Origin of the sequence: Shewanella sp. BJSY2023SW005 (genome assembly GCF_047314585.1) — a bacterium.
Taxonomy (GTDB): Bacteria; Pseudomonadota; Gammaproteobacteria; order Enterobacterales; family Shewanellaceae; genus Shewanella; species Shewanella algae.
This window is the reverse complement of the sequence record NZ_JBKORJ010000049.1, coordinates 1-56,438: the sequence shown is the minus strand read 5'-3', so window position 1 is coordinate 56,438 and position 56,438 is coordinate 1. Positions and strand designations below refer to the sequence as shown.

The 56,438-nt window shown below is 54.0% G+C and carries 55 protein-coding genes, 1 pseudogene and 1 riboswitch; of the genes and pseudogenes, 16 read left to right on the top strand and 40 right to left on the bottom strand.

The window, feature by feature from the left end:
• Positions 1–40 precede the first annotated feature (40 nt).
• On the bottom strand, positions 41–349 hold the full coding sequence (locus ACMHXI_RS14995) for a ComEA family DNA-binding protein (protein ID WP_045282673.1): 309 nt from the start codon (positions 347–349) through the stop codon (positions 41–43).
• Between the two features lie 376 nt (positions 350–725).
• On the opposite strand from ACMHXI_RS14995, the gene ACMHXI_RS14990 reads away from it, so the two are divergent.
• The gene (locus tag ACMHXI_RS14990; protein ID WP_025887150.1) at positions 726–2,120 is read left to right on the top strand and encodes a DASS family sodium-coupled anion symporter; all 1,395 of its coding nucleotides are present in this window, start codon (positions 726–728) and stop codon (positions 2,118–2,120) included.
• A gap of 48 nt (positions 2,121–2,168) precedes the next feature.
• On the opposite strand, the gene ACMHXI_RS14985 is transcribed toward ACMHXI_RS14990, so the two are convergent.
• The 6 genes from ACMHXI_RS14985 to pspA all read right to left on the bottom strand — a co-directional run bounded on the left by ACMHXI_RS14985 (position 2,169) and on the right by pspA (position 7,438).
• On the bottom strand, positions 2,169–3,362 hold the full coding sequence (locus ACMHXI_RS14985; RefSeq protein ID WP_219012888.1) for a trans-sulfuration enzyme family protein: 1,194 nt from the start codon (positions 3,360–3,362) through the stop codon (positions 2,169–2,171).
• A gap of 128 nt (positions 3,363–3,490) precedes the next feature.
• Positions 3,491–4,624 (bottom strand): TIGR01620 family protein, encoded by a 1,134-nt coding sequence (locus ACMHXI_RS14980; RefSeq protein ID WP_413735351.1) that lies wholly within the window; start codon positions 4,622–4,624, stop codon positions 3,491–3,493.
• Positions 4,625–4,627: 3 nt separating this feature from the next.
• Positions 4,628–6,064 carry a YcjX family protein gene (locus tag ACMHXI_RS14975; RefSeq protein WP_215794794.1) on the bottom strand — a complete coding sequence of 479 codons (1,437 nt, stop codon included), beginning with the start codon at positions 6,062–6,064 and terminating at the stop codon, positions 4,628–4,630.
• A gap of 54 nt (positions 6,065–6,118) precedes the next feature.
• Positions 6,119–6,508, bottom strand: a complete 390-nt coding sequence (gene pspC, locus ACMHXI_RS14970; RefSeq protein ID WP_025887147.1) for an envelope stress response membrane protein PspC — start codon at positions 6,506–6,508, stop codon at positions 6,119–6,121.
• Positions 6,501–6,734 carry an envelope stress response membrane protein PspB gene (gene pspB, locus ACMHXI_RS14965; RefSeq protein ID WP_025011223.1) on the bottom strand — a complete coding sequence of 78 codons (234 nt, stop codon included), beginning with the start codon at positions 6,732–6,734 and terminating at the stop codon, positions 6,501–6,503. The genes pspC and pspB overlap by 8 nt, the downstream gene beginning before the upstream one ends.
• 20 nt (positions 6,735–6,754) lie before the next feature.
• Positions 6,755–7,438: a phage shock protein PspA gene (gene pspA, locus ACMHXI_RS14960; RefSeq protein ID WP_025887146.1), complete on the bottom strand. Its 684-nt coding sequence runs from the start codon at positions 7,436–7,438 to the stop codon at positions 6,755–6,757.
• A 179-nt stretch (positions 7,439–7,617) separates the two neighbouring features.
• Between pspA and pspF the strand changes: the two genes are divergently transcribed.
• The 7 genes from pspF to fabV all read left to right on the top strand — a co-directional run bounded on the left by pspF (position 7,618) and on the right by fabV (position 15,531).
• A complete protein-coding gene (gene pspF / locus ACMHXI_RS14955) occupies positions 7,618–8,697 on the top strand; it encodes a phage shock protein operon transcriptional activator (protein WP_219012890.1) in 1,080 nt (359 codons plus the stop codon).
• Positions 8,698–8,923: 226 nt separating this feature from the next.
• On the top strand, positions 8,924–10,528 hold the full coding sequence (locus tag ACMHXI_RS14950; RefSeq protein ID WP_232786089.1) for an ABC transporter substrate-binding protein: 1,605 nt from the start codon (positions 8,924–8,926) through the stop codon (positions 10,526–10,528).
• Positions 10,528–11,559: an ABC transporter permease gene (locus ACMHXI_RS14945; protein ID WP_025011221.1), complete on the top strand. Its 1,032-nt coding sequence runs from the start codon at positions 10,528–10,530 to the stop codon at positions 11,557–11,559. The genes ACMHXI_RS14950 and ACMHXI_RS14945 overlap by 1 nt, the downstream gene beginning before the upstream one ends.
• Positions 11,546–12,436 carry an ABC transporter permease subunit gene (locus ACMHXI_RS14940; protein WP_028780445.1) on the top strand — a complete coding sequence of 297 codons (891 nt, stop codon included), beginning with the start codon at positions 11,546–11,548 and terminating at the stop codon, positions 12,434–12,436. Before ACMHXI_RS14945 ends, ACMHXI_RS14940 begins: the two co-directional genes overlap by 14 nt.
• A gap of 2 nt (positions 12,437–12,438) precedes the next feature.
• Positions 12,439–13,446: an oligopeptide/dipeptide ABC transporter ATP-binding protein gene (locus ACMHXI_RS14935; RefSeq protein ID WP_129979313.1), complete on the top strand. Its 1,008-nt coding sequence runs from the start codon at positions 12,439–12,441 to the stop codon at positions 13,444–13,446.
• A complete protein-coding gene (locus ACMHXI_RS14930; protein ID WP_025011219.1) occupies positions 13,427–14,212 on the top strand; it encodes an ATP-binding cassette domain-containing protein in 786 nt (261 codons plus the stop codon). Before ACMHXI_RS14935 ends, ACMHXI_RS14930 begins: the two co-directional genes overlap by 20 nt.
• A gap of 116 nt (positions 14,213–14,328) precedes the next feature.
• Positions 14,329–15,531 (top strand): enoyl-ACP reductase FabV, encoded by a 1,203-nt coding sequence (fabV, locus tag ACMHXI_RS14925; RefSeq protein ID WP_025887141.1) that lies wholly within the window; start codon positions 14,329–14,331, stop codon positions 15,529–15,531.
• Positions 15,532–15,648: 117 nt separating this feature from the next.
• On the opposite strand, the gene ACMHXI_RS14920 is transcribed toward fabV, so the two are convergent.
• From ACMHXI_RS14920 to ACMHXI_RS14910, 3 genes are all read right to left on the bottom strand, one after another.
• On the bottom strand, positions 15,649–18,486 hold the full coding sequence (locus ACMHXI_RS14920) for an ExeM/NucH family extracellular endonuclease (RefSeq protein WP_208186559.1): 2,838 nt from the start codon (positions 18,484–18,486) through the stop codon (positions 15,649–15,651).
• A 253-nt stretch (positions 18,487–18,739) separates the two neighbouring features.
• A complete protein-coding gene (locus tag ACMHXI_RS14915; protein ID WP_413735346.1) occupies positions 18,740–19,258 on the bottom strand; it encodes a GDYXXLXY domain-containing protein in 519 nt (172 codons plus the stop codon).
• Positions 19,255–21,471, bottom strand: a complete 2,217-nt coding sequence (locus tag ACMHXI_RS14910; protein ID WP_413735344.1) for a DUF4401 domain-containing protein — start codon at positions 21,469–21,471, stop codon at positions 19,255–19,257. Before ACMHXI_RS14910 ends, ACMHXI_RS14915 begins: the two co-directional genes overlap by 4 nt.
• A 325-nt stretch (positions 21,472–21,796) precedes the next feature.
• On the opposite strand from ACMHXI_RS14910, the gene ACMHXI_RS14905 reads away from it, so the two are divergent.
• On the top strand, positions 21,797–22,468 hold the full coding sequence (locus ACMHXI_RS14905; protein WP_317058585.1) for a transporter substrate-binding domain-containing protein: 672 nt from the start codon (positions 21,797–21,799) through the stop codon (positions 22,466–22,468).
• On the opposite strand, the gene ACMHXI_RS14900 is transcribed toward ACMHXI_RS14905, so the two are convergent.
• The 9 genes from ACMHXI_RS14900 to ACMHXI_RS14860 form a co-directional block, all read right to left on the bottom strand.
• Positions 22,446–23,693, bottom strand: a complete 1,248-nt coding sequence (locus ACMHXI_RS14900) for an ABC transporter permease (RefSeq protein WP_025011214.1) — start codon at positions 23,691–23,693, stop codon at positions 22,446–22,448. The two genes, ACMHXI_RS14905 and ACMHXI_RS14900, sit on opposite strands and share 23 nt — an antisense overlap.
• Positions 23,690–24,910: an efflux RND transporter periplasmic adaptor subunit gene (locus tag ACMHXI_RS14895; protein ID WP_413735342.1), complete on the bottom strand. Its 1,221-nt coding sequence runs from the start codon at positions 24,908–24,910 to the stop codon at positions 23,690–23,692. The genes ACMHXI_RS14900 and ACMHXI_RS14895 overlap by 4 nt, the downstream gene beginning before the upstream one ends.
• Positions 24,907–26,070, bottom strand: a complete 1,164-nt coding sequence (locus tag ACMHXI_RS14890; RefSeq protein ID WP_028780452.1) for an efflux RND transporter periplasmic adaptor subunit — start codon at positions 26,068–26,070, stop codon at positions 24,907–24,909. Before ACMHXI_RS14890 ends, ACMHXI_RS14895 begins: the two co-directional genes overlap by 4 nt.
• Entirely contained in the window at positions 26,057–26,989 is a 933-nt protein-coding gene (locus ACMHXI_RS14885; protein ID WP_240539405.1) for an HlyD family secretion protein, read from the bottom strand. The genes ACMHXI_RS14890 and ACMHXI_RS14885 overlap by 14 nt, the downstream gene beginning before the upstream one ends.
• Positions 26,990–27,119: 130 nt before the next feature.
• Entirely contained in the window at positions 27,120–27,800 is a 681-nt protein-coding gene (locus ACMHXI_RS14880) for an ABC transporter ATP-binding protein (RefSeq protein WP_025011211.1), read from the bottom strand.
• Between the two features lie 271 nt (positions 27,801–28,071).
• Positions 28,072–28,479, bottom strand: a complete 408-nt coding sequence (locus ACMHXI_RS14875; protein WP_413735339.1) for a hypothetical protein — start codon at positions 28,477–28,479, stop codon at positions 28,072–28,074.
• Positions 28,480–28,531: 52 nt separating this feature from the next.
• On the bottom strand, positions 28,532–28,936 hold the full coding sequence (locus ACMHXI_RS14870) for a hypothetical protein (protein ID WP_025011208.1): 405 nt from the start codon (positions 28,934–28,936) through the stop codon (positions 28,532–28,534).
• A gap of 55 nt (positions 28,937–28,991) precedes the next feature.
• Positions 28,992–29,447: a GNAT family N-acetyltransferase gene (locus tag ACMHXI_RS14865; RefSeq protein WP_044734754.1), complete on the bottom strand. Its 456-nt coding sequence runs from the start codon at positions 29,445–29,447 to the stop codon at positions 28,992–28,994.
• Between the two features lie 42 nt (positions 29,448–29,489).
• The gene (locus tag ACMHXI_RS14860) at positions 29,490–30,104 is read right to left on the bottom strand and encodes a GNAT family N-acetyltransferase (RefSeq protein ID WP_025011207.1); all 615 of its coding nucleotides are present in this window, start codon (positions 30,102–30,104) and stop codon (positions 29,490–29,492) included.
• A gap of 478 nt (positions 30,105–30,582) precedes the next feature.
• Here ACMHXI_RS14860 and ACMHXI_RS14855 point away from each other — a divergent pair, with 478 nt between their 5' ends.
• Positions 30,583–31,122 (top strand): hypothetical protein, encoded by a 540-nt coding sequence (locus tag ACMHXI_RS14855; protein ID WP_144133725.1) that lies wholly within the window; start codon positions 30,583–30,585, stop codon positions 31,120–31,122.
• Between the two features lie 55 nt (positions 31,123–31,177).
• Here the strand turns inward: ACMHXI_RS14855 and ACMHXI_RS14850 are convergent, their stop codons facing one another.
• Complete coding sequence (locus ACMHXI_RS14850) at positions 31,178–31,801, bottom strand: 2OG-Fe(II) oxygenase (protein WP_025887131.1); 624 nt, start codon at positions 31,799–31,801, stop codon at positions 31,178–31,180.
• A 339-nt stretch (positions 31,802–32,140) separates the two neighbouring features.
• Here ACMHXI_RS14850 and ACMHXI_RS14845 point away from each other — a divergent pair, with 339 nt between their 5' ends.
• A complete protein-coding gene (locus tag ACMHXI_RS14845) occupies positions 32,141–32,749 on the top strand; it encodes a hypothetical protein (protein ID WP_025011204.1) in 609 nt (202 codons plus the stop codon).
• Positions 32,750–32,761: 12 nt separating this feature from the next.
• The gene (locus tag ACMHXI_RS14840) at positions 32,762–33,499 is read left to right on the top strand and encodes an MBL fold metallo-hydrolase (protein WP_045282669.1); all 738 of its coding nucleotides are present in this window, start codon (positions 32,762–32,764) and stop codon (positions 33,497–33,499) included.
• A 67-nt stretch (positions 33,500–33,566) separates the two neighbouring features.
• On the opposite strand, the gene ACMHXI_RS14835 is transcribed toward ACMHXI_RS14840, so the two are convergent.
• From ACMHXI_RS14835 to hinT, 11 genes are all read right to left on the bottom strand, one after another.
• Complete coding sequence (locus ACMHXI_RS14835; RefSeq protein WP_062793391.1) at positions 33,567–34,115, bottom strand: NAD(P)H nitroreductase; 549 nt, start codon at positions 34,113–34,115, stop codon at positions 33,567–33,569.
• Between the two features lie 100 nt (positions 34,116–34,215).
• Entirely contained in the window at positions 34,216–34,827 is a 612-nt protein-coding gene (locus ACMHXI_RS14830) for a DoxX family protein (protein ID WP_144361925.1), read from the bottom strand.
• Between the two features lie 217 nt (positions 34,828–35,044).
• Positions 35,045–35,884 carry a DUF6279 family lipoprotein gene (locus tag ACMHXI_RS14825; RefSeq protein ID WP_413735334.1) on the bottom strand — a complete coding sequence of 280 codons (840 nt, stop codon included), beginning with the start codon at positions 35,882–35,884 and terminating at the stop codon, positions 35,045–35,047.
• A 52-nt stretch (positions 35,885–35,936) separates the two neighbouring features.
• Positions 35,937–37,043, bottom strand: a complete 1,107-nt coding sequence (locus ACMHXI_RS14820) for a phosphotransferase (protein WP_413735332.1) — start codon at positions 37,041–37,043, stop codon at positions 35,937–35,939.
• Positions 37,040–37,690 carry a nicotinamide riboside transporter PnuC gene (gene pnuC / locus ACMHXI_RS14815; RefSeq protein WP_413735330.1) on the bottom strand — a complete coding sequence of 217 codons (651 nt, stop codon included), beginning with the start codon at positions 37,688–37,690 and terminating at the stop codon, positions 37,040–37,042. The genes ACMHXI_RS14820 and pnuC overlap by 4 nt, the downstream gene beginning before the upstream one ends.
• A 3-nt stretch (positions 37,691–37,693) precedes the next feature.
• On the bottom strand, positions 37,694–37,954 hold the full coding sequence (locus ACMHXI_RS14810; protein ID WP_025011199.1) for a hypothetical protein: 261 nt from the start codon (positions 37,952–37,954) through the stop codon (positions 37,694–37,696).
• Between the two features lie 63 nt (positions 37,955–38,017).
• The gene (locus ACMHXI_RS14805; RefSeq protein WP_413735328.1) at positions 38,018–40,174 is read right to left on the bottom strand and encodes a TonB-dependent receptor; all 2,157 of its coding nucleotides are present in this window, start codon (positions 40,172–40,174) and stop codon (positions 38,018–38,020) included.
• A gap of 55 nt (positions 40,175–40,229) precedes the next feature.
• A riboswitch (TPP riboswitch) is annotated at positions 40,230–40,339 on the bottom strand.
• Positions 40,340–40,486: 147 nt separating this feature from the next.
• The gene (locus ACMHXI_RS14800) at positions 40,487–40,876 is read right to left on the bottom strand and encodes a YcfL family protein (RefSeq protein WP_093983145.1); all 390 of its coding nucleotides are present in this window, start codon (positions 40,874–40,876) and stop codon (positions 40,487–40,489) included.
• 17 nt (positions 40,877–40,893) lie between these two features.
• Entirely contained in the window at positions 40,894–41,346 is a 453-nt protein-coding gene (locus ACMHXI_RS14795; protein WP_039032743.1) for a PaaI family thioesterase, read from the bottom strand.
• A complete protein-coding gene (locus ACMHXI_RS14790) occupies positions 41,343–41,843 on the bottom strand; it encodes a PaaI family thioesterase (protein ID WP_028780462.1) in 501 nt (166 codons plus the stop codon). The genes ACMHXI_RS14795 and ACMHXI_RS14790 overlap by 4 nt, the downstream gene beginning before the upstream one ends.
• Complete coding sequence (gene hinT / locus ACMHXI_RS14785) at positions 41,840–42,196, bottom strand: purine nucleoside phosphoramidase (protein ID WP_101052958.1); 357 nt, start codon at positions 42,194–42,196, stop codon at positions 41,840–41,842. Before hinT ends, ACMHXI_RS14790 begins: the two co-directional genes overlap by 4 nt.
• Before the next feature lie 239 nt (positions 42,197–42,435).
• On the opposite strand from hinT, the gene ACMHXI_RS14780 reads away from it, so the two are divergent.
• Positions 42,436–44,190 carry a M61 family metallopeptidase gene (locus ACMHXI_RS14780; RefSeq protein ID WP_413735326.1) on the top strand — a complete coding sequence of 585 codons (1,755 nt, stop codon included), beginning with the start codon at positions 42,436–42,438 and terminating at the stop codon, positions 44,188–44,190.
• Here ACMHXI_RS14780 and ACMHXI_RS14775 read toward each other — a convergent pair.
• Entirely contained in the window at positions 44,187–44,831 is a 645-nt protein-coding gene (locus ACMHXI_RS14775; protein ID WP_044734762.1) for a helix-turn-helix transcriptional regulator, read from the bottom strand. The genes ACMHXI_RS14780 and ACMHXI_RS14775 overlap by 4 nt on opposite strands.
• Positions 44,832–45,017: 186 nt before the next feature.
• On the opposite strand from ACMHXI_RS14775, the gene ACMHXI_RS14770 reads away from it, so the two are divergent.
• Entirely contained in the window at positions 45,018–45,758 is a 741-nt protein-coding gene (locus ACMHXI_RS14770; protein ID WP_413735324.1) for a cytochrome b/b6 domain-containing protein, read from the top strand.
• A 100-nt stretch (positions 45,759–45,858) separates the two neighbouring features.
• On the opposite strand, the gene cctA is transcribed toward ACMHXI_RS14770, so the two are convergent.
• A complete protein-coding gene (cctA, locus tag ACMHXI_RS14765) occupies positions 45,859–46,206 on the bottom strand; it encodes a tetraheme c-type cytochrome CctA (RefSeq protein ID WP_145840048.1) in 348 nt (115 codons plus the stop codon).
• Between the two features lie 305 nt (positions 46,207–46,511).
• On the bottom strand, positions 46,512–47,378 hold the full coding sequence (gene htpX, locus ACMHXI_RS14760) for a protease HtpX (protein ID WP_025011003.1): 867 nt from the start codon (positions 47,376–47,378) through the stop codon (positions 46,512–46,514).
• 288 nt (positions 47,379–47,666) lie between these two features.
• Here htpX and pepE point away from each other — a divergent pair, with 288 nt between their 5' ends.
• Positions 47,667–48,377 (top strand): dipeptidase PepE, encoded by a 711-nt coding sequence (gene pepE / locus ACMHXI_RS14755; protein WP_215794773.1) that lies wholly within the window; start codon positions 47,667–47,669, stop codon positions 48,375–48,377.
• 45 nt (positions 48,378–48,422) lie between these two features.
• On the opposite strand, the gene bioD is transcribed toward pepE, so the two are convergent.
• Genes bioD through bioB form a run of 4 tightly spaced genes read right to left on the bottom strand, consistent with a single transcriptional unit; the run spans position 48,423 to position 52,149 of the window.
• Positions 48,423–49,112 (bottom strand): dethiobiotin synthase, encoded by a 690-nt coding sequence (bioD, locus tag ACMHXI_RS14750; protein ID WP_025890091.1) that lies wholly within the window; start codon positions 49,110–49,112, stop codon positions 48,423–48,425.
• 37 nt (positions 49,113–49,149) lie between these two features.
• Entirely contained in the window at positions 49,150–49,941 is a 792-nt protein-coding gene (locus tag ACMHXI_RS14745; RefSeq protein WP_115390179.1) for a methyltransferase domain-containing protein, read from the bottom strand.
• The gene (locus ACMHXI_RS14740; RefSeq protein ID WP_413735321.1) at positions 49,938–51,083 is read right to left on the bottom strand and encodes an aminotransferase class I/II-fold pyridoxal phosphate-dependent enzyme; all 1,146 of its coding nucleotides are present in this window, start codon (positions 51,081–51,083) and stop codon (positions 49,938–49,940) included. The genes ACMHXI_RS14745 and ACMHXI_RS14740 overlap by 4 nt, the downstream gene beginning before the upstream one ends.
• A 1-nt stretch (position 51,084) precedes the next feature.
• Complete coding sequence (gene bioB, locus ACMHXI_RS14735; RefSeq protein ID WP_044735865.1) at positions 51,085–52,149, bottom strand: biotin synthase BioB; 1,065 nt, start codon at positions 52,147–52,149, stop codon at positions 51,085–51,087.
• A gap of 174 nt (positions 52,150–52,323) precedes the next feature.
• Here bioB and bioA point away from each other — a divergent pair, with 174 nt between their 5' ends.
• The gene (bioA, locus tag ACMHXI_RS14730; RefSeq protein ID WP_413735318.1) at positions 52,324–53,640 is read left to right on the top strand and encodes an adenosylmethionine--8-amino-7-oxononanoate transaminase; all 1,317 of its coding nucleotides are present in this window, start codon (positions 52,324–52,326) and stop codon (positions 53,638–53,640) included.
• Between the two features lie 111 nt (positions 53,641–53,751).
• On the opposite strand, the pseudogene ACMHXI_RS14725 reads toward bioA, so the two are convergent.
• Positions 53,752–55,260: pseudogene (locus ACMHXI_RS14725) on the bottom strand (multiheme c-type cytochrome); the annotation flags it as partial.
• A 3-nt stretch (positions 55,261–55,263) separates the two neighbouring features.
• The gene (locus tag ACMHXI_RS14720; protein ID WP_109248997.1) at positions 55,264–56,358 is read right to left on the bottom strand and encodes an ISAs1 family transposase; all 1,095 of its coding nucleotides are present in this window, start codon (positions 56,356–56,358) and stop codon (positions 55,264–55,266) included.
• Positions 56,359–56,438 lie beyond the last annotated feature (80 nt).

Here is a 56,438-nt window from a genome sequence, read left to right as displayed (position 1 = left end):
GAACATAAGATAAACAAAAACTTGTGTTTATCTCTGCCCTTCAAAGTACCAACAGATGTTTATTCTGCTCGACCAGTTTGGCGCCGATACCCGTGACTTGGGTCAACTCATCAATGGATTTGAATTTACCTTGGCTGCTGCGATATTCAACAATCGCTTTGGCCTTGGCCTCACCTATCCCTTTCAGTAACTGCAGCTCAGATTCCGAAGCGGTATTAATGTTGATTTTATGAACCTGCGCTTGGCCGGCTTGCGGCGTTTGTGGGGTTTTGTCTTTAGTGGGCTCTCCGGCGTATAGGGGAGAACTCAGGGTGGCTGCAAGTAGCAAAGCATAGAATGGTGTTTTCATATAAGACTCCTGTCATTTGTTAAGGCCGGTATCCCTTTCCTTGGCCTTAAAGAAATGTAGACCAGCGCACGAATATTGCCAAATTATTGCAACTAGACATTAGTACAATAAGTTAATGTGATCAATGTCACCGTTTTAAACTTTCATTCTCTTTCAACAAAATAAAGGCTGTGCTCCTTAGTTAACCGTTTGAAACAACAAAACGCTCAAAGGCGATCAATTTATGGTGATACAACTCTCATATTTACCACTTTCGTGATAGATTCCTCATGCAAATGTAGTGGGCATGGTAGTTAACTTACCCAAGAAAGCCCTTTGCCAAATGTGAGCTATGCCCTAAATTGCTTGCCATAAAAACAAGACGAGGAAGTTGAGAATGTCTTTAGAACAAACGGAAAGCTTACCCCCTTCGCAGACAGAGAAGAGCACCCAACAACGTAACATGTTGATCTTGGCTGCAGATATCCTGCTGCTTTTTCTATTGCACAGCTTTTTACCTTTTGAACCCGGGGTAAATACCGGTCTGTCTATCTTGGTATTTGCCGCTGTGCTCTGGCTTACTGAAGCCATTCATCTGAGTATCACGGCGATACTCATTCCGGTTCTGGCGGTATTTTTCGGTGTGTTTGAAACCAAAGCTGCCATGAGCAACTTTGCCAATCCAATTATCTATTTGTTTTTTGGTGGCTTTGTATTGGCTGCTGCCCTGCACCATCAAAAAATCGATACCCTTATCGCCCAAAAGGTGCTGCTGGCTTCCAAAGGTAAACTCAGCATCGCCTGTATGATGTTGTTTGGGGTAACCGCATTGCTGTCTATGTGGATCAGCAACACGGCCACAGCGGCCATGATGTTGCCTCTGGCACTGGGGATCTTGCAGCAACTGGATAAAGAGAGCCAGCACAACACCTATGTCTTTATGCTGCTGGGTATCGCTTACTCAGCCAACATTGGTGGCATAGGCACTCTGGTAGGTAGTCCGCCAAACGCCATCGCTGCTGCCCAGGCCGGCTTGAGCTTCAGCGACTGGCTGGAGTTTGGCCTCTTGACCGTCGCTTTGATGTTGCCAACCATGCTTATCGCCCTTTATCTGTATTTCAAACCGGATCTGTCGGTGGAATGTAAACTGGATATCGAAGATCAAAAACTGAGTTTCCAGGGAAAACTGACTCTGCTTATTTTCCTGGCCACAGTTTGCTGCTGGATCTTCAGTCAGCCTCTATCGGCCGCCCTTGGCGGTATCAGCCAGTTTGACACCATAGTCGCTCTTTCTGCAGTGGTTTTGCTGGCAGGGCTTGGCTTGGTTGGTTGGAAGAAAATAGAAAAAACCACCGACTGGGGTGTGCTGATACTGTTCGGCGGCGGTCTGACCCTGAGTGCCGTACTGAAAGCCACGGGTACCAGCGTCTTCCTGGCCCACTGGATGACAGACATCTTCGGCAGTACCCATATGTCGCTGTTCGTGTTTGCGGTCATTTTCTTTGTGGTGATGCTGACCGAGTTTGCCAGTAACACCGCCAGTGCCGCCTTGCTGGTACCTGTGTTTGCCGCTATCGCCGAAGCATTGGGGCTATCGCCCGTAATGTTGTCGGTGCTCATAGGTATTTCGGCATCCTGCGCCTTTATGCTGCCGGTGGCCACGCCACCTAACGCCATAGTCTACGGCTCAGGCTACATAAAGCAGTCTGAAATGATGCGTGCCGGTATTATCATCAACTTCATCAGTATGTTGGTGCTCTATATCATAGCCCACACCTTCTGGGGCATTTGATTCTCGCAAGCCCGAAAAACAAGGCGAGCCATGCTCGCCTTGTCTCTTTTAACTGATCACTGTCAGTGCCTGCTCCAGATCGGCTATCAGGTCATCCACATCCTCAAGCCCGGCCGATATTCGCAGCAGGCTGTCGCCTATGCCGGCTTTAAGACGCGCCTCTTGGGTATAGGGTGAATGGGTCATGGACGCCGGGTGCTGAATAAGCGACTCACAATCCCCCAGACTCACGGCAATTTTGAACAATCCCAGTCGATTGACAAAAGCCATGGACTGCTCCAAATCGGCCTTCAGCTCAAACGCCAACACCCCACCGGCCCTGCGCATCTGCGAGCCGATAAACTGATGGCCCGGATGGGAAACCAACCCGGGATAATGTACCTTGGCCACGGCTTTATGGGATTCGAGATACTGCGCCAGGCGCTCGGCGTTATCGCAATGACGTTCGAGTCGTACCGAGAGGGTTTTCAGGCCTCGCAAAATCAACCAGGCATCGAAAGGTGATAGCACGGCGCCAATATCTTTTAGTTGTTGTTGCTTGATGGCCGTTATCGCCGCCTGTGAGCCACAGATGATACCGGCAATAACATCGCCGTGGCCATTGAGATACTTGGTGGCGCTGTGAACCACAAGATCGATTCCCAACTGCAGTGGCTGCTGCAGCAACGGTGTCATAAAGGTGTTGTCCACTATGCTGGTCAGTTGATGGCGCTTGGCGATAGCGGCTATGGCGCGGAGATCATACACGGCCAGATGCGGGTTCACCGGGGTTTCGCAAAAAATCACCCGAGTGTTGGGGCGTATAGCCGCCTCGACGGCCGCGAGATCGGCAAAATCCACCAGAGACACCTCAATACCGAAGCGGGCAAACTGCTCTGTCATTAATGAAAAAGTACAGCCATAGACGGCCGAGGAAGCCAGCAGGTGGTCGCCACAGCTCAAGTATGCCAGCAAGGCCGCCGATACCGCGCCCATGCCGGACGCGGCAGCAGCTGCTGCTTCAGCGCCTTCAAGCAGCGCCAGACGCCGCTCAAGCTCGGCAACCGTCGGGTTACCCAAGCGGGTATAGATATAGCCCTCTTCTTCACCGGCAAAGCGGCGACCACCGCTTTGGGCTGTATCAAAACAGAAGGTGGCACTCTGATATAAAGGCGACACCAATGCCCCGGAAGACTCGCCCGAGTGGCCACCATGAATAGCCAGTGTGGCTGAGTGCAGTGCTTTTGGCTGCTTGTGTTGCATGCTTAACTCCTCATGTCAGTCCGCCCATCCCTTATATTGTTATTCGGCTTCTCGCCCGGGATGATCAGTTGTCCTGGCACCAACATACTGAGTCAGCAAGACTTGCCCAAATCGGCAAGCAAAAATCATTACTCCTTGGTTGTAAAATCTTTGTTACGTTCAGTTTTTCTGGCCAGCACTGAGGCGGAAAAATCCTTCAGTTCCAATAGTAGTTCTTTGTGGATCCGCGACAGTTTGGGCTTGCTGGCACTGGAAAATGCCAGCGGCCGACAAAGCGCCATCGCCTGATAGCCAAGTCTCGCCGTCAACAAACCGCCCCCCAGCCCCTGACCAAGCCGCGCCGAAAGCTTGCCGGACATCTCTACCGACAGCAATTGGGTACCCAAGTCGGTGGCAAGCTCTGTGGTGCCGGCATAGAGAATATTGACCAGGATCCCGCGGATCAGCCGAATACGGCTCCAATAACCCAGCTCTACCCCATAACAGCGAGCGATATCCTGGATCATCTTCTGATTACGCCAGAGGATCAGCGCCATATCCAGGACCGCCAGCGGGCTGGCCGCCAGCAATAGGGCCGATTCGGCCGCATAACGGCGCACCAGCTTCATACCAACCTTGTCGCGCTCGGTCAGCACTACCTGATCAAACAGCTGCAACTGCTCGGCATCATTCTGCTCCGGATTCAGCAGCGTCTGCAGCCTGTCCTGCTCTGGCCCCTTGGGCATCTGCTTGCAAATACCATAGATAAAATCGCGCGCTTCGCCCATCTGCATACTGCCGAGCAGGCGTTGCCCGGTTTGCTGGGTATCTTCCACCTGGCGCAGGCGTTTGAGTTTGCGCCATTCCCCGAAACAAAGCTTGCCTACCCAGGCCAGCACCAAAGCGAGCACCAGGCTGTAAAAACCAAACAGCCAAGGGCTGTCGCGCCAGGCATCGATAAGACCGAGCAGTGTCTGCACTACGACCGCCGCCATCACGCCCAACAGAGCCAAGCGCGCCAACCAGGACCAGCGTTTGGGCTTGAGGGAGATGAGTTGATCCGCCTTGGGCTGTGCACTCAGCACTTGTTCCAGTTCGGCTTCTGTGGGGTATTCAACAAAGTCATCGCCTTGGAAATCCTTGGCCGCGGCCAATTCGGCGGCGGATTCCGGCTGATGACTGAAAATTCTCTGCGGCGCCAACTCTGTGGGTTGCGCTTCATCAGCGTGACTGCCGTTGCCGGCAGCATTATCAACATGCTTTTCTGAACTGTGTTTTGCCACGACTTACCTCAACTTGTCGCCCAAAAGAAACTCCAGCAGATGATCGAGCCGGATATGTTCATAGCCTAGTTCCGGTTGGCTGTCGGGCGGCGCAAACTCACAGAAATGAAATCCCTGCCTTTGCCAAAACGCTTGCTCAGGCAAGGCTCTGGGCACCTCGCCCGGATACAGGGTCACCTTCTGGCCATCGCTCATGCGTCGGCCACAAACCACTTCCACCTCCACGCCATCGGCATCTTTGACCATACCGTGACGGGTCGCTTTGATGGCGCTGATGGCCATGGTTTCCACCCGACTGCCGGCAAATCCGGCCTGTTGCCGACTGGGCGCCAACATGGCACTGAGCAGTGACAACACATTGCCCTGCTGATCCCGGGTCACCTGATCGACTTTACTGGCGGCAAACAGCAGAGTATCTATTCGGGGGGCAAACAAACGTCGCAACAGACTGGACTGGCCATACTGGAAGCTGGCACAAATGGCATTGAGTGCTTCGGCCATATCTTCAAACTGCGCCTTGCCACGATTAAGGGCGCTGAAGCAATCCACCAGAATTAACTGACGGTCGAAACCGGCAAAATACTCCTGATAGAAGGGCTTGACCACTTTGGCCAGATATTGCAGATATCTGTGCCTGAGCACCTGATAATTGCTGCGACGTCCGGCCGATGCCAGTTGCTGCTTATCTTGGAGTTGCTCGGGTAACAGGGGGAAAAAAGCCAAAATTGGCGTACCGGCCAGCTCTCCGGGAAGCAACATTCGCCCCGGCTGGGCTTGATAAAACCCCTGTTGTTGCACCAGATCCAGCAGCAATAACCGATAACTTTCGGCAATGGCGGCCAGCGCCTGATCGTCGGCATCGGCGTACAAATCCAGCGTCGCCAGCGCCGCAGCAAACTTAGGATAGAGAGGCGAGGCTTCCAGGGTTGATTGCCGGGCAAAGCGGGTTTCGGACCAGCGGTTAAAGTCCTGGCTCAACATGGGCAAGTCCAGCAACCACTCCCCGGGATAATCAACTATGTCGAGATGCAGTTTGGCGCTGTCGGCCAATTTTGCCAGCATCCCTTTGGTAGGCACATATTTGAGCGTCAGCCGCAGCTCACTGATACTGCGGGTCGACGCCGGCCAACTGGGCTTGGCTGCGGTCAAGCTGGCAATTGCAGCATCAAAGTCAAAACTGGCTATGGTCAAATCAGGCTGCAGCTCCCGCCTGACCCCGAGTAAACGTCCGTCGCGGCACACCTGAAATAGGGGTAAGCCACTGCCATCAGCCTCGGTGCCGGCGCGCAGCAGTCGATCCACCAGCGCGGTAATGAAGGCCGTCTTGCCGGCGCCGGAAAGGCCGGTAACCGCCAACCTAAGATGCCTGTCTGTGGTGCGCTGTGCCAACTCGCGGGTTTTGTGTTTGAGTTTGCCGAACTTTTGCCTGACGCTTGCCATAATTCTCCTGATACAAACAAACGGGGCGGTAAGCACCGCCCCTTGAACAAGGATTTATAGGTTATTGATCTGTCTTTTCAACTCGAACTGCTCAGAGGTGACATGTTGTTCGAGTGCCCTGAGCCTATGCTCCAGTGATTGAAAGCGATTGCTTACATCTCTGAGCGCCTGTTTGGCGGGCTCCCCGGCTTGCCAGACCTTTTTCTTGACCCCAATGTCCTTATGGGTGTCTTTGGCTGTCCAAGGTTTGACATCCAGTATCATCCACAGCAGCAGATAGATGATAACCACTATGCCTGAGCCACCGAGCAGGAAAATGGAAGCTGCCACCACCCGAACCAACCAAGGTTCCAGATTAAAGTACTCGGCTACCCCGGCACAGACCCCGGCTATCTTCCTTTGCTGGGGAATGCGGTAAAGAGTACGCTTGCCTGATTCAGTCATGACGTTGCCTCCATTCCGGGGACTCGGCATCCAGGATGGCTTCCAGCGTTTCAATCCTTTGGCCCATCTTGTCAGCTGTGTCTATCAAGTCGTTAAGCTGTTTGAACTCTGCCTCGGTAAGCCCCTGGCTCACCTGACGTTTACTGCGGTAATGCAGAATCAACCAGATTGGCGCCACAAAGATCATGAAGATAATCAGGGGTGCCAGCAGTAAGTCCATATCCATAAATCACCTCTGAGTCTGTATTATTTTTTGGTTTTGGCGCTATCGCCTTTCACCTTGGCCTTCAAGGCTTCCAGCTCGGCGCTGACAGAGTCTTCGGCCTTGAGTGCCGCAAATTCCTCTTCCAGACTGGACTTTTTGCCACCCAGATCATAGGACTCAACTTCAGCTTCCAGCCCTTCGATGCGACGCTCATACTGTTCAAACTTGAGCATGGCGTTGTCAATTTTGCTGGAATCCAGCTGCTTTTTCACTTCCAGGCGTGAAGAAGCGGTTTGCTTGCGCATTATGATAGTCTTCTGGCGTGCCTTGGCATCGGCCAGCTTTTCCTGCAGTTGACCCACTTCCTCTTTCAGGCGGGCAATATGCTCTTCAACCACCTCGAGCTCTTGCTCCAGAGTCTGCGCCAGGGTAGCGGCTTTTTGCTTTTCAACCAGCGCGGCCTTGGCCAGGTCTTCCCTGTCTTTGGTCAGTGCCAGTTCGGCCTTTTCCTGCCAATCCTGCACCTGAAGCTGCACTTTGCCAATACGGCGGAGCAACTCTTTCTTCTCTGCCAATACTTTAGCCGAAGTAGAACGCACTTCAACCAGGGTATCTTCCATTTCCTGAATGATCAGGCGCACCATTTTTTCCGGATCTTCCGCCTTGTCCAGCAAGGCACTGATGTTGGCATTAATGATGTCGGCAAAACGTGTGAAAATTCCCATAATCCTGTCCTCTACATTTATTGTGGGTCTCGGTTCTTGTAATACAGATCCCGTGCCAACTTTTAAACGCCATTTAAAATCAATATGTTAATATAAATTTTAACTTTATCTTTATTTATTTAACCTACCCGCATATTATGATTTTCACCAATTATTAGCGTTAAAGACTAACTGTTATCGTGGCCAATCCCTATCAGCAAGACAATCTTATCGGTCAATCCAATGCCCTGTTGGAGGTGTTGGAGCACGTTTCCCAAATCGCACCACTGTCCAAACCTGTGCTTATCATAGGTGAACGGGGGACGGGTAAAGAGCTGATCGCCGAACGTCTGCACTATCTTTCCCAACGCTGGGATCAGAGTTTTATCAAGCTCAATTGTTCCTCTCTGAGTGAAAATCTACTGGAAAGTGAGCTGTTTGGCCATGAGTCCGGCGCATTTACCGGCGCCAAGGGGCGTCATGAAGGCCGCTTCGAGCGCGCCGACGGCGGCACCCTGTTTCTTGATGAGCTGGCCAATACGTCCGGCCTCATTCAGGAGAAGCTGCTGCGGGTCATTGAATATGGTGAATATGAAAGGGTGGGCGGCAGCAAGACCCTCAATGCCGATGTACGCCTAATCTGCGCCGCCAATGAAGACTTACCCAGTCTGGCTGAAGCCGGCGAGTTTCGAGCCGATCTGCTCGACCGTTTGGCGTTCGATGTGATCACCCTGCCGCCGCTGCGCTGCCGCCGGGAAGATATTTTGCCATTGGCCGAGTACTTTGCCGTGGGGATGGCGCGTCAGCTCAAACTGGAGCTGTTTACCGGTTTTGCCACCGAAGCCGTGGCGACCATGATGGATCACAGCTGGCCGGGTAATATTCGGGAACTGAAAAACGCCATAGAGCGCAGCGTCTATCGCCATGGTCATAACCCCGAACCGATTGAGAATATAGTGCTCGACCCTTTTGCCTCGCCCTACCGGCCCACCAAGCGGGTCAAAACTCATAGTCGCCAGCTGGCGACCGCTGAAGTTGGCAATGAAGTCCTTGCCAGCAGTGCCGCCGCACCGACAAACGATAGCCCTGAACCTTCGGCAAACCAGATACAGTTCCCGGTGGACTTCAAACAGTGCTGTGAGGACTTCGAGACCGACCTTATTCAACGTGCGCTCAGCGCCAGCCAGTTCAATCAAAAGAAAACCGCAGAGCTACTGGGGCTTAGCTACCATCAGCTCAGAGGCATACTGAAAAAATACAATTTGCTCGATAAGGCATAAGCCGATTGCCCAGGTAACGGCTGCACTGCTAAAATGTTCGGTCAACATCTGAATAACTAACGATTTTGCAATGAATCTGCTGACGTTACGCCCCGGGCGAGACTCTGATGCAATGGCGCAAGTCTCCAGGAGCAAGCTCTACGGAGATCTTGTGGCAGGGCGTTTATTCCGCTCATGCCGGCGCCTGAAGCTGACCGGGAGCATACTGACCGGCCTGGCTCTGACAATGCTGCTTGGCGGCTGTGGTCAACAGAAAGTGCCCTCCGGTCTGGTTTACTGCTCCGAGGGCAATCCCGAGTCGTTCAACCCGCAGCTGGTGACCTCGGGAACCACAATCGATGCCACCTCGCACCAAATTTATAGCCGCCTGGTGGATTATGATCCCGAGAGCGGTGATATCATTCCGGCACTGGCAACCGAGTGGCAGATAAGCGAAGACGGCCTCAGTTATGAGTTTGAGCTGCGCCAGGGTACCCAGTTTCACGATCTGCCCTACTTTCACCCCAGTCGGCATTTCAATGCAGATGATGTGCTGTTCAGTTTCAATCGCATCATAGACAAGCAGCACCCTTTCCATGAGGTAGCTCAGGGCGGTTACCCCTTCTTCCAAAGCATAGGTTTTGCCGGGCTGATAAAATCCATCAGCAAACAAGGCGAATATCGAGTCAGATTTGAACTCACCCAGCCCGATGCCTCATTCCTTTCCAACCTGGCCACCGACTTTGCGGTGATCCTCTCCAAAGAGTATGCCGATCAGCTTCTTGCCCAAGGCAGCCCGCAGCAGTTGGATAACCAGCCGATAGGAACAGGCCCCTTTATGCTGGTGCAATACGTTAAGAATGAATATATCCGCTACCGGCGCCACCCAGGTTACTGGGGCAATATGCCGCAGTCTGAAATGCTGGTGTTCGATATCACGCCGCGAAGCACTACCCGCCTGGCCAAGCTGATCACCGGTGATTGCAGCGTCTCGGCCTTGCCCAAGGCCGGTGAGTTGCCGGTTATTGAGCAGCACGACAACCTGGTTTTGGAAAGCCGCCCAGGAATGAACGTGGCCTATTGGGCCTTCAATACCCAAAAGCCGCCGTTCAATGATGTCAGGGTCAGACGGGCGCTGGCCTACGCCATCGACAAGCAAAACCTGCTAAGGGCCGTTTATCAGGACACAGCCGTCGAGGCAACCGGTATTCTGCCGCCCTCCTCCTGGGCCTATTCCGATTCGGCCAAGAGTTATGAATATGCCCCTGACAAAGCCAGAGCGCTGTTGGATGAAGCCGGCATAGATAAACTGGAGCTGGATATCTGGGCTATGCCTGTGGCACGAATATACAACCCCAATGCGCTGAAGACCGCCGAGCTGATCCAGGCCGATTTGGCGACCATAGGTGTCAAGGTCAATATCGTCAACTACGATTGGAGTGTGTTCACCCAAAAACTGGCACGCAGTGATTATGACTCGGTACTCATCGGCTGGAACGCCGACAACAGCGATCCGGATAACTTCTTTACCCCCTTACTCAGTTGTGGCTCTATCGCCTCCAACAACAACCGTTCCCGCTGGTGTAACCCCAGGTTTGATGTCCTGCTCAACCAGGCCAGAAGCGTGACCGACAGAGAAAGCCGAAGTTTGCTGTACCACCAGGCCGAGGCGATTCTGGCACAGGATATGCCGTTGGTGAGCCTGGCTCATGCCAAACGTATGGCACTGAAGAATGCCAGCGTGACCGAAACCAGCCTCACGCCTTTTGGCGGCATCGCCTTTGCCAACATAGGCCACGGCAACAAACCGGCTGTTGAGAAAAAAACATCGCCCGCCAAGGAGCAAAACTGATGGCTGCTTATCTGCTGCGCAGGCTTAACCTCTTTGTCGCCACCTCACTCATCCTTATCTGTGTACTCTTCTACGCCACCAGTTTGTTTCCGGTGGACCGCATCTATGCCCTGACCGGGATCCAGGCACCGAGTGATGCCCAAGAGGCACAAATCATCGCCGACTATCATCTCGATGGCGGCTCCTTTTCTCAGTTTATTGGCTACTTGGGGCAGAGACTCAGTGGCGATCTCGGCATTTCTGTGACCTCTCAACGACCGGTGGCAGAAGAGCTGCTGGCGGTATTGCCGGCCTCCTTCGAACTGGCGACTGTATCCGGTTTGTTTGCGATCATCTTCGGGGTGCCGCTGGGGGTGTTGGCCTCGCTGAGTAAACAGAAACTGACCCAAAACGCCATCATGGCGGTGACACTGACAGGTTACTCGATTCCGGTATTCTGGCTCGGGCTGTCCCTGTCGCTCTGGTTCGGGGTCAGACTGGGTTGGCTGCCTATTTCCGGGCAGATAAACCTGCTCTATGAGATCAAGCCTGTGACCGGTTTTATGCTGATAGATACCCTGCTGTCCGACTCGCAATACCGCTTATCCGCCTTTAAGGATGCCGCCTTGCACATTATCCTGCCGGCGCTGACCTTGTCTGTGTTGCCCTTTACCGTGGTGGTTCGTATTACCCGCTCGGCGATGATGAATGTGATGAACCAGACCTATATCCGCGCCGCCGAGGCCAGAGGCCTGCCTACGGGTAAAATCGTATTGCGCCACGCCCTGCCCAATGCCTTGATCCCCCTGCTCAAACACCTGGGACTTATGCTGGGGCCATTTGCCAGCTATGCCATAGTGGTGGAAGTGATCTTCAGTTGGCCCGGGGTCGGCTCCTGGCTGGTATCAGGTATCTACCAACGGGATTACACTGTGATCCAGGGCGGCACACTGGCGGTAGCGCTGCTGATTATCTTTCTGAGTATTCTGATTGAAGTGCTGCACACAGCCACCAATCCGCTCAGCAGGAAGGAACTCTATGCCTCAAATTAAGATTTATCAGGAAGACGATATTCCATCCCCCAGCCTCAAGCTCTGGCGTACCTTTGCCGCCAATCCTTTTGCGCTTGCCGGGCTCTGGGGCGTGCTCTGCCTGCTGATCCTGACAATGTTCGGGCCCATGATTGCCCCCTACCCGGCCGATTTTCAAGATCCCAACGCCCTGTTACTGCCACCATCCTGGGACGATCTCGGCACGGTTGAGCACTTTCTCGGTACAGACGATCTCGGCCGGGATATCTTTTCCCGCTTGCTGCACGGCACCAGTTACACCTTTGGCATGGCGCTGGCGATTGTTGCCACCGCACTCTTGGTCGGATTTATCATAGGTTCATTCTCGGGGATGATGCGCGGCCTCAAGTCCAGTATCCTAGGGCACCTGCTCGATGCCTTGCTGTCGATTCCATCACTCTTGATGGCTATTCTGGTGGTGGCGGTAATGGGCCCCGGGCTGATGAACGTATTCTGGGCCGTGGGTATCGCGCTCACGCCTCAGTTTGTTCGCGCCATACATCAAGCCGTGCATGAAGAGTTGCAAAAAGAATATGTCACCGCCGCCAAGTTGGATGGCGCCAATGGTCTGCAGATATTCTGGTTTGTGATTATGCCCAATGTCTGGGAGACTGTGATTATTCAAACAACGCTGGCAATATCGGCGGCCATTTTGGATATCGCCGCGCTGGGTTTCCTCAATCTCGGTGCCCAGGCGCCCAAATCCGAATGGGGTGCCATGGTATTCCAGGGCCTGGATAACCTGCTGACCGCTCCCTGGACAGTGACCATTCCGGGAGCCGCTATCCTGCTGAGTGTGTTGGCCGTCAACCTGGTCGGCGATGGACTGAGATCGGCGCTTGCGCCCATCAGAAACTGATTATGCCGTTACTCGATATTCGTAATCTCACCATAGAACTGGACACGCCCCATGGGCGGGTCAAGGCGCTGGAAAAAGTCAGCCTGACAGTCAATGCCGGTGAAATCCATGGTCTGGTCGGTGAATCCGGCTCGGGCCGCTCTCTCATGGCGCGGGCCATTCTCGGGATCCCCGGCCCCAACTGGACTGTCACCGCCGATCGCATGATGTGGGATGGCCGCAACCTGATGGAAATGAATCAGGCAGAGCGGCGCAGCCTTATGGGCTCTGATATGTCGATGATATTTCAGGATCCCTCCGGCAGCTTTGACCCGGCGCTTACTGTGGGCAGCCAATTGATTGAAGCCATGCCGCTGAATAAGCAGGCACCTTTCTGGCGCCGCGGTAAAGAGCGGCGTCTTACAGCACAAAAATGGTTGCACAAGGTGGGGGTCAAAGAGCCGCGGCGGGTGCTGGCAAGCTATGCCTGGGAACTCTCCGAAGGCGAATGCCAGAAAGTGATGATCGCCATGGCGCTCGCCAATCGTCCCAAGTTGCTGATCGCCGATGAACCCACGGCTTCGATGGAACCCAGTACCCAGGCGCAGATATTTCGTCTGTTGACTCAGCTCAATCAGTTGCAGAACGTCGCCATCTTGCTGATCAGCCACGAGCTGGACACACTGTCGAACTGGTGTAACCGTCTGACTGTGCTCTACAGCGGTCAGGTGATGGAATCCGGCCCTACCGCAGAGCTACTTGAGCAGCCTTATCATCCCTATACCAAGGCGATGCTGGATAATATGCCGGACTACTCAGGCCCTGCAGCCCACAAAACGCTGATGCCGACCCTGCCTGGCTCAGTGCCGGCGCTGCAACATCTGCCGATAGGTTGTCGCCTGGGGCCTCGCTGCCCGGAAGCCCGCAAACAATGCGTGGTACAACCGCAACTGAGCCATCATAAAGACAGATATTACGCCTGCCATTTCCCTTATCAGAGTGAGCCTATTGATGACGACTCCCTTGCTTAAAGTCACGGACCTGAGCAAACGCTACTTCAGCGGCTACAAGGGCTTTCGCCGCCAATATACTGAGGCTTTGGCGCCCATTTCGTTCGAACTCAACAGTGGCGAAACCTTGGCCATTGCCGGTGAAGCCGGCTCCGGCAAGAGTACTCTGGCCCGTATTTTGGTCGGTGCCGAGTATCGCAGCGGCGGGCAAATTCTGTTCAATGGTGAGCCGCTCGACAGCCATGATCTGAAACAGCGCTGCAGACTTATCCGGATGATATTCCAGGATCCCAATACCTCACTCAACCCCAGGCTGACCATAGGGGAACTGCTCAATGAGCCGCTGAGGTTCAATACCCGGCTCTCGGCCCATGCCCGCAGTGAGCAAGTGGTTGAGACTTTGCGCAAAGTCGGCTTGCTGCCGGAACACGTGGAGTTTTATCCCCACATGATTTCCGAAGGACAGAAACAGCGGGTGGCGGTGGCCCGGGCCTTGATGCTCAACCCGAGGATCATTATCGCCGATGAAGCTCTGACGGCGCTGGATCTCTCGGTGCGGGCCCAGATCCTCAACCTGCTGCTCAAGCTGCAAAAAGAGATGGGGCTTTCCTATATTTTTGTGTCCCACAATCTCAATGTTATCCGCCATGTAAGCGACAAGATCATGGTGTTGCACAAGGGGGTGATGGTGGAAAAAGCCGCCACCGAGACCCTATTCAATGATCCGCAACACGAATACACCCAAAGATTATTACAGGAGCAGGCACAACTGGCCCGCAAGCGTTGATAAGGGTTCAAACTGCTCCAACCACTGCCCCGTCGGCAGGCTTTTTGAAAAAATCAGTACCAATTAGAGTTGAAATACTTATCCTAATGACAGTTTTCGGAAGAAGAAGCTAAGACATGATTATTAAACCTAAAATTCGTGGTTTCATTTGTACCACTACTCATCCTCTGGGCTGTGAAGCCAACGTGCTGGAGCAGATCAACACCACCAAGGCCAAAGGCAAGATAGCCAATGGCCCCAAGAAAGTACTGGTGGTAGGTTCTTCCAGTGGTTATGGTCTCTCCTCCCGTATTGCCGCCGCCTTTGGTTCCGATGCTGCCACTATCGGGGTCTTTTTTGAAAAGCCCGGTACTGAGACCAAACCCGGCACAGCCGGTTGGTACAACTCGGCGGCGTTTGACAAGTTTGCCAAGGCTGAAGGCCTGTATTCCAAGAGCATCAACTGTGATGCCTTCAGCCATGAAGCCAAAGCCAAGGTGATTGAGCTGATCAAGGCCGATCTGGGCCAGATAGACATGGTGGTTTATTCACTGGCCTCGCCTGTACGCAAACTGCCAGACAGCGGCGAAGTGATCCGCTCGGCCCTCAAGCCTATCGGTGAGTCATATCGCTCTACCGCGGTGGACACCAACAAAGACACCATCATTGAAGCCTCGGTTGAGCCGGCGACAGAGCAGGAAATCAAAGATACTGTTACTGTGATGGGTGGTCAGGATTGGGAACTGTGGCTAGATGCCCTCGACAAGGCCGGCGTGCTGGCCGATGGTTGCAAGACAGTAGCTTACAGCTATATAGGTACAGAGCTGACCTGGCCTATCTACTGGCATGGCGCTCTGGGTAAGGCCAAGATGGATCTCGACCGCGCCGCCGGCGAACTGAACCAAAGACTGGCCGCCAAGGGTGGCAGTGCAAATGTCGCTGTGCTCAAGAGTGTGATCACTCAGGCCAGTTCGGCTATTCCGGTAATGCCACTGTATATCGCCATGGTCTTCAAGAAGATGCGCGAAGAAGGCCTGCATGAAGGCTGCATGGAACAGATTTACCGTATGTTCAGCGAGCGCCTATACAAGGCCGATGGCAGCAAGCCAGAAGTAGACGATGCCAACCGCCTGCGCCTGGATGATTGGGAACTGAGAGAAGATATCCAGCAGCATTGCCGCGATCTCTGGCCACAAATCACCACAGAAAACCTCAGTGAGCTGACCGACTACCGTGAGTACAAGGCCGAATTCCTCAAGTTGTTTGGCTTTGGTATCGAAGGCATAGACTATGATGCCGACGTTAATCCGGCGGTTGAGTTTGATGTTATAGAGCTCTAAACAAGGTGCAGGCAAGTATCAAGTCGCTGTAAACGCTGCTCTTGATTAAATGCACAAAAGAAACGCCCCCAATTGCCTTAGCTATTGGGGGCGTTTTACCTTTTCGGGTATTTTTGATTAGAAGCTCAGGCTGGTGCTGGCCTTTTGCTTATCATTGTCGGTCACTGTCAGTGTCACTTCATTGGCACGACCGCCAATACGCATGGCAACCGGGCCGTTGAATCTACGCCCATCGTTGAAGCGCCACTGCTGCTTTTTGATATAACCGTCAGGATCATAGCTCTCGGAGATAAACACCTGCAGCAGCCAAAGATCCAGATGACGGATAACCGCCACAGGCTCGGTCGGCTCAGGGGCTATCTCAACGGTTACCTCACGGCTGACACTGTGCTGGGCACCTTTGTCATCGGTCACGGTCAGAGTGATGAGGTAGACACCGCTTTGCTGGTATTCATGGCTCACCTGCTCGCCAAAGGCTTGAGTACCATCACCCAGATCCCACTCTTGGCTCACCAACTCACCGTCGCTATCACTCGAAGTGCTAGAGAGCGCCACCGCGGCACCATTTTGCTGCACTGAGAACTCGGCAACCGGTGCCTGATTGGCCGCGGCAAAGTCCAGGGCGATGATCACAGGGTCGTGATCCGATGAACGGAAGGCATCGTTGCTGTAGAAACTTTGCAGTTGCTCCGGCGTCTTGAACTCAGTGTTATAGTCCAGCACCCTGGGTTCATCGGTATTGATATGCCACTCGGTCACATCACGAACATTGGCCAGCATGGCTTCATTGGCCAGTGCATGATCTAGCTGTCCCGACTCACCGGAGAACACATAGGAGTATGCTGAAGGCTTACCAAGCTCGCCAAACAGCTCGGCGTAACCGGCATTGGCCAGGGTCGTCAGCGGATCTTCCTTGGCGTAGGCGTTGAGATCCCCTATCACCAGCACCTTGTCATCCTGATATTCTGCCTGCAGGAACTGGCCTATCGCCATGGCTGCGCGGGTTCGGGTCAGATTACAGTTACCCTGGCCGTCGTTCATGTCAGGATCGCCCAGCGCATTACAATCACTGCCCTTGGACTTGAGGTGGTTGACCGCCACCACAAAGCTATCCTCACTGTCGTTGACGCTAAACTTCTGGGTCAGCATGGGACGGTTCTTGCCATCGTTGAACAGCACCTGACCATTGTCATCCAGCGCCGAATTGCTGCTGTCCAGAATCGCCGCTACCCCTTCTGGGGTGACTCTGTCCTGACGATACAGAATACCGACACTGATCTCATCGTTGCCAATACGATTAACCTGTGGCGCCAGATAGCGATAGCTGTCAGTGCCAATGGCGTCGTTGAGACCGCGGGCCAGATCGGCAATTGCCGAGTTACTGCCGAAACCATCGTTCTCGATTTCCATCAAACCGAAGACATCGGCGTTAATGGTTTTCATCGCCGCGATTATCTTGGCTCGTTGGCGCTCAAACTCATCTTGAGTATCGGCACCACGGGACGTGGGGAAACCACCGCCCTGGCCATCGCCGTTGAAATAGTTGAGCACGTTGAAACTGGCAACTGTCAAGGCATCGAGACGATTCAACTCAGGCTCGGACGCTCTGGGATTGGCGGCAACAAAGTTGACGGTATCGACCGGCATCAAACGGTAAATGCCAAAGCCGTAATGCATCACCGCGGTGAGGTTTGTGACAGTATCACCGACTCTGAGCGGGTTAGCGGCGCTCAGGCCTGGGGCTGGATAGATAACAGGATCCGGGTTTTGTGCCGTCAGGCCATCGTCAAGCACTATGGAATCCAGGGCATTGGCTGCCGTGACCGCCAAGGCATCGGCGCCGGGATTGGCCACCTGAGTACCGATAAAGTGACGGCTTGAACCCAACAACACCTCACCATAACGGCCAAGGTTGTAGACTTCGTTTACCGTAAGATGCTGCTCAAAGCTGACCAACATGCCTTCGAAGGCTTCAAGTGCACTGCTGTCATTGACCGGCAGGCTCACTCTGGCTGCACTCGGCAGAGGCTGTGATGTGGCACACAAGGCCTTGGCACTGACATTGGTCAGTTCAGTCAGGCCTTGATATTCAGTGACCTGAGCCCGCACTCGAATTCGGTCGCCGGCTTGATAACCACTGGCGCTATTGCCTGTGTACAGGAACACCCCTTCCGAGGTCAAAGGATCGGCATCCGCCTCGGCATCGGCCATCTGCAGGAACAATCCCTTGAGACCCGCTTCCTGGTTGCTGGTGACTATTGCTTCCACTTCCAGGGTTTCACCGGCCAATGGACTGGCCTCACCGCTACCCTGCAATGCATGAATGGGTGTAGCCGCATCGCCGCAAACCAAGGCGCCATTACCGGGATCTGTCGGTTCACCCGGCTCGCCGGCATTACCGCCAAAGGCCCCCAGGTCGTCGATATTATCGATGGCGAAACCATCCCAACCGCTGAGGTCAACCGCATCGAAGGGGTCGAGATCCGCACTCAAGTTGTCCAGCTTACGCCTTATAGTATTGTTTTGAGTGGAAACATCACCGCTGCCCCACTCGGAGCCGGGATCCACCCCAACCTGGCCCAGGCTGTCGACCACCTCACCATTACGGCTCAGCACCAGGGCATCATCACCGTTGAAGAAACTGGCGCTGCTGGTTTGCTGCGCCAATGCCAGGATTGCAGCGTCGGCATCATTGTCGGCCAATACATGAGTGCCACCGGCGGCCAGCATGCCGCTCAGGGCAATGCTGCTGCCTGCGCTGCTACTGCCATTGAAGAAGATATCCAGCTGATACTGGCTGAGATCGACAGCTTGGCTGCCGGCGTTAAAGAGTTCGATGGCCTTGTTATTGCCTGAGCCTTCAACATATTCGGAAATGATCACTTGCTCGCTCGCCTGAGCCTGGGCAGCAATACTGCCCACGGCCAGGGCAAGCAGACTTGCCTTGGTTAACATATTGACCCCTGAAATATATCCTGATTATAGTGATTTTCTTATTTATCAATAAGTAATGTTATTTCCACATCCCCGCATCCGGAGATGCAGCCACTATAAAGGCCACAGGTTACAATCAAGTTGCAATATGTAAAATATTTATCAAACTTTAGTGTTAGTTAATTAGTCCTATCAAGGGGTTAGCCTGGAGACAAAATTGAAAGCGCCAGAGTAACTCTAGTGTTCTAAGAACATGGCCTTACCACTCTTAGGTTCAAAGCGGCTTAAGTTGGCTGTCACGCAGGCCCACTAACATCAGCTCCCCGTCAGCGCCCAATCTCAGCTCGCCATAATGCCCCTGGCTGAAATGCTCGGCCTGGCCCTCTTCAAAGAAAAAAGCCTGGCTCGCCAATTGCACTTCTCCCTGACGGACTTTAAACGGCAAGCGTCTTTGCTGCTGCAACAAAGGAGCATCCGGGTCACTCTCCTGCGCCACAAAAGCGGCGCGCTGCTGCTCGTCGAGACTCACTCTGAGCCAGCCCTGCATATTGTCCTGAAACTGCCCTTTTGCACGCAGCTCATTGGCCAGTTGCCGGGCCAACTCATAATCGAGTTGCATATAATCCCCCTGCATCAGCGAGCGGGGATCCACAGGTGCCAGCTCAAGCAAGATGGGCTCCCCGTGCTGCCAGAGCTGCTCTTTCTGCCACACGGAAATGTTGATGACCAGCAAACAAAGCAGCCCCCAGATGAGGCACAACCCCATGATTTTTGGCGTCAATTTGGGTTTCATGACTGCTCTCCTCCATTCTGCGCCGCCAGCCACTCAGGCCTGTCGCTCAAAGGCTTGAGCGCAAACCAGAGCAGTAGCAGACTCACGCCAAGCAGCATCAGCAGCAAGGATTTTTCCAACAAGGTTTGCTGCAACGAGTAATAGTAATAACCGCAGTAAACCGGCATAGCCAGGACCCCGAGCCAGAGCAGCAAACGCTCGGCCAGCACAAAGCCGAAAACCGCGACCAACGCGCCGGCGATAAGCCCGGGGATCCACCAAAACCAAACCAAGGCCGACAGCAGTCCCAGTAGCAACAGCACCTGCGAACGCCCATCCAATTGATGCCGGATTGCGTTCATTCGACTGCCGAAAAGACACCAAAGTTGCCACAGCAGCAAAGCTTCAAGTAACCATTGCGCGCCCTGCAACATAGCAAGGCTCATGCCGGAACTCTTTAACTCCCAGACACCTTCCAGCCAAACCAATTGCGGCGTCTGACAAAAGAGCAGCGCCAAGGTCATGGCCATGGCAAGGGAGCGCCAGCGAAGCGGCGTCTTGCCCCAGTCGGCCTCATGACGCCAAAGCAGCACAAAGCCCAGTAGCAGTGCCGGCGTCACCAAGGGTAATAATGAAAGAGTCTGCAACAGCGCAATCAAGGCCAATAATGCCAGCAGCGCGCAACTGGACCGGGTCAAATAAGGTGGCAGCAGATACCAGTGAAGCAAGGCCGCCAGAGCCAGCATCAACCACCAGCGCCAGGAGGCCACTTCAAACAGCAGCTCATCAAAGGCTATGCCATAGAGCACCAAGGCGGCAACGGCAAAGCTCAAGGCAAACTGAGAGATAAACAGTCCACTTTGACCTCGGCTCAAACCAAAGGCCACTGCAGATGCTGCCAGCGCCAGGCTCAGCAACAACCCAGGCTGAATATCGTCCAACAATAACGCCAGGCTGGTGCCGATGAAACCCAGCAAACAGATCCCGGCTAACCAGCCAAACAGGATAAGCATTGCCTTGAGATACCAGGGACTTTGCAACTCTGGTGTCTCTTGTGCTACATCCCCCGAGACAATGCCCGCCTGCTGCAGCCTTTGCCAGAAAAGGCTGCCCGCATTAGGGACGATTTGCTCATCCTCCCAGGGCTCTGTGTCGGCTGTCGCATCTTTATGTTTTTGGGTCTGTTGCTCTGGTGCAGCGGCCAGATAGTCAGCCTGCAAGCGCTTTAGCAGCAAGGCGACAACTGAGGCACTGAGCAGCACACAAAGCGTCATCAGGGCAAACAGCAGTACCACGGCATCACCGTCAAACACTTCAGACAGCAAGCGCAGCAACCAGAGATCAAACAGCGCTGCCGTGCCGAAAAGCCCGAGCGCCATGCCGTAGAGTTTACGCCTTGTGTGATAGCCTCGTATAAGCGCTGCGGCAACAACCCCGTAGAGAACCACAGCAATAAACTGCTCTTTGCTCAAGGAGTCGAACAGTGTCCAACAACTCGCCAGCAACAAAAAGCCCCAACTCAGCAGCCCGCTTGTTACCTCGCTGAGGGGGATGCCGTGCTTGTCTGTCAGCGCAAAACGAAGCAGGCATTGATGCAGCAGCCAATTGAGCGCAAACAGTGACCAAGGGATGGCGAGCCTGTCATCCCCCAGCAAGCTAAACAGGTCTGCAAACGGCAATGAGGTTATCTGCAGTAACAAGCACTGGGCCAGGTTCAACAGCAAGATAAGCAGCAGATAACCGGCTTCCAGTTTCAAACACACCACCCAGGGCAGAATAAGCAGTGCCCACACGGCAAACAACTGCCAGTTGTCAGCCCCTTGCTGATAGCTCTGGCCGATAAAGGCCAGCAAGACGCCGATAAACACACAGGCCACAAACAGGAGCCAGGGCAAAGCGCCTAGTGCCTTGTCGGCAAGGGGTGGCTTTAGCCATCGGCTCAACGCAAAGGCCAGCAACAAACAGCCCAGCAAGCCGGTTTCCAATAACGCCAACTTGCCCATGCGCGGTAAAGCGGCCCAGTTGTAGGCAAAAAAGCAGATAAGCGCCGAAGCAAAACAGAGCGCAGCACTCCCCAGCAGCAGAGGGTTGAAAAAGCTCAGGCTCTGCTTGGCCCCAGGTGATGGCAGTAATCCCAAGGCGTTGCGCCACGCAGCCCACGAGACAAGATGTTGCGAATGCCATAGATAAAGTTGCTGCTTGGCCTGGGCTCTGTGTTGTTGCAAAGCATCCATGAAATGACCTGCCCGCTTTCCTTGAGTGAATTAAGTTCCTATATTTAATCACAAGATCAAACAGATCAGCAGGGTTGGAGGTAGGGTTTGTGTGTCGGACGTTTCCATGCGCGGAAGATATCGAGAAAAGCCCCTGTTTGGCAGTGGCTGTTGGCTTGCCTCTTTCAGGCTTGTCTGTTGCTGCCCACGCAAGTGCAGGCCGCCACTGAGACGCCCGAGTCTCGCGACTCAAGGCCCCTTATCCTGGTGGGCGGTTATGATTTTCCGCCCTATATCCGGCTGCACAATCAGCATCCGCCCTCGGGCTTGAGTATCATGCTGCTCGATGCGATTGCCGCCAGACACCCCCGAATATCGATTTCTGTTTGTTCCCACCAGCATACACAACAGATACGCCGCCTTCAGTCGTGGCCGTTTCCAGATGATGTTGTTTGAAAACCCACAGTGGGGCTGGAGCAAACTCAACCCACAGCCACACTTCATCCCACTGCCATTTGAAGACAGTGAGATCTATATCGCCAAGGCAGAGAAAAATCGCGACGAGCAGTTTTTTAACCAATTGAACAATAAGCAGATGTTACTGGTGGAAGGTTATCATTACCCCGGACTCTGGCAGGAGCTCGGAGGCCCACCTAAAAGAGTGCGTTATGTCAGCAGTAATCATGAGGTATTGCAGGGGATCCTCAAAGGACGGGCAGATATCGCCCCCCTGACCCGTTCCATGCTGGAGCGCTACCTGGCCAAGTATCCCAATACGCGCCGGCAATTGATGATATCCGGCCTCCGGGTGCAGCATTATGACCACCATATTCTGCTCGCGGGCGATGCCGCCATCAAAGAGACCGAACTGATAGCCACTCTGGAAGCGTTACGAGCCGAAGGCGTGCTGCAAAAGCTGTCGCGTCAGTTCAGCCTGCCCTTGCGAGCACCGTCCATGGCGCCAAAGCCGCTGACAGAGGCGAAAGAACCCTCTGTCAGTCCCGTTGCAAGGCAATAATGGGATCCAGTTTGGCCGCCTTCTGCGCCGGATAGAGGCCGAAGCCGACACCGATACTCATACAAACCCCGAGCGCCAGCAGTATCGCAAAGGGAGACCAAGCCACAGGCCAACCGGCCGCAGTTGATATAAGCAGCGCCAGTCCCAGTCCCACAACTATGCCAAACAGACCGCCGGTAGCCGAAATGGCGATACTTTCAATCAAAAACTGCCGGGCAATATCCTTGCGCCTGGCCCCCAGCGCCCGCAGCAAACCTATCTCGGCGGTGCGCTCCAAAATGGTGGCCAGCATAATGTTCATAATGCCAATTCCGCCCACCAGAAGCGAGATCCCGGCGACACAGGCCATGACGATATTGAAGATCTGTTGGGTCTTCTGATGTTGGGCCAGAAGGTCGGCCGGCACCACTATGTCATAGTCCTTCTCACCGCCATGACGGCGCTGCAACAGATGATTCAGGCTCTTGGCCGCCAGCGAAGGCTCAACCTCTTCCCTGAGCGACAGCTTAATCATGTCCAGCTCATCTTCAAGCGCCTTGAACTGCATCTTTTTCAGGGCGCTCGACAGTGGAATAAACACCTGATTGCGCTCGCCCCCAAGCTTGACGCCCTGGATTTTGGACTTACCGCGATTGGCATCGGCCAAGATACCCACCACGGTAAACCATTGATGGTTAATCTTGATGTTCTTGCCAAGGGCGTCGCCCTTGGGAAACAGGCTGCGGGCCGCCTCTGGCCCCAACACGGCGACCTGGCGAAAGTAAACTTGATCCTGCTCGGTAAAAATCTGCCCTTCACTGAGCTTGAGCGACGTCAGCCCAAAATAGCTGGGAGTCACTCCCATCACACTGGCATCGCTGCGCCCCTCGGCAGAAAACAGGCTGAAGGCCTTTACTTCCTTGGCGGCGCCCCAATCCTGGATAAAAGGCAAGGTGTCTCTGGCACTGTCGATATCACGCAGGCTCAGACCGACACTGTGTTCACGAATCGATTTCAGCGCCTCGCCGTCATTGCTGCGGCTGTTGACCACCAGATTGCGAACCCCCATGGATTCAATCATCTTCAAGGCTTCACGCTCGGCACCCTCACCGACGCTGAGCATGGCTATAACGGCGCCGACACCGAATATCATCCCCAGCAGCGTCAAGGCGGTACGCAGCTTATGGTGGCGCATCTCATCGAACGCCTGGGCAAATCCTTGCCATAGCCCTATCACCGGACTCATAGCTGACTCCTCTTGGGTGGGGGTGTCAGGGCTATTACATCACCGGGATTTAGCCCGGCGGTAATTTCGGTGCGGTTAAGGGACCTGTGCCCCGGAGTCACATCCCGGCGCACAAACCCGCCGCCCTGCTTGAGAAACACCCAGTAGCGCCCATCTTTTTGAAACAGGGCTTGATTGGGTACAGTCAATACATCATTGAGATCCAGCACCTGTACCTTGGCGTTCACTTGTCTTCCCGGCTGCATAATGGCCGGCAAAGTTTGATCCAGGCTGATGGTGAACTGGAAATAGTTTACCGGGCTATCTCTGTCTTTGGGCTTGGCCAGCGCATCGACCTGGGTCACTGTGCCGCTAAAAGGCCTCTCAGGATAGGCATCCAGAGTCACGGTGGCCTGCTTGCCGATGGCGAGCCCCACAGCTTCCGATTCAAGCACATAGACCCTTGCCTGCATCACGGAAGTATCCGGCAATATACCTATGGGGAATCCGGACCAGATCATGTCACCCACCACAGGAAAGGCGCCATCCCAGCCAGCCTGATAGACAAACAGCCCATCGTGCGGCGCGATGATCTCCATCTGTGATAGATTGCCCTGATACCTGTCCATCTTGGCCTGATGGCCTTTCTGTTTCAGCTTGATAAGCGCCTGCTCGGCATCGGCCTGCGCCTGGTGCTGAGTGCCGCCCCACTGAAAATAATCCAGCTTGGCATCCAGATATTCCTTGTTGCGCATCTGATCTATGATGTCGATTTTGGTGTAGACCCGCTCATCTTCACTGAAAAAGCGCTCGGCCAACTCCCGCTCATTACCTGTAACCTTGCTTCCCAGAGTCAAACTCTGGCTCAAGGTGAGATCTTTCTCTGTCTGGATCTGTGCATCCTGAGCCAGGCGCTCAAAGTCGAAGGCTTCCATCTGCAAGCGAAACGACTCACGGGTATCATCGAGCCTGGCCACCACATCCCCGGCCTTAACCTGGGTAAAGTTGTTCTGGATCCAGGCCAGGGACTGAGGCCCACGTAACCCCGTGGGCACCACAACGGGAGTGGACTGCGCCGCTTCCAGCTCACCGCTGGCGGGGATATTGACCTGAAACTCGCCGCGGCTGACTGTCATGGTGAGCACACCATCGTTGCCGCTTGGTTGGCAGCCACTCAAGGCCAAAGCTATTAAGGCCTGCGTTATCAAGGCACAAGCGATTAGCGAATGATTCTTCATGGCAGCAATACCTCATCGCCCACCTGCAAACCGGAGAGTATTTCAACCTGATCGCCACCCATGGCACCAACCCGCACCGACTGTTTGCGAGCCCCCAAGAGCCCGTCCAGCAGCACATAAGGATGACCGGCCTCGTAATGCACCGCATCCTGAGCCACCAGAGTACGCTGGCTGTCATCGGCAATTTCTATGCTGATCTTGGCGGTCATTCCCGGACGCATCAGCTCGGTATCCGGCTCGTCTATGCTGGCAACCGCATCGAACACCACCAGAGGAACCTCCTGGCTTTTGTTACGAAAAACCGCGCCCAACTCTTTGATTTTTCCTGTAAATACTTTATCAGGATTGGCATCCAGACGGATCTTGAGTTGCTGGCCCAGTTTAACTCTGCGGGCTTCTACTTCAGGGATCGCCATATTGACCTGCATGCTGTCGAGATCCGGGATAGACAACACCACATCACCGGCAAACACAGATTGGCCCTCCTTGAGCTTGTTGCCCTGAGGATCGTTGCCATAAACCACCATACCGGCACGGGGCGCCACCAATGTCATCGAGGCGATCCCCTTTTTCAGCGCCGCCACTTCGGCAGCGAACTTCTGCCTGTCTCCGTCGAGCATGGCTTCCCGTTGCCGGGCGCTCTCGGCCTCAAGTACCAGTTGCTGCTGCACCAGAGCCACCTTGTCACGGGCAATCACCGCGTCACGTTGGTACTTTTCTTTATCCAGCGCCGCAACTGTGTCATCAGAGAGGGCAAACTTACGCTCGGCCTTGTCCAACTCCATTTTGGCCTCCGCCAGTTGCAACTTGAGCTCTTCCATCTTCTTGGCATTACGCAGCTTGGAGGTCTGCAAGTCCTGCACCGTTGCCTCAAGCTCGGCCGATTTGACCGACAACCTTTGGGTCAGTTCCGAGGTATCCAGCTGAGCCACCATCTCGCCGCTTTCCACCTCACTGCCTTCGGGCGCCAGTTGCTTGACTTGGTATTGCCAGATGCGCCGCATCACAGGCGGCATTAAAGACACGGTATCGGCCGCCACCAGCTCACCGGTGACTTCTATTTTTTGACTCAGGGGCCCCTGCACCACCTGAGTGCTCACCCCATCACTGCAGGCACTCAGCGCAAGCAGTGCCAGCCAGGCCAAACTAAAGCGCTTCATGTTTGCCTCCGGTTTCCACCAGCACACTCATGCCGGGGATCATGGCAATATCCTCAGGCGCCTTGAAACGGATCCCGACTTCAAACCAGTTACTGCGGCCCCAGGCCGGTAGATTGATGGCCTGGCGACCGATACTGGCAATTTGTCCGGGAAAGGCGCGCTCAATTTCCGCATCCAAACTCATGGTGACGGCTTGCCCGGGTTTCAGGCGATCCACGTCCACCTCATTGACCCAGGCGATCACCTCCAGATCTTCCATGGCTGGCACAGTGGCAATTTGTCGCCCCACTTGCACCGTATCCCCCACCTCGAATTTTTTGTTGCTCCAAGGGTCCCGTCCAAGCAGCAAGGGGCCGGCGATTTCGGCTTTCAGCTCCAGGCTGTCCAAGTCCTTGAATGCCTGGGCCAGCTCGAGCGCCGCCTTTTCCTTGTCAATCTTCAGCTGTGCCAGAGTCGCCTTCTCGGTATCCAGAGCTTCGGCCAGTGCCTGCTTGGCCTTGGTCACCTCGGCGTTTATCTGCAGCAGCTTGAACTGATTGTCGGCGTACTCCTTGGCAGCAATAAAATCCGCCGGCACGGCCGCTACCAATTGCGCCTTTTCCTGCTCCAGTAACTGCTTTTTCAGCTCAAATCTGGCTTGCAATACCTTGGACTTGAGCTCTATGGACTGGCTCTGCTCCTGCGCCGACACCCTGAGCATGCTGGCTTCCAACTGTTCTATCTGGTTGGCCACCTGACTCTTGTCAAACACCACCACTACTTGCCCGGGGGACACCAAAGAGCCCTCGGGTAACATCCACTGAATTTGATAGCGCCAGGCATCTCCGGCCTTGGGGACGCTGAAAGTCTGCGACTTGGCGGAACTGACTTTACCTGTCAGTAGCAGCTGCGCTGCGGGCTGCGACTTGGCGTCCGTCACCTTGCCCCCTGGCGCCCCGAATGAAGAAGAGGGCGAGCTGGCAGCAGCCGTTGCCGGTATAGCAATTTCTGAAACAGCCAAGCTTGAAAAAGTCAGGCCCGAGACCGCCAGGCTCAAAAGTAAAAGAGAATCAGGCCGCATCTGCCCTCCTGTCACTCTGCAGGCAACCATCACGCATGCGGATAACCCGCTGGGCGTAAGCGGCCACTTCCTCTTCGTGGGTCACCAGAATAATGGTTTGCCCTGCGGCATGCAGCTCGGTAAACAGCGCCATGATCTCAAGTGAAGTCTTGCTGTCCAGCGCCCCTGTGGGCTCATCGGCCAGCAAAATGGCCGGGCGATTGACCAGGGAGCGGGCTATCGCCACCCGCTGACGCTGACCGCCCGAGAGTTGGTTGGGCCTGTGATCCAGTCGCTCTCCCAGCCCGACACGCCTCAGTAACTCTATAGCGTGGGTTTCATCGCCCTGCCCTTCTGGACTGTATCTCAGCGGCAGCATTACATTTTGCAGCGCCGTGAGTCTCGGCAAGAGGTGAAAACTCTGGAACACGAAACCTATCTGGCGGTTACGCACCGCAGACAAGGCATCATCATCCAGTTGTCCCACCTCTTCGCCATTGAGCAGGTAACTGCCGCTGCTGGGTTTATCCAGGCAGCCTATGATATTCATCAGCGTCGACTTGCCTGAACCCGATGGCCCCATGATGGCCACAAATTCATTGGCTTGAATGTCGAAACTGACTTCATCAAGCGCACGCACACAAGCGTCGCCCATCTGATAGGTTTTGCAAAGTTGTTGAAGCTTTATCATTGCTCTTGGTGGGTATTGCGACCGGCGCTCAACCACTCCTTGTTATTGTCTGCAGCTTTGAACCTTGGATAAAGGCGCAAGTTCCCTATTTAATGCCAAATTCCAACGCCGGGCCGCAAGCTAATTGTAAGCTGACATTTCAGCGCCCGAGAACCAATGCTGTGATGCCTCAAACAGCTTGAGGCCGATGCAACGCCTCTTGGTGTAATTCGGGCCGGGCTCATGAATTCTTGCCTTGGAATCGGGCTTAGGGCCTGACTTATGGGCTGACTTATGGCATAGCCCCTATCCAGGCAAACAGGGCCGCGAGGCCGTAAAGCAGCGGCGGCATCAGGCTCTGGCCACTTTTTTGCCCGCCAAGCAGTCTGGCATAGAGATGCCAGACCATCAAGAGAAGTAGGTTGAGAACAATAAAGAGTATTAAACCAAACACATAAGTTGCCGGCATCAGCTCAAACGCGCAGGCTATCAAGGCCAGAGCAGCAGTAAGCAAGAAGGGCGCAAAACTGAGATCCGCAAAGCAGTCTTGCTGTTCACGCCTGTTGGCGCGGCCATGGTTTTCCTGCGTCCAAGCTGCCCCTTGCCGGCGTTCGCGGGCTTTGGAACGGATCCTGGGCCAGAACTCAATCACCAGCGCGAACAAGATGATACAAGCAGCCAATAACAGACTCAAAAGCATAGTGCCTCCCTCCCATGGACAAAGAGACAGGCTGCGGCTGCATTTTATTGCATCACATGTTGGCCATTATCCAGTAGTCAAGGCGCTTTTGCGGCTCGGCCAAGATGGTTTTGCAGCTGTCTTTGTATTGGCTCATCAAACCACCCAAACTCTTGCTGTTACCCATGGTTTCCAGCATTTCGGCACGGGCCGCAGCCACGCCCTTCTCGGCATCCTGTGCCGAACTGTACTGGGCAGCCAAAGCCTCGGCATCCTTGGCAGATTGTTTCAGTCTATCTCCAACGGCGGCCATCTGCGGTGCATTCATTGCTGCTATGGCTTCAGAACTTATCTGATAATAGGCGGCGCATTGCTGCAACTCGGCGCTAAAGGCCTCCTCGGCAGAACCGGCGAGTGCTGTGGCACTGGAAAACAAGCCGATGGCGGCAAAGACAGACAAAGCAGTTTTATGGGGCATCTTGGTGATCCTCTTGATATCAATGAAGGCAAGCTACTTTAGTGCCTGATGAAATTCAAGGTTTTAGGGTCAGACTGTAGTGGAAAAATTCATTGTCCCGGACAAAACCAATGGACTCATAGAGCGCTTGAGCCCTGACATTATTACGCTGGGTTTCGAGGATCAATTCATCAATGCCCTGTGCTTTGGCGTAATTCAGCGTGGCATCGAGCAGCGCACGACCTATGCCGACACACCTGGCATGCTGAGTGACATAAATATCATTGAGGATAAGCAGCGGCGCCGCCTGCAGCGAAGAAAAGCCGGGATAGAGCTGCACAAACCCCAAGGCTTGGTTTTGCTCATCCGGCAGATAAAAGATCACGGATTCATCCCGCTTAAGCCTTTGGCTGATAAAGCTTAACGCCAGTTCGGGCTCGCTGGGATATCCATAAAACCGGCGATACTCATCAAACAGCGGTGAGATAATCTCGGCATCCTGTGACTGTGCCCGAATAACTTGCTTTAGCATGAATGATTTCCCTTCAATTCTATTGTCCTAAGTGGCGCTCACTCACTGTGCGAGTTCGGCATTGTACTGATCACTGTAAAATGCCAGCCTGTCCTTGAGGCCTTGTTTCACCTCGGGCCATTCGCTGTCAATGATGGAGTAAACCACTGTATCCCTGACACTGCCGTCCTTGAGCAGTCTGTGATTGCGTAAGATGCCATCTTGCTTGGCTCCCAGACGGGTGATGGCTTCCCGCGAAGCCTGGTTGTGAAAATGGGTTCTGAACTCCACCGCCATCACATCCAGGGTCTCGAAGGCGTACTCCAGCAACAACAGCTTGGTTTCGGTATTGATGGCGCTGCGCTGCACGCTCTTGGCATACCAGGTATACCCTATCTCCAGCCGGCGGTTGGCCTGATCCCAGTTGCAAATGCGGGTACAACCGACAATTGCACCGCTGCTTCGGCTACGTACCGCAAAGGCCAAGGCTTCACCGCGCTGCTCACTATCCAAAGCCTGCTGGATATACTCCTTCATCTCATCCGGATGCGGCACGCTGGTGTACCACAAGCGCCACAACTCACCATCGGCGACCGCCAGCGACAACGCCGGCAGATGATCCTGACTCAAAGGTTCGAGGATCACATGTTCTCCGGTCAAGCATGCTTCCAGTCCCATGATTTGCCTCCCTAATAATGCAAGATGATGATTTAACACTTGTTTGATTACCAGACTAACATGAATAAATCATTAAACCAGAGAAAATGTTAACAAACGGTTTCTGCAGCAAGCCAGCTGAACTCTGTCAATCTGACGGGAAAACCCGGCCTTTTGGCCCGCTGAATATCAGCCAGGGCTGCAGTCAATAAGTGCAACGCGCATGCTTGAACGGACTGAGGCATCAACCGTTGAGCAGCACGCTTCTGCTCACTATATAGATTGAATTGAGGCAACCTGAGGTGGTGCTCCTGAAGAACCTTCTGATCACATAGACGGAGTCGCACTTCCAAGTTGAATTCGTGCTTCCCTTGAATCACTATGAGAGAGACGGTAATAGAGTCATGACAGTTGAATAATTGCAGTCGAAGGCAGAATGATGAGTAAGAAATGTTTTAATTTAGGGACCCTATCCGAGGACTTCGACGAGTCTGATTGTATGTTTAAAGAGGTTGATGAGAGAAATTACTTTTATGCCACCAATGAATATATACCTTGCTCTTCTCGTTCACCCATAACTTGGGAGGATCCAGAGATATCAGATAGTACTGAGATTCCTGATATCGTTGAAAAAGGTGATAAGCTCGTATCCAAAGAAGTTGCTAAACTAATAATGTCATTTGACCCTTATGGTGTGGAGATATATCCAGCAAGTTTGCTCATTGAAAATGAACTTCTTACAGAAAGGTACATAGTATCAATAAAGAATGTCATTGACGTTATAGATACTGAGCGTAGTAGAATTATTCAAAATCCAAAGCCCCACCGACCACCTATTGTTTCTCGTCTAGCTATATGCCCGGAAAAACTCGAGCTTATTCCATTACATAAACGTTTGGTTTTTAGGGTGAAAGAGTCAAATACGGTATTTTTTGATGTTAGTATTGTGGAAAAGTTTATCGCTGGCCTTATGAACGGCCATCATAATTTATGTCAAGCAATTCCGTTTGATACATCAGAATTAACCCCAACAATATAAGCGCTCAGAATAGTAAAACGTTGGCCGGGGTAACCCCGGCCAAATATCGTGCCAGTTACAACAATTCATAACTACCGGCAACCCGGAACCAACCGGCTATGCTGGCACGATCTTTATGGGTTGGCAGTACTTCATGGGGGAAACGCTCGCTCAGGAAGATCACCAGAGTGCCCATTCTCGGCGGGATCTGCTCAAGCAGTGTGTCGTCCTCTTCATAAAGCATCAGCTCGCCACCATCACCCTGTTGCCAGTCGGGGTTAAGGAAAAATACCGTGGTCAAGATCCGGTTGCGACTGCCCCGCAGCGCATCCAGGTGTTTACGGTAAAAAGTACCAGGGCGATAAAAGGCGTAATGGCTTTCATAATCGAATAGCCCCATAAACAGGCGCCGGTTAAGCCCATGACGCAAGCAGGCCATGTATTCCAAATAGTCGGCATCCGGTTGTTGTGCTTCATTCAACCAGCGGATCCTGTCTGAACGTATCTCCTGTTCGCGAACACGCTCATTGCCACGGCCGATTTCAGCCCAGCGAAAACTCTCTACCGGCGAGTGGTTAACCTTATCCAGCAATGCGCTACTCAACGTCTCCGGCAGCACATCCTCAAGCACTATGTATCCCTTGTCCGTAAGTGCATCGGCAATCCTGTCCAATAGTTCATCGTTTAACAGCGAAACCAAATGGGTATCCTCTCTGAAATGCTGCGGCTGTTATTGCCTGCTTATTGACAAAGCCACAACCTAAAAAGCCCCCACTTGAATAAAGCGGGGGCCGATTCTGATAGCAGCGGATACTAGAGCATTCGATTTGGGCTGACAATCAAAATAAAACTTTCAATTCATATAGTTACAACACTAACCATCTATTCTCAAAGAGGCTCTTCAAGCTAAACAGGGTGCAAATTCAAGCGCTTGAGTTGTAGCTTGAATCCATTGATGGGAAAAATCGGCTCGCGCCTGTGGGGAAGTTAATTATCTTCTATACTCTCAAACAGGATTATGACTGTAAAACAGTGAATTATGGGATCAGAACGTCAACCAACGCGTCAGTTCTATGTTCGTGCCGCCATCATAGCCGCCGAACTGGAAAAGACTCAGGGCCATTGCAAAGAGATTAATATCATCGCCAGCAATGCCCAGGCGGCATCGATTCGTGCCGGCAGCATGGCGCTGGGCTTTAAGGCGCTGACCCACTCCATCGACGAACTGGCGCATTTCACCACCCACTCAGCCGCAAGAATCAATCATCTGGCACAGACCATCAGCCGCCTAACCAGCGAGCAGACCCGAGTCCGCAAGGCGATGCTGCAATTTGCCCGCGCCAGGGAGAAAGCCCGTAAAGCCCGTTATGGCGACAGCATCATGCCGGCGCTGGAGAAGAACAGCCAACACTTTACGGCCCTTGAGCAGCAGTGCAAACGCCTGAGCCTGGATATTGAATTGCAACTGGAAGAGCTCTGCCAGCAGCTGAAAACCGCTAAAGTGCTGGCCTCGCTGTGCCGCATCGAAGCCTGCCGGATAAAGCCCGCCGACCAGGCCACTTTCAACCATGTTGCCAACCGGGTCGATGCTGCTGCCGGGGCGATCCGCACTCAGGTAGATAAGGCGATTCAATTACTTGAACAATAAGGGAGTACAGGGATGAAGAGCCAACTCTTGTTGGAAACCCATAGCCACAAATGGATCTATTTTGGCCGGGATCCGGACAAACCCGACGGCATCATAGACACCAATCAATATATGTTGGTCACTGCCGAGCAGGCTCTGCTGATGGACCCGGGTGGCATAGAGCTATTTGCCCCCATGCTGGCCAATGTGGTTTGCCACATTCCCATAGAGCAGCTCACCCATCTATTCGCATCCCATCAGGATCCCGATATCATCTCCTCCCTGGGGCTGTGGGATCAGACTCTGGAGCGGGCCCAGCTGCACGCGCCCTGGATTTGGGAAGGTTTCATCCGCCATTTCGGGATGGAGCATATCCAATACCAGGCCATTAAAGATCAAGGCGGCAAGCTGACGCTCGATGGCGTAGAGGTGCAGTTTATCCCTGCCCATTATCTGCACGCTTCCGGCAATTTTCATGTCTACGACCCTGTCGGCAAAGTGCTAATGTCGGGCGATATAGGTGCGGCACTGGAAGACACGAATGCCGGGCTATTTGTCGATGACTTTGGCCGTCACACCGAGAAGATGCGCTTTTTCCATCAAAGATGGATGCCCTCCAACCGCGCCAAGCAGGACTGGATAGCCAGAGTGAGAGAGCTGGAGCTGGACTATTTATGTCCGCAGCACGGGCGGATATTCAGGGGCGAGCAGATACCTGAGTTTCTCGACTGGTTCGAGCGCCTGGAAGTGGGGGTTGCGGTAGGCAACTGAGTAAAATAGCTTGATGCCATGAGCTTAGCCCATGGCAAGTTTTCCGCCATTGAGTGTTCGGCAGCTATCAGAGATAGCGGGCAAAGGCGCTGCCCTCTTTGGTGGCTTTGAGCGGCGCTTCAACCACAGGAGTGCCCAGATAGAGAAAGCCCACTATCTGATCGCTGCCATCGAGCCCCAACGCCGTATTGACCGTAGAGTCAAAGGCAAAGGTACCAGTGCGCCATATTCCGCCCAGCCCCTGGGCAAATGCGGCCTGCTGCATCGCCATCACGGCGCAGCCGGCTGCCAATTGCTGCTCCAACTCAGGGACCTTGGGATGATCTTTGGTCTTGGCAACCACAGTGATCACCATAGGCGCCCTGAGCGGCATACCGGCAGCCTTGTTGATAAAGCCCTCGTCGGCACCATCTGCTGTTGCGGCCGCCACAAAAATATCCGCCAGGCGATTGAGCCCTTCGCCGGTAGCAATAATAAACTCCCAGGGCGCCAGGCCACCGTGATCCGGTACTCTGGCCGCGGCATCCAGGATAATTTTCAGTTGCGCCTCATTCGGCGCCGGAGCCTGCAGTCGTGGACATGATTGACGGGTAAGAAGAAGAGTAAGTGCGTCCAATGCGCGATCCTCAGCTGAGATATCAATGACTTCACAGGATACCAAATCCGCCCCGGATCGCCAGAGGCAAAAAAGTCGGACGAGTTGTTTTAAGCAACAATCAGCCGAGGTTAGCGGTTTTGGGCAGCCATTTACGGCCAATAAAATAGTCCACACTGGTGTAACGGCCGCCGCCCATAAACAGCAATACCAACAGCATAATGAAATAGGTGGCCGCAAACTCAATGCCGTTGTTGAGGATCACCAGGTTACCCGAACTGGTAAGCCAGTCGTAATTGCCGTGCTGCTGCAGTATCCCCTTGGCCCGCTCAAGCTTCTCCACCGAAGCCATCACCCTGTCGTTTGCGAGCCAGGATGAGGGATCGGCAATCGCCAGCCAGCCGTTGGACCAGTGCACACTGAAGGCCGCCACCAACATGGTAATACTCATGGGGATAGCCACCAGCCGAGTGGCCAACCCGAGCAGAAGCAACAAGCCACCAAAAAATTCGGTCCCGGCCGCCAGCGCCACCATCACTTCAGGCATGGGCAAGCCCAGCCCCCAGTCCGGATTACCGAACCAGGCCGCTGTGTCGCTGAAGTGGCTGAGTTTATTGTAACCGGCCTGCACCAGCACCGGCGCCAGATAGAGCCGCAATGCCAACGGTGCCAGGCCATCGAAGTGTCGCAGTGATTTGAAAAATGCCGCATAGGTTTGAATGATGGCTTGCATGAAAACCTCCTTATTCGGGGAGTATTCCTGTCATGCTGCAGTTGACCCGGCAATAAGCGATTTTATTTCAGTCTTTACTTTAGAAAGGTGCCAACAAGCCCCATGCCTGCTCTGCGTCCGCTTACGGGCCTGGATGCAAGGCATGTTTTTCCGGGCAAATGGCCCAATGCCCCTTCTACAGACCAAAGACCCGCTTTACGACCCCATAAGCTCAGGGCTATGCCTGACTCAGTTCATCCAGATCGTCAATCAAGTTGCCCAGCTTACGCTTGAAGTGTTTTTGCTGGCGCTCACTCAGGCTCTGGTGCAGTTGCAACAACAGCATGCCGAAATTTTCCGTGTTCTGCGCCAATTTCTGCTTGTGCACATCTGACTTGAGCTCATCGGGCGATGTCATCAGCAGCCGCAAGCGCTGCGCCAACAAGTCAGAATCACTGCGTTGCAGCAAGGCTTGTTTGAACTGCCGGAGCCACTCGTGACGATACTCGAGCCACATATCCAGGGTCGCCAGTCGGCGGCTATTGTGTTCATGGATCAGGGCCTTTTGCTGCTCACTCAAACGCCCCAGCCAATCGGCAAACAGCTCCTCCAGCCGTTCATCCGCATCTTCAATCAGTTGTTCCTGGTTTTTGTCCTTGTATTCATCCACCAGCTCCTGCTCATCGGCCTCCAGTTTGGCTATCACCTGGGCGACCTGCTTGTCACTCAAAGAAGCGATAAGGGGCAAAAGATCGTCAAACACCTGGGCAAACAGCCGAAACCAGTGATCTCTTGCCATATCCACATGATGGCGCCAACTCTGTGGCGTTAAAGTGCCATCGGCAAGCTCGGTTTGCAGCGTTTTTAACTGGGCACTGTATCTGGGTAACTCCTGGCTGCGATGCCAGGCGAGAAAAGGGGCGAGAATGGCGTCAAACGCCTGCTCCTGTTGCCGGTTGAGAGTGACATAATCTTCCAGCTGCCACTCTATGGCCCAATCGAGGAAATAATAGCTGACCTTGGTGGAGCAGGCACTGAGCGCAATAAGCAGCGCCAGGGCAATAACAATGCGTTTCATCCATTAAATACTTTAAGTTGGCTAAGGCCAGGCGACAGCTTCCCTGCCTGACTCATTGATGCTTTACAAGATGCCAGAAGTCATCAAACCAGTCGAGATAAGACTGCTGCTGATTGTCCCAGGCCATCTGCAAGGCCCAGCAGCAGGCAAACAGCCAGTAGACATCGACGGCTGCAGCCACGGCCTGGTGGGCATCGTCGGTTAAATGCGGATGCTGCTCAAGATAGTGATAAATGAGCCACTGCTGCCCCTCGGCGCTCAGTTGATGGGATGACAGCACCCCGGCCAACTCAAACAGCGGGTGGGAAGCGCAGGCATATTCAAAATCGACGCACTTGAGTCCATCCTCGGCCAGCAGCAAATTATGAGGATTGAGATCCCTGTGACAATACTGAGGCCTCAGCAGACAGGCCTCCAGCCGAGTGTTGCACTGCTCGAATAACCCTTGGGCCGAATGAAGTTGCATGAGCCGCTGTTGCCAGCTTGAAGGCTGCCCCCGGCTCAGAGCCATATCATCGAGCCGCTCCAGATAGATGCGCCACTGCTCGGCAACACTGATGTCGAGCTTGGGGGCCGGCAAGCCCCTCAGCCCCAGCAGCAACTCCAGCAGTAAGGCCTGAGGTGATTTGCCTTGCTTGGCTCCCAATACAGCGTCTGAGCCCAATTCATGTTTAGACTCATGTCTAGGCCCATGTTTAGATTCATGCTTAGAATCATGTTTGCGCTCAGGCAGGCCAGAGAAGCTGTTGCGATTAACAAAGGCATTATGAGCCGCGCTTGCGATCTCGGCCGCGCCTTTGGATGCGAGTAACTGCTGCCAGTTGGCTTGCGGCGCTTGTTCGATAAAGCGGCTCAGATATAACCCCTTGTCAGCGCTGACCCAAATCAGCCCTGGTGCCAGGTTCGCCTTCTCGGCAACCCGCCAACATGCCAGTTCGTTGTTTCTGTCGCAGATACGGTCTGAGCCCGGGGAGTTGACTCTCAGCACCATTGACTCGCTACCGGCCTGCAAGAGCCAGTTTTGGTTGCTTAGCCCAAGGGTGAGCGGCTTGGCCCCCTCAAGCGGCCACAACTGTAGCCGCTTGAGGGCGGCGTTGAGCTCGCAGCTCAAACCTTCACCCAGACTGGCTTCAAGTTTTGTCAGTGGTTTGCCTTTCATGCCGCACCGCTTTCAAGCTGTGAGGAGTCGCGACCGCGGGACTCCTGAGCTCTGGCGCGCCAGATAAAGTATCCGGCTACCGCCATCCCCACGTAGAGCACAAACAAGAGTGAGGTCAACATCAAGCCCTTGCTTAAATAGAGATAGATGGACACCAGATCGATAACCACCCAATAGAGCCAGTTTTCCAGCACTTTGCGCGCCACCAGAAAAGTCGTCATCACAGCAAAACAGCTGGTTGCCGCATCCAGGTAGGGAAAGGCTGCCTGAGTGAAAGTCGCCATCATATGACCGACAAACAGAGACACCAACCCAGTCAACAAAGTCAGCACCAGGTGCCGCTGCCAGGGCCAGGAGGTCACAGCCACTCCTTGATGGTTTTCCCCACCCCGGCGCCAGAGCCAGTATCCGTACAACGCCATCGCCATGTAATAGACGTTGAGCACTGACTCCATCAGCAGCGCGACTTTCCAGAACAGCACAGTGTAGATGGCAGTGCTGGCAAAGGCTGCCGCCCAACACCAGATATTGGCTTTCATGGCCAGCAGCAGATAGGCCAAGGCCAATACCACGGCTACCACTTCCCAGGCGCCCATGCCCTGGGCCTGAGAGCCGGCCTCGGCGAGCCAGTGCCAGAATTCACTCATGGGTTATTCCCTGTGGCCCAAGTTCAGCTCACCGCCGATAAATTTACAGACAAACACCGCCTTGCCAAATTTCTCGTGCGCTGCCTGCATCTCAGTGGCCAGCATGGCCATCACCTCGGCATAATCTCCGCACACCTGAGTCGCCATGGCATTGGTGGTTCTCTCTATGTTGGCATAACTGTCCAGGCGCTTGATAAACCATTGAATAGGCTCCAGATACTCATCGTGGAGCGGATACATGCTGATTTCGGCAGTTAACTTCATTTTACATCTCCTGTAATGAACCGGGGCGCTGCAACACGCCCCGGCCGACAACGGCTTATGCCATCAGATAAATTTGACCTTGAAGGTCACACCAATCTGGCGTGGATCCCCGTAGCGGATATATTGTTTCTCGGCCCAGTCCTGATCCGGCTCATTGCCGAAGTAGAAACCGCGCACGCCGTATTTTTCATCGAACAGGTTGCGGCCCCAGAGGTAAACCGACCACTTGTCGGCCTCATAGCCCAGCTTGGCGTTGACCACTTGATAGTCTTCAGAGCGGGAGTCATTACTGTCTGAGTAGTAGAACGCACTCTTGCCGCTGCTGTTGAGGTTGGCAAACCAGCCCATGTCATTGCGCCAGGTCATGCCGAGACTATAGGTCCATCTCGGCGAGTGGGCCAGTTCCCGGCCGCTGAGATCCACAGGGTTGCCATATTTATCCTGATACAGGTAATCACCGTATTCTGTCTGCAGATACCCAAGGCTGGTGTAGAACTGCAGTGAATCTGTGGGATACCAGTTGGCTTCCAGCTCGGCGCCATAGTTATTGGAGCTGCCGGCGTTTTCGGTGAACAGAATAAAGCGCTGGGGATCGACAGGATCCTGCAGCGAGGCCGCTACCTGCTGATCTTCCCTGTCCATAAAGAACAGTGCCAGACGTGTATCCAGCAAGCCATCGGCCCAACTGGATTTCAGCCCCAGTTCATAGTTGTAGAGGATTTCGGTATCGAACTCTTTCTTGTCGGCCAGCTCCTGGGGCAGCGTCATATTAAAACCACCGGCCTTGTAGCCCCTGGCTATCCGAGCATAGGCTTCATGGTGTTCAGTCAGAGCCTTGGACAGGGCGATATGGCCGCCCCACATGTTTTCCAATGGGCTAAAGGCATCACCATTGCTGTCGCTGTAGTCACTCTCACGTCGCTCGATACGAGCACCGATAGACAGGCTGTAGCCCGCCCCCAGATCTGAGTCCAACTGGGCAAACACTGCATAGTTACTGGCGCTGTAGCGGGAAGTCAACACTTCATCCGGCCAGCTGTTGTATTCAGAGTAGAGATCATTGTCCTCATCGAGATCCATAAAATAGAGCCCGGCCAGCCAGTCTGTGCTGCCGCCGAAAATCCGCCCGGCCTCGTTAGAGCTGAATCTGAACTCCTGTGACAGAGTGCGCCGCTCGCCGCGTTTATCCCAGGTGTAATCGTACTCACAGGGTGCGCCGCCGCACTCTTTCCCGGCCCAGTAATCCGGGTTGGCCCAGTCACCGTCGTAACCGTGATGATGATCTGTAGCGGCATAGCTTGACAGGGACACCAGCTCAAAAGCCTCAAAGCCGGTATAACTCAGCTTGAGACTGGATCCCGTGGTGCGCTGCTTGTCGACGCCCGGCGCATCGGTAATGGTATCGAAGCCGTTATTGTCCAGGGTCCAGGCATCATAACCATTGTCAAAATCGGCGTGCAGTAGAGTGAAGTCCGCCTGCAACTTGTCGGTGGCGTACCAGCGCAGCTTGATACGGCCGCTGAATTCATCGCGCTCATTGGTATCGTCACGGCCCAGATACAGGTTGTCGCGATAACCGTTCTGCTTGTGTTGCTGCAGCGCCACACGATAGAGCAACTTGCCGGAATCTGTCACTGGGCCGGAGCTGAAGCCGCTGAAGGTTTGCAGATTATCATTACCGAGCGAGACTTCGGCGCCGTGCTCGAACACGTCTGTGGGATCATTGCTCTTGAGATAGATAAGACCAGCCAGGGCATTGGCGCCATAGCGGGTACCCTGGGGGCCGCGCAGCACTTCAAACTGCTGCAGGTCGTACAGGCTGGAAACGCTGCCCAGCCCGGAGAGATCGATATCGTCGATAATAAAGCCCACAGAGGAGTTGGGCGCTCCCTGGTATTGCTCCTGCTCACCTACACCGCGGATCTGGAAGTATCTTGGCCGGGAGCTGGCACCTGACCAGTTGAAGTTGGCCACATTACCCAGCATGTCTTCGAAATGCTCGGCGCCTTGATCTTCAATGCGCTGCTCATCGATAACAGTCACACTGGAGGGCATCTTCTCCAGCGTCAGGCCACGAAAGTCGCCGCTGACGACTATTACTTCCATGGCTTGTTGCTCATCTTGCTTTTCAACGCCGGGATTATCGGCGGCATGAACGGGTGCCCACAGCAGCATCTGAATGGTGTTGGCAAGCAGAGTAGGTACGGTAAACTTGGACATAGGACCTCAAATATTCACAGTTTGAGATCCGGCAATAAGAAAGCGAGTTGAAAGTGCACGAATTGTGGCCCATTCCTACGCCGGTACTAGCCGGATCAGGTTCTAAGGGTTCGTCATACGACATCTCAGTCAACCGCAATGCGGTAAACACCCCTTGGCGCGGGCCAGTATACACGAGTTACCAACAAAAGTGAGCCAGGTTGCCAAATTGTACCCGAGGGCATAAAAAAACCGCCCACTCCAATACTCCCGAGTGTTGAGCATTCAACGGGAATAATGGCTCGGGCGGCAGTGGTGCCGAGGTTTCAACTTTTAGTTTGAAAAGGCCTCGCGCACATAGATCTCAAAACGGCTGGCGGTCGGATTCGGCGCCACGGCGCTCACCTGCAACTGCTGTTTACCATGCAGCTTGACCGACTTCCAGGACACACCTTCATCATCCAGGGTATAGCCGCTGGCATCATACCAGGTAAACTTGTACTGAATGCGCATATCGGTAGCGACCTTGCTGCTGATGGTGGCTGTGCCTCTGAGCAAGCCGCCCTCGCCTCTGGCCATAAGATCACCGACACTTACAGAGCGGGCAAAGCTGCTATTGTCGATACGGCTTTCACCGGTCGAGCTGGCATACACCCCGGCCGTATGGTTGGCGCAGCCTGCCAGAGCCAGCAGGGTTGCTGCTATTACCAAGACTTTTTTCATCTGCCAATCCCTTATTCTCAATCAATCAAAAAGTGTGCCCGGGCGGTTGCAATCAACTGCTTGCGGTTGGTTTGCCAGCAGTCGATATTGACATTGGCCACTCGCCGTCCCTGACGGGTAATTCGGCACTCGGCGAAGCTGTCCTTATGATAACCGGCACGTAAATAGTCGATGGAAAAATCAACTACCTTGGGCACCTTACTGGTTTGCATAAACACCATAAGCTGGATGATGGCCGACATCTCCATAAACCCGGCTATCACCCCGCCGTGAATGGCCGGCAGAACCGGGTTACCTATGTTGTCATCTTTGGCCGGCAGACGAAACACCAGTTCATCGCCAAACCTTTCAACCAACATGCCAATAAAGCGGGCGTAGGGCACATGCTCAAGCAAGTGACTGAAATCATTGGTTTCTGTCACTTTTGCAACTATGCTTTTTACATCCAGGGATGCCTTGGGATCTGTCATTTCGTCTCCTCACCCATCAGTGCCTTGCGGAAAGTGTCCCCTATCATTTCAGGGCTTATCCGCATAAAGGAACCAACCGCATGGGCGATGGGGTCGTCTATGCTGTCCTGATAGGCAATGGCCCGGGTGAACGCTACGCTGGATGACAACTTATAACACTCGGCAAAACCATACACCGGCTTGTGGGGCTCGGCGGGCTTCATATAGTCCACCCGCAGATCCAAAGTCGGCGAGATCTCCAGCGAACCATATTTGTCCTTGATGGCACAAACCACGGCGCAGCCACTGGCAGTATCCATCAAAGTAGTGATAACCCCACCATGAATAACCCCGGTTTCAGGGTAACCCACCAGCTCGGTGCTGTAAGGCAATTCTATCAGTACATGGTGCTCACTGGCCTCATGCACCTTGAGCCCGAGGCGGCGGCACTGGGCCAACTGGTTGACGAAACGGGTAGCCAGGGTCGTCAGCGGGAAAAACTCCGGATTGACTTTCATGACGCTGAACTCACCATAGGCCCCAAGGCTTTACCGCCAAGCAGATGCATGTGGATGTGGAACACTTCCTGGCCGCCATGTTCATTACAGTTGATGATTAAACGATAACCGTCCTCGGCGATCCCGGCCTCGGTGGCCAGCTTGGCGGCCACAGTCACCATACGGCCTATGGCCTGCTCGTCAGAGGCCTTGGCGTCATTGACCGTGGGGATCAGATGATTGGGCACTATCAGCACGTGGGTGGGCGCCTTGGGATTGATGTCCCGAAAGGCGGTTACCAGTTCGTCCTGATACAGTATGTCCGTGGGAATTTCACGGCGGATAATTTTGCTGAATATGGTTTCTTCGGCCATTTTGCCACTCCGGTGTGTCGGTTCAGGCTCGGCCCAAGGGCCAAACCTCTGTGTTCTTGGCAGTATAATACCATTCGGCCCGGAGATGTAATCGGCCACGGCGATTTGAACCCCAAGCCATTTAAAACTCGGCAAGTAATTGCCGCAGCCTGGCTTTTTTGGCAGCATTGTCGCCATGCTCAGCCGGATAGCACCCAATTTGGCTCCCGGCACTCGCCAACGATTCATACGGATATCAGATGATCAGTTATCAGATTTGCCCCATAGATCCCCACGCTCACCTGTTCGAGGTCAAAATCACCATTCAGGCACCGGCTCCGAAACAGGAACTTTGGTTGCCATCCTGGATCCCGGGCAGCTACATGGTTCGCGATTTTTGTCGCAATATCATAGATATTAAAGCCTTTGATGAGCTGGAGCGTCCGCTCAGCATTACTCAGCTTGACAAGCAGCGCTGGCTGATAGATTCCAATGCCGAATTGCTGCAATTGCGCTACTCGGTTTATGCCTGGGATATGTCGGTGCGCAGCGCCCACCTGGATCAGACCCACGGCTTTTTCAACGGCAGCAGCGTCTTTTTGGCGGTGGCCGGCAAAGAGCTTGAGCCGCTGGAGCTGGAAATTCTGCCCCCGGAGGAGGAAGCCAACTGGCAGCTGGCAACAACCCTGAGTCGAATCGAGGGTGAAGAGTGGCAGTTCGGCCGTTTCAGCGCCGCCAACTATGATGAGCTTATCGACCATCCGGTGGAGATGGGCACCTTTACCCACGGCAGCTTTGAGGCCTGTGGCGTGCGCCATGATGTGATACTGACCGGGCGTCACCGCTGCCACATGCCCAGACTGCTTGACGATCTCAAGGCTATTTGCGAGAGCCAGATCCGCCTCTTCGGTGAAGCGCCGTTTGAGCGCTACCTGTTTATGACCCAGGTATTAGGCAATGGCTTTGGAGGACTGGAACACAGAGCCTCCACCGCCCTGCACTGCTCCCGTAAGGATCTGCCGCTGAGTATGGAGATGCCGGTCAACAAGGATTACCGCACTTATCTGTCGCTCTGCAGTCACGAGTATTTCCACAGCTGGAACGTCAAACGCATTAAGCCTGCCAGCTTCATGCCCTATGCGCTGGAGGCTGAGGCCTACACCCGTCAGCTGTGGGCTTATGAAGGTATCACTTCCTACTATGATGACCTGATGACACTCAGAGCCAACAGGGTTTCCAATGAGCAATATCTGGAGATGCTATCCCAGACCATGACCCGGGTGTATCGCATGCCGGGCAGGCAGTTGCAGAGCCTGACAGATTCGAGCTTCAATGCCTGGACCAAGTTCTACAAACAGGATGAAAACGCCGCCAACGCCATCGTCAGCTATTACACCAAGGGAGCTTTGTTTGCCCTGTATCTGGACTTGACTCTGAGACTGGAAACCCAGGGAAAATACGCACTGGATAACCTGATGCAAAAGCTGTGGCAGGCCTTTGGCAGACAGGGGATAGGCACGGAAGATGACTCTCATCGCCGCCTCTATGAGGAGCTGCTTGGCCGGGATGCCAGCGCAGAATTTGCCTTTCTGGATAATACCCAAGAATTGCCACTGGCGCCCCTGCTGGCGCAATTCGGAATCGAGATGCAGCTTCGCAGTGCCCAAGGCGCTCAGGATCAGGGCGGCGGGGATGTTGAGGGGCAAAAAATCGGCTTCGGAGCCCGCTACAAGGCTGAAGCCCTGGGGTTACGAATTGTGAGTGTAACCAACGGCAGCGCGGCTCACAGCGCCGGGCTCGCGGCTCAGGATCTGCTGATTGCCGCCAATGGTCTGCAGGTCGGCGCTCAATTTGAAAATGAACTGCAACAATATGAGCCCGGCGATAGTCTGGAGCTGCACTTCTTCCGCCGTGATGAACTGATGACAGGCCAACTGCCTATCAACCCGGCGGCAATAGATACTGTGTCACTCAAGCTCACCGATCCAGCCAAAGCCAAGGCCTGGCTGGGTTAACTACCTGAGCCTTGACTCTCGGCCACATCGGCCATCAAGTGACGCTGGGCCCAGGCCATCACCTGGGCTCGGTTGCTTAAATTCAGTTTGCGAAACACCCGATAGAGATGGGTCTTGACCGTACTTTCACTGACATAGAGGGAAGTGGCAATCTGTTGATTACTGAGCCCGGCCAGTAGTGCCTGCAGCACCTCCCGCTCCCTGAAAGTCAGCACATCGCCACTAAGCTCTCCCTTGGCCAGCCGGGATTGCAACTCAAAAGGAATATCGCAGCCGCCCTTCTGCACAATATCCAGGCCACGGCTCAACTGTGCCAAGGTCGCCTCGGGATAGAAAACCGCCTTGACCACAGACGGCAACAACAGGCATTCATACTCCACCCTCCTGGGATAATGCAGTAACACCACTTTGCAACCGCGATTCCTGGTGGCCTGTTTAAGAATCTTATAGCCCAAGGCCGGTTCCACAGTGGCCAAATCCAGCAACAACATGTCGACATCAGCTCTCAAGGCATCTGTGTGCCATCTATCGGGAGATAAGCAGGACAAGCGTACCAGAAACTCCTGCGGCCAACGGCTATCCATCAGCTCGGTCAACAGCGCGGATCTGGAAACCACCAGCCAGTGCATCACATTGAACATAGGCTGCCCTCAGCTAAAAAACCCAAAAAAAATTTACATTAACGCAACATGAGTGTCAAAGCAGACAACTGCTTGAAATGGAAGTACAGATTCCTTACCAAAAACTCAAAATGAATAAGAGTTAACTGAACAAGCGCCGCTACAGGCGTTAACATAAAGGGGGAAAACAGATCTGGGGGATCAAACATGGAAACAAATACTGCGGGCGAAGTGCGCCTGTCTCGCTATAAGGCATGGGATCTTCCCACTCGCCTTTTTCATTGGATAAACCTGCTTTTGGTGCTGCTGCTGGTGATCATCGGCGGGGTAATGATGTTCAAATCTGACTTCGGGATCAGTGGTCTCGACGCCAAAATCGGCCTGAAGACACTGCACGTATGGATAGGTTATGCCTTTGCCATCAACCTGGCATTCAGATTACTGTGGGGATTATTCGGCCCTATCAAGGCGCGTCTTGGTAAACTACTCCCCAAAAAAGGGGAATTGGCAAGCTATCGTGCAGCACTCAAGAAAGGCGAAAACCCACAATATCTCGGCCATAATCCGGCGGGCAAACTGGCGGTCATCGCCTTATTGGGTTTGCTGACGCTGATCATGGTGACAGGTTTGGTGCGAGCCGGTACTGACATCTTCTATCCACCGCTGGGCGGCATGGTTCAGGAATATATCGCCGCCGATGGTGTTGAGCCTGCCAGCCTCAAACCCTATGATGACACAGGCGTTAATCCAGACAAGGCTACAGCGATTAAGGGCGCCAAGGGCTTGGCGGGGAAAGTACATGTCTACAGCGTATATCTGTTGCTTCTCTTGGTATTGCTGCACATAGCCGCGGTGATCCACGCCGAGCGTAAGCGTCAGCCTGGTATTATTTCTGCTATGTTTTCCGGCAATAAATATCTGCCAACAACGCCGGTGGATAAAGACTGACTGAGACATTGGCTCACCACACAGAGCCAGAGATAGGCACCAGCCAGAAACAATAACGCCGGCATCAAGCCGGCGTTGTCATTCGAGCGATATGCGCTTCTTATTTCAGTATGCTATCTGAAGTACGGCCATCATCGTGGCAGCTATCGCAGGTAGGCTTTTGACCTACGTTCATGTCGTGGGGAGCATGGCAATCAGCACACATCAAGGCACCATCGTGTGGCTTGTGTACCGCATCCATTTCTGCCAGCGAACCGTGACAGCTCTGACACTGTTCAAATTCATAGGCGCCGTCAGCTGAAGGTGAACCATCGGCATGACAGCTTTCACAGCCACCCATATCCGCGTGGAAATCTGACAGCTTCTGATCTTCTGCAAAAGCAGATGGTGACATGGCCAGTGCGGCCAAACCGGCACCAAACAACACACTCAAGAGTTTCTTGCTCACAATAATATCCTCCGATGATGACAGTCGAGCAAAGGTTCTTATGTCAGGTATGACCTTTGTCTCACTATCAGTAAATAGCACGACTTGGATTAACTTAGCCAAGCTTTTGCCAATTGGCAAACTAATTCTGAGTCGCCGCCACTTTAACAACTTGCGCAAAAGCAAAATGTGCGCTGAATCATGTAACCATCGGTTAATTACGGAATTTTACATTTAATTTACACATAAGCATCTGTATCAATAAGCGTTTCAACAGCATAAAAAAAGGAGGCCAACCGACCTCCTTAAGAGAAAGTATTGCTAAATTATCCGCGGTTTCTCAGCGCTTCGATACGCTTTTCAAGCGGTGGGTGACTCATAAAGAGTTCGGTCATTGAGCGCTTGCCATTGATACCGAAGGCCGACATATTGGCCGGCATGGCACCGGTTTCCGGCCCGGTGCGCAGACGTTCAAGCGCCGCAATCATCTTGTTCTTGCCGGCAAGACGAGCGGCACCTTCGTCGGCGCGGAACTCACGGATGCGGGAGAAGTAAGCCACCACCATGGACGCCAGAATACCAAACAGCATATCCAGCACAAATACCACAGCCATATAAGCTATGGTGCCCAGGCCTTCACCCTCTTCATCGTTGCTGGCAACAAAGTTATTGATGATACCGGCAACCACACGGGCAGCGAAGATAACAAAGGTGTTCACCACGCCCTGGATCAGGGTCAGAGTCACCATGTCACCGTTGGCCACATGGCTGACTTCGTGCGCCAGTACGGCTTCCACTTCATCGGCACTCATGCCGTAAAGCAGACCTGTACTCACAGCCACCAGAGAGTTGTTTTTGCTTGGGCCTGTAGCAAAGGCGTTCAGTTCAGGCGATTGGTAGATGGCCACTTCCGGCATCTTGATCCCGGCCTGCTGTGCCTGACGGGCTACAGTCTCGAGCAACCAACGCTCTGTGTTATCTCGGGGCTGAGTGATCACCTCACAGCCCATAGTCTTCTTGGCCATCCACTTGGAAATCGCCAAGCTGATAAAGGCGCCACCAAAACCGAAGATCGCCGCAAACACCAGCAAGCCACCCATGGTTTGAGTATTGACACCCAAAATAGACATGACGATCGATGCCACCAACAGGATGGCAAGGTTAGTCAAAATCAATAGAAATACACGCTTCATATCAGCTCCTGTAAGGTACCCTTGTACCGGAATTGCGTCATTGCAGACATAATATGTCCACTTGGCGGGAATTCAAGTGGGAAAAGGTAAATTATTGTTTAGCTTTCCCGCCCAAACGCCCCGGTTACGCAGAGGAAGCAGTCTAGGCAGGCTTGATTAAATCAAACTTAATCAATTGCCCGAGTGCGGCTTTTTAAGGCGACCGAAAACACCGGCGGCGATTGTTGAGTGTAAAGGCTTTTTGTTACCATCAAGCAACGCAAATCAATCTGAAGGACAGCGACGATTATGACGATAAATACCCTGCTGCTCAGCAGCTCCCGCGCTGGCGACACCCCTTACCTGGAACATGCCCTACCCTTTATTGAGCCTATGACAGAAAAGGCCCGCAAGTGGATATTTATCCCTTATGCCGGTGTCAGCATGAGCTATGACAACTATCTGGAAGCCGTGGTTAATGGCCTGGCACCATTGAGGTTGGATATCTCCTCTATCCATCAACATGGCGATCCCAAGCAGGCTATTCGCGATGCTGACGGCATTCTGGTTGGTGGTGGCAATACCTTCCACCTGTTGCATGAGTTGTACCGCTACGATCTGCTGCATCTGATCAAAGAGGAAGTCGCCGCCGGCAAACCCTATATTGGCTGGAGTGCAGGTTCAAATATTGCCGGCCTCAGCATACGTACCACCAATGATATGCCTATTATAGAGCCGCCATCATTCAGTGCCCTTGGCCTGCTGCCACTGCAAATCAATCCGCATTACAGCAACTACAAGGCGCCGGGTCACAATGGTGAAACCCGGGCCCAGCGCTTGCTTGAGTTTACCTGTGTCGATCCCAAGACGCCGGTACTGGCCATCCAGGAAGGCAGCGCCCTGTTGCTGCAGGACAATAAACTGAGTCTTTTGGGAGATAAGGAAGCTTATCTGTTCAGCGGTGTAGAGCAGGAGATCCCCGTGCCTGTAGGCAGTGATCTTTCCAATCTTTTGAGCTAAAAACACTTGGCCCTACGGGGCCTTGCTGCTTTTTAACTCCAGGGCTCAACCGGGCACTTTGGCCAGCAGAGGGCTCAAATCCAGGTGCTGAGACATGGCCTCGGCACTGGGATGAGCCAGATGCGGCACCACTCCCAACAGCGGCGCCTGCATCAAGTCTTTAAGGCTGGCCAGGTTTTCATCGAAGCGACTCATATCGGCTTCGGCGCGATTGGCCACCCAACCGGCGATTTCAAGCCCATCGGCGCGGATCACTTCCTGGGTCAACACGGCATGATTAAGGCAGCCAAGCTTCATTCCCACCACCAGAATCACGGGCAGAGCCAGTCCCTGCACCGCTTCCGATAAGAAACGCCCCTCCCCCAAAGGCAAACGCCAACCACCGGCCCCTTCTATCAGGCAGAAATCGGCCATGGCATATTGGGTAAAATCCAGCGCTGCCAGTACCGCCTCGGGGCTGATATCCAGGCCGAGATCGGCGGCAGCAATATGAGGGGCAATCGCCGGCTCAAAACTGAAAGGATTCACCTTGTCGTACTGCAGTTTCAGAGTGGATTCATCCATCAAGGCCAGGGCGTCCGGGTTTCTCAGCCCGTAAGGGGTGTTGTGGCAACCCGAGGCCAGGGGTTTTACCCCCAAGGTTTTCAAGCCATGCTCGACTCGTGCCTTATGCAGCAGCGCGGCCCCGACCTGAGTCTTGCCACTGTCGGTATCTGTACCTGTTACAAAAAAAATCATCGCTGAACTACCCCTACAGCCAAAACATCAATGGTTATTTTCGGGCCTGAACCATTACTATCCTGTATGTCAGCGGCATTCCCTTGTCCGTTCTAAGGACTTCGGCCTGCCCGTTAAGTGTATGCCAAAAACCCTTTCCCTTGAGCCCGGCACCTGAGTTTTTGTCGGCGCCGACTGAAGCGCCGACCCCCTTGATGGAGTAAAGCAATTCCCTGAGATTGGCAAAATGGCACTGAAAGGTGCGGCTTTGCGTGTGCAAGCTCTGCCAGGGATGCTGCGCCAGCGCTTGCTCCAACTTATGTTCGGCTGCAAACACCTTGACTCGCAGCCCCAGCGTCTGTAATTCGGGCAAACTGCCCCGGGCCACTATAGCTAGGCGCGCCGAACCGCCCGGGCGCATGACCCGAAAAATCTCTGCCAAGGCGGCCGGAATATCGCCGCACCACTGCAGCGCCAGATTGGAATAAACCGCATCAAAACTGTCGTCGCCAAAGGGAAGCTGCTCGGCATTACCACAAACAACCTGATAATCGGGGAAATTTCCCTTCAGCTGCTTGAGCATTCCGCTGGCGATATCCAGGGCGGTCACGCTTTGGGGGCCGAGCGTGGCAAAAGCCGTGCCCGGACCTGCACCTATATCCAGCAGTTTTCCTGAGTGTGGGCAATCGTCCCAGTCAAGCAAGGCTTCGGCCGTCAGACGCTGCACCCTATTGTGGCGCTCATAAGCGGTTGCCGCCTTGGAAAAGCGCCCGGCAACATCCCCGAGCGGCACGGATTGCACCAGGCCTGCGTGACTGGCCAGAGGCTCATGACTCATGTTGCTCATGCCATCAGCTCCGCCAATGCCGAGGCCAAGGCCAGTATATCCTGCTCCCTGTGCTCGGCGCTCAGGGTAATACGCAGTCTGGCACTGCCTTTGGGGACTGTGGGTGGCCGAATCGCCCCCACCAGGAAGCCGCGTTCCAAAAGTCTTGCCGCCAGCGCCATACACTTGCCACTCTCACCCACCAACAGAGGTTGAATTGGCGACTCAGATGGCATCAAGGAGATCCCCGCCTCTTGGCAGCTGCGGCGAAACAAAGCGATATTGGCGTTGAGGCGCTCAAGCAAGGGCTCTTGCTGGATCAGCTCCAGGGCCTTGAGCACGCCCATACAGCAGGCGGGTGACAGCGCGGTGGAATAGATGTATTCACGGGCATTGGCCACCAGATAGTCTATCAATTCCTGCGAGCCCACAATCGCCGCGCCCTGACCACCGAGCGCCTTACCAAAGGTCACCAAACGGGCAAATACAGGCAGGGATGATGACTCAAATAGGCCGAAGCCGTGAGCATCATCGAGAATAAGCGGGCTGCCGTGCTCTTGGCACAAGTGGCTCAATTTACCGAGCGGCGCCCTGTCGCCATCCATGCTGAACACGGTTTCGGTGAGCACAGCGCTGCCGGGATGCCGGACCAAAAACGCTGTGGCGGCCGCCATATCGTTATGGGCAAAACGCCGTATTTTGGCCTTTGAGTCGCGCAGGCCATCTATCATGGAGGCGTGCACCAATTTGTCGGCAATCACTGTATCTTCGGCGCTAAACAGGGTTTTCATCAGCGCAGTGTTGGCGGCAAAACCACAGCTGAACAGTAACGCCGCTTCTGCGCCTAGCGTCCGGCACAGACCTTGTTCCAGCTTGAGATGCGCCTCGCTGTAACCCGAAACCAGAGGTGAAGCGCCGCTGCCGCAGCCATAGTTCTCTGCCCCCTTGGCAAGCGCAGAGATGACCTTGGGATGACGGGCCAGGCCCAGATAATCATTGGCGGCAAAATCCAACAATGGTTTGCCTGTGGCTTGGGCTTGGGCAACAGGATGCAATAGTCGCTCACGGCCGGACGCTGCTGCAAAGCAGCGTCTTTGCCTGAGCAAGCCGCCGCGCATAAGCTCTTCACGGCGGCGGGCCATTTTGTCCAGCAATGAGGTCAAGTTACAGGGCTCCGGCGTCGTAAAACTGTCCCTGAGCCTTGTTATTGATAGCCTCTGCCTTGGCCGCGGCGCGGGCTATTTCAGCGCCCTCTTCCTCGACCGTGGCGGCCTTACCCTGCTCCGGGGTCAATCCCAGACGGCGGAACAGGCTCATATCGTCATTTTCTTCCGGGTTGGCGGTGGTCAACAGCTTGCACCCATAAAAAATCGAGTTGGCCCCGGCAAAGAAACACATGGCCTGCAGCTCATCTGTCATATTTTCACGCCCGGCCGACAAGCGTACCCGCGACAAAGGCATCATGATTCTGGCCACGGCTATGGTGCGCACAAACTCCAGCGGATCCAGGTCGTCCAGGCTGTCCAGCGGCGTACCGGCCACCTTGACCAACATATTGATAGGCACAGAGTCGGGATGTTGCTCCAGATTGGCCAACTGCTGCAGCAAACCCGCCCTGTCGGTGGCCTGCTCGCCCATACCGACAATCCCGCCGGAGCACACCTTCATACCGGCGGCGCGCACATTGGCCAGGGTGTCCAACCGCTGCTGATAGGTGCGGGTGGTGATGATGTCACCATAGTATTCCGGCGAGGTATCCAGGTTATGGTTGTAGTAATCCAGCCCGGCTTCGGCCAGCTCGTTGGCCTGGTTTTCGCTGAGCATACCCAGGGTCATACAGGTTTCCATCCCCAGGGATTTAACCTCCTGCACCATCTGCTTGAGATAAGGCATATCGCGTTCATGCGGGTTACGCCAGGCGGCTCCCATGCAGAAACGGGTCGCACCGGCGGCCTTGGCGCTTCTGGCCTCTGTCAATACCTTTTCCATCTCCAGCAGACGCTCTTTTTCCAATCCTGTGTCGTAGCGGGCGCTCTGGGGGCAATATTTGCAGTCTTCCGGACAGGCACCCGTCTTGATTGACAACAGACGACTGACCTGAACTTCATTGGGATTGAAATGGGTTCTGTGCACGCTGTGGGCACGAAACAACAAATCATTCATCGGCAGGGCAAAGAGGGCTTCAACCTCTTCACGGCGCCAGTCATGGCGCAGCTCTGTATTGGACATATTCTGTGTTACCTGAGTCTGATCTATTTGTTGCTGAAGCCGATTTTCCCGATTAATCCATCGGGATCCGGGTTCAGCTGGCTGCTTGAAGGCCTGAATTATTTTCGTTAGCATACCCGCGACGCCCTCACTGTCAACGCCAACCAGTTGCACAGGTTTACCTTTGGTTAATATATGAGCATAGATTATTGTTTTGACCGTCAGCATATCTGGCATCCCTACACTTCCATGAGCCACACCCTACCCGTTTATGGGGTTAAAGCCGCCGAGGGCGTACGCCTGACGCTGGAGGATGGTCGCGAGCTTATCGACGGCACCAGCTCCTGGTGGGCCTGCGTCCATGGTTACAGCCACCCGGCAATTCTCAACGCCATGGAAGAGCAACTCAAACGCCTGAGCCATGTGATGTTCGGAGGGATCACCCATGAGAGCGCCATAGAACTGTGTCGCCAACTCATCACTATCACCCCGGAGCCACTGACCAAGGTGTTTCTGGCTGACTCAGGCTCTATTTCGGTGGAGGTGGCGCTGAAAATGGCGCTGCAGTACTGGCAAGGACAAAACAAGACTGAGAAAAACCGCATCATGACGGTCAAGCAGGGCTACCATGGCGACACGTTCGCCGCCATGAGCGTCTGCGACCCGGAGGGCGGCATGCACACCATGTTTGGTGACAATGTGGCCCGGCAACTGTTTGCCCCGGCGCCGAGCACACCCTTTGGTGAAACCGCTAAAGCAGATGACATCGCCGGACTCGAAGCCATGCTGGCCGAGCACGGCAAGCAAACCGCCGCGCTGATCCTCGAGCCCATAATGCAAGGTGCCGGTGGCATGTGGTTTTACAGCGCCGACTATCTCAAGGCGGCTAGAGCCCTGTGCGACAAGTACGATGTGCTGCTGATCCTGGATGAAATCGCCACAGGTTTTGGCCGTACCGGTAAGCTGTTTGCCTGCGAACACGCAGACATAGCGCCGGACATCATGTGTGTCGGCAAGGCGCTCACCGGCGGCTATATCAGTCTGGCGGCGACGCTGTGCAGCGATAAAGTGGCGGCGGGTATAGACAGCTCCCCTGCCGGCGTATTTATGCATGGGCCGACCTTTATGGCCAATCCTCTGGCCTGTAGCGCCGCCCGCGCCAGCCTGGCACTGCTGGCAAGCGGTAAGTGGCAAGCTCAGGTCAAGGCCATTGAAACTCAGCTTAAACAGGAACTGGCACCGGCAGCGGTACTGCCGGGAGTCAAAGCGGTACGGGTGCTTGGCGCCGTTGGGGTACTGGAGATGCACAAACAGGTCAATACCGCGGCGCTGCAGGCCGAATTTGTTGCCCGCGGCGTGTGGATCCGTCCCTTTGGCAAACTCATCTATATCATGCCGCCCTATGGTATCAGCGCAGAAGAGCTGAGCTGCCTGAGCCAGGCCATGCTGGAAGTGGCCGCACTGACGAGCGAGCAAAATCAAGATGACAGCGCCTTCGTCAGTCACGGCTGAGCCCGCTACACCTCAACTCTACTCAGGACAGCAAAAAAAGCGGCTCAAATGAGCCGCTTTGTCTTGAGGTAAACCAAGCCTTGCAGGGAATGTTTACTCAATAGAACCCTTTTAGAACTTATGGTACTTATCGATACCAAAGGTTCTGCCGGTGTCATGGCAAGTCGCACAGGATTCGGCACTTGGCTGCTTGAACCACTCAACAGCCGGGATATCCACGCTGATATCACCGCCATTTTGGCTCATATGCGCCTTGGCCGAATCACTGGTGTGGCAGGCATAACAGTTTGCGGTGACCGGGCTGGTCATCTTGCTGCCGGGCTCCAGAATATACTGGTTGGGCACAGCGGCCAGCGACAGGCCATCCTGGTGACAGGCTACACAACTGCTGGCCGGTGCAATCGCTGCGGCGCCGTTGGCTTTTCCTGTCTGACTCCAGTTACCATCGGCATCCTGAGCCACTTCACCGACGGTAGCCCCCTTACCCCAGTGCCAGCTGTGGATCATGGGACCGAAGCCGGCACCATAATCGGCGCTGGTGCGGGCCATTCCGTTGCCGTGACAAGCGATACAACCCTTACCACCGTTATCGAACTCACCGTTCTTGTGGAAGGCAGTCACATCGTTATGGCAGGTGATACAGCTGCTGTCAGCCACCACCTGACGCCGATCAAAGCCGGAGATCTTGCTGCCATCGGCCGGACTGATCACATCTGAGTAAGCTGTGAAGGAGACCCCCATGGAGCCGTCATAACCATTGGCACGAATGCGATCACCTGTCTGACCACGTACCTTGCCATCATAGTACTGCCAACCTTCGCTGGAGAAAGTCACCCGCGCCGAGAACATATAACCGGCATTCTCATAACCTGCGGCTATGTTGGCCGCCGCATAACACACAGTGCGGGTACCATCGGCATTGTCCGTCTTGGTTTCTGAGTTACGGGCGCCCGGGCGGCCCACCAAGCCATGGTTGTCATAGGCATGCAAGTATGCGCCGGCATAGACTATCGGCTTGGCGGCAACATAACCTGCGGTGGCATAATCGGCATTATAGTTGTTGCCGATATTGACCAGATTACCCTCTTTATCCTTGACACTGATGGTAGAACACCAACCACCGGCACCATCGGATTCAGGGGTAGAAAGCGCCACTGTGTAACCAAGGCGCAGCGCTTGCAACTTGGTGATCCCGGCTTTCTGTTCATGCAGTTCACGGAAGTCCAGACCATTTGAAGGCACTATGTCTCCGGCCGGTGTCCCTTCTTTACCATGACAATCGATACAACCAGGGCCGGTAAAGTTACTGTTGATCGGCGCATCAGTATGGCAACTGCTGCAGTTGAGCACGCTGAAGTCCTTGCTGAACTCCCTGTGATTGATGTGACCTATCTTGGATAAGGCATTGGTGGCATAGCCACCGATGGAGAATCCTTCATCATTGGTCGCTGCGCGACTGACTGAGCCGTGACAGACCAAGCAACCTGCCACAAAATCCACTTCACCGTCCATGCCTTCAGCCACGTAGCTGGCGTGACGACGAGGACTGAGTGAATAATCCACGTGACAGGCATAACAGGCTTCTGTTGTGGTACCAGGGCGGGATTCCACTTTGCTTATATCTTAACCAAATAACAACTCTGAGCGAAATGTAGGACTCCAACCAGCACGGCGGCGCTTACCTGCCAGACTGTCTTTTTTGCCTTGGTGCTGCCTTATCGCACTCAGAGCCGCTCGGTTAAATAGGGCGAGATGCTTTGCGCCATCAGGATCCGTTACCTTCAGCGCATCTTCGCGGAAGACCACATCCAGCACCCAATGGAGCTGATTTTCTACCCCCCAATGCTCTCGAATAGTCCTCGCGGCCTCTTCGGCATTGAGCGGTAAGGAACTGACATACCAGCGTGAAGAACATGATGTTATTCCATCGACTGTCCGTTCACTGGCAACTTCGATAAATGAGGTGATGTGCGGCCACTTTTTCTTAAGTTCCGCTGATAATTCTGCTTCTATCTGCATGACTGTTCGGCGCTCCCTGCGGCCATGACCCATGTTGAACTGCTCAAATATAGCCAGTTCTGGCTGCTCATACGCTTTACTGAAGCTGGTTTTGACTGCTTCAAATAATCCCGGCTGGTTCGACTTGAGCTGAATAATGAAATCACCGTTCCCCTGTTTAATTTTGTTCATGGTAGACACCTGACAATGCAGTGCATCCAGCGTCAGAACGGCATTATCCAGTGCCATAGCATCAATCATGTTGCGGGCGACTTCAGCTTCTTTCCCTTTAGAATGTGAACTGTCTTGGTAAAGTGTAATGCCGTTGCCGACATCAAATGCGCTGACAACATGGAGTGCATTCTTAGCATCCTCACTCCACGCCCCGCGCAGGGTTTTTCCATCCAGCGCGATAACGGTTTTCCCTTCCGTTTGCCGTTGCTCATTGATCCAGCCAAATATGGCTTGAAGGAGCAGTTCGCTGTCCAATGCTTTGATTATATTACTGATACAATGCCTTTTAGGGATGCCATTTTCAAATTTTCGGTACAGACGGAGCCAATCTAGCTGTTCTTCTCCGAATTCCTGAATGGACTTCCACCCAGTCGCACCGCTGAGGATAGCACTGAGTGTCAGGAACACCACATCCACTAAATTATGCTTTAGATTGATGTCCTTACGGGGATCGGTAATCTGTTCTAGTTGTTTCAAAAGGGTCATGGTCATCTGTGGATTAAGGGCAAGGCAGATCAGATCATGACCAACCGTAAAAGTTCAATTTAAAGTGGGATCCCGCCCTG

Bases quoted from the DNA above. Each gene is read 5' to 3' on its own strand.
- ACMHXI_RS14995 (WP_045282673.1), bottom strand. From the start codon at position 349: ATGAAAACACCATTCTATGCTTTGCTACTTGCAGCCACCCTGAGTTCT.
- ACMHXI_RS14990 (WP_025887150.1), top strand. From the start codon at position 726: ATGTCTTTAGAACAAACGGAAAGCTTACCCCCTTCGCAGACAGAGAAG.
- ACMHXI_RS14985 (WP_219012888.1), bottom strand. From the start codon at position 3,362: ATGCAACACAAGCAGCCAAAAGCACTGCACTCAGCCACACTGGCTATT.
- ACMHXI_RS14975 (WP_215794794.1), bottom strand. From the start codon at position 6,064: ATGGCAAGCGTCAGGCAAAAGTTCGGCAAACTCAAACACAAAACCCGC.
- pspC (WP_025887147.1), bottom strand. From the start codon at position 6,508: ATGACTGAATCAGGCAAGCGTACTCTTTACCGCATTCCCCAGCAAAGG.
- pspB (WP_025011223.1), bottom strand. From the start codon at position 6,734: ATGGATATGGACTTACTGCTGGCACCCCTGATTATCTTCATGATCTTT.
- pspA (WP_025887146.1), bottom strand. From the start codon at position 7,438: ATGGGAATTTTCACACGTTTTGCCGACATCATTAATGCCAACATCAGT.
- ACMHXI_RS14950 (WP_232786089.1), top strand. From the start codon at position 8,924: ATGCTGCTTGGCGGCTGTGGTCAACAGAAAGTGCCCTCCGGTCTGGTT.
- ACMHXI_RS14945 (WP_025011221.1), top strand. From the start codon at position 10,528: ATGGCTGCTTATCTGCTGCGCAGGCTTAACCTCTTTGTCGCCACCTCA.
- ACMHXI_RS14940 (WP_028780445.1), top strand. From the start codon at position 11,546: ATGCCTCAAATTAAGATTTATCAGGAAGACGATATTCCATCCCCCAGC.
- ACMHXI_RS14935 (WP_129979313.1), top strand. From the start codon at position 12,439: ATGCCGTTACTCGATATTCGTAATCTCACCATAGAACTGGACACGCCC.
- ACMHXI_RS14930 (WP_025011219.1), top strand. From the start codon at position 13,427: ATGACGACTCCCTTGCTTAAAGTCACGGACCTGAGCAAACGCTACTTC.
- fabV (WP_025887141.1), top strand. From the start codon at position 14,329: ATGATTATTAAACCTAAAATTCGTGGTTTCATTTGTACCACTACTCAT.
- ACMHXI_RS14920 (WP_208186559.1), bottom strand. From the start codon at position 18,486: ATGTTAACCAAGGCAAGTCTGCTTGCCCTGGCCGTGGGCAGTATTGCT.
- ACMHXI_RS14915 (WP_413735346.1), bottom strand. From the start codon at position 19,258: ATGAAACCCAAATTGACGCCAAAAATCATGGGGTTGTGCCTCATCTGG.
- ACMHXI_RS14910 (WP_413735344.1), bottom strand. From the start codon at position 21,471: ATGGATGCTTTGCAACAACACAGAGCCCAGGCCAAGCAGCAACTTTAT.
- ACMHXI_RS14905 (WP_317058585.1), top strand. From the start codon at position 21,797: ATGCGATTGCCGCCAGACACCCCCGAATATCGATTTCTGTTTGTTCCC.
- ACMHXI_RS14900 (WP_025011214.1), bottom strand. From the start codon at position 23,693: ATGAGTCCGGTGATAGGGCTATGGCAAGGATTTGCCCAGGCGTTCGAT.
- ACMHXI_RS14895 (WP_413735342.1), bottom strand. From the start codon at position 24,910: ATGAAGAATCATTCGCTAATCGCTTGTGCCTTGATAACGCAGGCCTTA.
- ACMHXI_RS14890 (WP_028780452.1), bottom strand. From the start codon at position 26,070: ATGAAGCGCTTTAGTTTGGCCTGGCTGGCACTGCTTGCGCTGAGTGCC.
- ACMHXI_RS14880 (WP_025011211.1), bottom strand. From the start codon at position 27,800: ATGATAAAGCTTCAACAACTTTGCAAAACCTATCAGATGGGCGACGCT.
- ACMHXI_RS14875 (WP_413735339.1), bottom strand. From the start codon at position 28,479: ATGCTTTTGAGTCTGTTATTGGCTGCTTGTATCATCTTGTTCGCGCTG.
- ACMHXI_RS14870 (WP_025011208.1), bottom strand. From the start codon at position 28,936: ATGCCCCATAAAACTGCTTTGTCTGTCTTTGCCGCCATCGGCTTGTTT.
- ACMHXI_RS14865 (WP_044734754.1), bottom strand. From the start codon at position 29,447: ATGCTAAAGCAAGTTATTCGGGCACAGTCACAGGATGCCGAGATTATC.
- ACMHXI_RS14860 (WP_025011207.1), bottom strand. From the start codon at position 30,104: ATGGGACTGGAAGCATGCTTGACCGGAGAACATGTGATCCTCGAACCT.
- ACMHXI_RS14855 (WP_144133725.1), top strand. From the start codon at position 30,583: ATGTTTAAAGAGGTTGATGAGAGAAATTACTTTTATGCCACCAATGAA.
- ACMHXI_RS14845 (WP_025011204.1), top strand. From the start codon at position 32,141: ATGGGATCAGAACGTCAACCAACGCGTCAGTTCTATGTTCGTGCCGCC.
- ACMHXI_RS14840 (WP_045282669.1), top strand. From the start codon at position 32,762: ATGAAGAGCCAACTCTTGTTGGAAACCCATAGCCACAAATGGATCTAT.
- ACMHXI_RS14830 (WP_144361925.1), bottom strand. From the start codon at position 34,827: ATGCAAGCCATCATTCAAACCTATGCGGCATTTTTCAAATCACTGCGA.
- ACMHXI_RS14825 (WP_413735334.1), bottom strand. From the start codon at position 35,884: ATGAAACGCATTGTTATTGCCCTGGCGCTGCTTATTGCGCTCAGTGCC.
- ACMHXI_RS14820 (WP_413735332.1), bottom strand. From the start codon at position 37,043: ATGAAAGGCAAACCACTGACAAAACTTGAAGCCAGTCTGGGTGAAGGT.
- pnuC (WP_413735330.1), bottom strand. From the start codon at position 37,690: ATGAGTGAATTCTGGCACTGGCTCGCCGAGGCCGGCTCTCAGGCCCAG.
- ACMHXI_RS14810 (WP_025011199.1), bottom strand. From the start codon at position 37,954: ATGAAGTTAACTGCCGAAATCAGCATGTATCCGCTCCACGATGAGTAT.
- ACMHXI_RS14805 (WP_413735328.1), bottom strand. From the start codon at position 40,174: ATGTCCAAGTTTACCGTACCTACTCTGCTTGCCAACACCATTCAGATG.
- ACMHXI_RS14800 (WP_093983145.1), bottom strand. From the start codon at position 40,876: ATGAAAAAAGTCTTGGTAATAGCAGCAACCCTGCTGGCTCTGGCAGGC.
- ACMHXI_RS14795 (WP_039032743.1), bottom strand. From the start codon at position 41,346: ATGACAGATCCCAAGGCATCCCTGGATGTAAAAAGCATAGTTGCAAAA.
- ACMHXI_RS14790 (WP_028780462.1), bottom strand. From the start codon at position 41,843: ATGAAAGTCAATCCGGAGTTTTTCCCGCTGACGACCCTGGCTACCCGT.
- hinT (WP_101052958.1), bottom strand. From the start codon at position 42,196: ATGGCCGAAGAAACCATATTCAGCAAAATTATCCGCCGTGAAATTCCC.
- ACMHXI_RS14780 (WP_413735326.1), top strand. From the start codon at position 42,436: ATGATCAGTTATCAGATTTGCCCCATAGATCCCCACGCTCACCTGTTC.
- ACMHXI_RS14775 (WP_044734762.1), bottom strand. From the start codon at position 44,831: ATGTTCAATGTGATGCACTGGCTGGTGGTTTCCAGATCCGCGCTGTTG.
- ACMHXI_RS14770 (WP_413735324.1), top strand. From the start codon at position 45,018: ATGGAAACAAATACTGCGGGCGAAGTGCGCCTGTCTCGCTATAAGGCA.
- htpX (WP_025011003.1), bottom strand. From the start codon at position 47,378: ATGAAGCGTGTATTTCTATTGATTTTGACTAACCTTGCCATCCTGTTG.
- pepE (WP_215794773.1), top strand. From the start codon at position 47,667: ATGACGATAAATACCCTGCTGCTCAGCAGCTCCCGCGCTGGCGACACC.
- ACMHXI_RS14745 (WP_115390179.1), bottom strand. From the start codon at position 49,941: ATGAGCAACATGAGTCATGAGCCTCTGGCCAGTCACGCAGGCCTGGTG.
- bioB (WP_044735865.1), bottom strand. From the start codon at position 52,149: ATGTCCAATACAGAGCTGCGCCATGACTGGCGCCGTGAAGAGGTTGAA.
- bioA (WP_413735318.1), top strand. From the start codon at position 52,324: ATGAGCATAGATTATTGTTTTGACCGTCAGCATATCTGGCATCCCTAC.
- ACMHXI_RS14720 (WP_109248997.1), bottom strand. From the start codon at position 56,358: ATGACCCTTTTGAAACAACTAGAACAGATTACCGATCCCCGTAAGGAC.